The 55,135-nt window shown below is 51.0% G+C and carries 68 protein-coding genes, 2 rRNA genes and 1 other annotated feature (1 of these 71 cut by a window edge); of the genes, 67 read left to right on the top strand and 3 right to left on the bottom strand.

Translation table 11 applies throughout. The features are described 5' to 3' along the window. The 10 genes from F1379_RS26585 to pssA all read left to right on the top strand — a co-directional run. Positions 1-141, top strand: a 23S ribosomal RNA gene (locus F1379_RS26585); the annotation flags it as partial. Positions 142-267: 126 nt separating this feature from the next. After that, positions 268-384: ribosomal RNA gene (rrf, locus tag F1379_RS26590) — 5S ribosomal RNA — on the top strand. A gap of 409 nt (positions 385-793) precedes the next feature. Beyond that, positions 794-1,969 carry a GNAT family N-acetyltransferase gene (locus F1379_RS26595; RefSeq protein ID WP_150275502.1) on the top strand — a complete coding sequence of 392 codons (1,176 nt, stop codon included), beginning with the start codon at positions 794-796 and terminating at the stop codon, positions 1,967-1,969. Between the two features lie 279 nt (positions 1,970-2,248). Next, entirely contained in the window at positions 2,249-2,710 is a 462-nt protein-coding gene (locus F1379_RS26600; protein WP_150275503.1) for a CtsR family transcriptional regulator, read from the top strand. A 30-nt stretch (positions 2,711-2,740) separates the two neighbouring features. Further along, positions 2,741-3,262, top strand: coding sequence for a protein-arginine kinase activator protein McsA (locus F1379_RS26605; protein WP_150275504.1), 522 nt, complete (start codon positions 2,741-2,743; stop codon positions 3,260-3,262). A gap of 31 nt (positions 3,263-3,293) precedes the next feature. After that, entirely contained in the window at positions 3,294-4,358 is a 1,065-nt protein-coding gene (locus tag F1379_RS26610) for a protein-arginine kinase McsB (RefSeq protein ID WP_150275505.1), read from the top strand. A gap of 36 nt (positions 4,359-4,394) precedes the next feature. Next, a complete protein-coding gene (gene clpC / locus F1379_RS26615; protein ID WP_150275506.1) occupies positions 4,395-6,863 on the top strand; it encodes an ATP-dependent protease ATP-binding subunit ClpC in 2,469 nt (822 codons plus the stop codon). 187 nt (positions 6,864-7,050) lie between these two features. Further along, positions 7,051-8,418, top strand: coding sequence for a DNA repair protein RadA (gene radA, locus F1379_RS26620; protein ID WP_150275507.1), 1,368 nt, complete (start codon positions 7,051-7,053; stop codon positions 8,416-8,418). 14 nt (positions 8,419-8,432) lie between these two features. Then, entirely contained in the window at positions 8,433-9,509 is a 1,077-nt protein-coding gene (gene disA, locus F1379_RS26625) for a DNA integrity scanning diadenylate cyclase DisA (RefSeq protein WP_150275508.1), read from the top strand. 58 nt (positions 9,510-9,567) lie between these two features. After that, a complete protein-coding gene (gene pssA / locus F1379_RS26630; protein ID WP_150275509.1) occupies positions 9,568-10,305 on the top strand; it encodes a CDP-diacylglycerol--serine O-phosphatidyltransferase in 738 nt (245 codons plus the stop codon). 199 nt (positions 10,306-10,504) lie between these two features. Here the strand turns inward: pssA and F1379_RS26635 are convergent, their stop codons facing one another. After that, entirely contained in the window at positions 10,505-10,900 is a 396-nt protein-coding gene (locus tag F1379_RS26635; RefSeq protein WP_150275510.1) for a nucleoside triphosphate pyrophosphohydrolase family protein, read from the bottom strand. Positions 10,901-11,123: 223 nt separating this feature from the next. Here F1379_RS26635 and F1379_RS26640 point away from each other — a divergent pair, with 223 nt between their 5' ends. From F1379_RS26640 to tuf, 25 genes are all read left to right on the top strand, one after another. Next, the gene (locus F1379_RS26640) at positions 11,124-12,212 is read left to right on the top strand and encodes a PIN/TRAM domain-containing protein (RefSeq protein ID WP_150275511.1); all 1,089 of its coding nucleotides are present in this window, start codon (positions 11,124-11,126) and stop codon (positions 12,210-12,212) included. 98 nt (positions 12,213-12,310) lie between these two features. Beyond that, positions 12,311-13,003, top strand: a complete 693-nt coding sequence (ispD, locus tag F1379_RS26645) for a 2-C-methyl-D-erythritol 4-phosphate cytidylyltransferase (protein ID WP_150275512.1) — start codon at positions 12,311-12,313, stop codon at positions 13,001-13,003. A 3-nt stretch (positions 13,004-13,006) separates the two neighbouring features. Then, positions 13,007-13,495: a 2-C-methyl-D-erythritol 2,4-cyclodiphosphate synthase gene (gene ispF, locus F1379_RS26650; RefSeq protein WP_150275513.1), complete on the top strand. Its 489-nt coding sequence runs from the start codon at positions 13,007-13,009 to the stop codon at positions 13,493-13,495. Positions 13,496-13,546: 51 nt separating this feature from the next. Then, on the top strand, positions 13,547-15,010 hold the full coding sequence (gene gltX / locus F1379_RS26655) for a glutamate--tRNA ligase (protein WP_150275514.1): 1,464 nt from the start codon (positions 13,547-13,549) through the stop codon (positions 15,008-15,010). A gap of 566 nt (positions 15,011-15,576) precedes the next feature. Beyond that, on the top strand, positions 15,577-16,269 hold the full coding sequence (gene cysE / locus F1379_RS26660; protein WP_150275515.1) for a serine O-acetyltransferase: 693 nt from the start codon (positions 15,577-15,579) through the stop codon (positions 16,267-16,269). Positions 16,270-16,328: 59 nt separating this feature from the next. Beyond that, complete coding sequence (gene cysS / locus F1379_RS26665) at positions 16,329-17,735, top strand: cysteine--tRNA ligase (protein WP_150275516.1); 1,407 nt, start codon at positions 16,329-16,331, stop codon at positions 17,733-17,735. Next, the gene (locus tag F1379_RS26670; protein ID WP_150275517.1) at positions 17,732-18,169 is read left to right on the top strand and encodes a Mini-ribonuclease 3; all 438 of its coding nucleotides are present in this window, start codon (positions 17,732-17,734) and stop codon (positions 18,167-18,169) included. The genes cysS and F1379_RS26670 overlap by 4 nt, the downstream gene beginning before the upstream one ends. A 30-nt stretch (positions 18,170-18,199) precedes the next feature. Beyond that, positions 18,200-18,961, top strand: coding sequence for a 23S rRNA (guanosine(2251)-2'-O)-methyltransferase RlmB (gene rlmB / locus F1379_RS26675; protein WP_150275518.1), 762 nt, complete (start codon positions 18,200-18,202; stop codon positions 18,959-18,961). Between the two features lie 2 nt (positions 18,962-18,963). After that, a complete protein-coding gene (locus F1379_RS26680; protein ID WP_150275519.1) occupies positions 18,964-19,485 on the top strand; it encodes an NYN domain-containing protein in 522 nt (173 codons plus the stop codon). 133 nt (positions 19,486-19,618) lie between these two features. Further along, the gene (gene sigH / locus F1379_RS26685; RefSeq protein WP_150275520.1) at positions 19,619-20,263 is read left to right on the top strand and encodes an RNA polymerase sporulation sigma factor SigH; all 645 of its coding nucleotides are present in this window, start codon (positions 19,619-19,621) and stop codon (positions 20,261-20,263) included. 386 nt (positions 20,264-20,649) lie between these two features. Next, positions 20,650-20,799, top strand: coding sequence for a 50S ribosomal protein L33 (gene rpmG, locus F1379_RS26690; protein WP_074086515.1), 150 nt, complete (start codon positions 20,650-20,652; stop codon positions 20,797-20,799). Between the two features lie 21 nt (positions 20,800-20,820). Then, a complete protein-coding gene (gene secE / locus F1379_RS26695; RefSeq protein ID WP_150275521.1) occupies positions 20,821-21,012 on the top strand; it encodes a preprotein translocase subunit SecE in 192 nt (63 codons plus the stop codon). A gap of 21 nt (positions 21,013-21,033) precedes the next feature. Further along, a complete protein-coding gene (gene nusG / locus F1379_RS26700) occupies positions 21,034-21,567 on the top strand; it encodes a transcription termination/antitermination protein NusG (protein ID WP_150275522.1) in 534 nt (177 codons plus the stop codon). A gap of 76 nt (positions 21,568-21,643) precedes the next feature. Beyond that, complete coding sequence (gene rplK / locus F1379_RS26705; protein ID WP_025691673.1) at positions 21,644-22,069, top strand: 50S ribosomal protein L11; 426 nt, start codon at positions 21,644-21,646, stop codon at positions 22,067-22,069. A gap of 79 nt (positions 22,070-22,148) precedes the next feature. After that, positions 22,149-22,841: a 50S ribosomal protein L1 gene (gene rplA, locus F1379_RS26710; protein ID WP_150275523.1), complete on the top strand. Its 693-nt coding sequence runs from the start codon at positions 22,149-22,151 to the stop codon at positions 22,839-22,841. Positions 22,842-22,906: 65 nt separating this feature from the next. Next, positions 22,907-23,053: a sequence feature (ribosomal protein L10 leader region), on the top strand. Positions 23,054-23,112: 59 nt separating this feature from the next. Beyond that, positions 23,113-23,616, top strand: a complete 504-nt coding sequence (gene rplJ, locus F1379_RS26715) for a 50S ribosomal protein L10 (protein WP_150275524.1) — start codon at positions 23,113-23,115, stop codon at positions 23,614-23,616. 66 nt (positions 23,617-23,682) lie between these two features. Next, the gene (rplL, locus tag F1379_RS26720) at positions 23,683-24,045 is read left to right on the top strand and encodes a 50S ribosomal protein L7/L12 (protein WP_150275525.1); all 363 of its coding nucleotides are present in this window, start codon (positions 23,683-23,685) and stop codon (positions 24,043-24,045) included. Between the two features lie 114 nt (positions 24,046-24,159). Continuing rightward, the gene (locus F1379_RS26725; RefSeq protein ID WP_150275526.1) at positions 24,160-24,756 is read left to right on the top strand and encodes a class I SAM-dependent methyltransferase; all 597 of its coding nucleotides are present in this window, start codon (positions 24,160-24,162) and stop codon (positions 24,754-24,756) included. A gap of 427 nt (positions 24,757-25,183) precedes the next feature. After that, entirely contained in the window at positions 25,184-28,729 is a 3,546-nt protein-coding gene (rpoB, locus tag F1379_RS26730) for a DNA-directed RNA polymerase subunit beta (RefSeq protein WP_150275527.1), read from the top strand. 112 nt (positions 28,730-28,841) lie between these two features. After that, positions 28,842-32,453: a DNA-directed RNA polymerase subunit beta' gene (gene rpoC, locus F1379_RS26735; RefSeq protein WP_150275528.1), complete on the top strand. Its 3,612-nt coding sequence runs from the start codon at positions 28,842-28,844 to the stop codon at positions 32,451-32,453. 178 nt (positions 32,454-32,631) lie between these two features. Then, positions 32,632-32,883 carry a ribosomal L7Ae/L30e/S12e/Gadd45 family protein gene (locus F1379_RS26740; protein WP_150275529.1) on the top strand — a complete coding sequence of 84 codons (252 nt, stop codon included), beginning with the start codon at positions 32,632-32,634 and terminating at the stop codon, positions 32,881-32,883. Positions 32,884-33,017: 134 nt separating this feature from the next. Then, positions 33,018-33,437 carry a 30S ribosomal protein S12 gene (gene rpsL, locus F1379_RS26745; RefSeq protein WP_150275530.1) on the top strand — a complete coding sequence of 140 codons (420 nt, stop codon included), beginning with the start codon at positions 33,018-33,020 and terminating at the stop codon, positions 33,435-33,437. A gap of 46 nt (positions 33,438-33,483) precedes the next feature. Beyond that, positions 33,484-33,954: a 30S ribosomal protein S7 gene (gene rpsG / locus F1379_RS26750; protein ID WP_091072715.1), complete on the top strand. Its 471-nt coding sequence runs from the start codon at positions 33,484-33,486 to the stop codon at positions 33,952-33,954. Positions 33,955-34,000: 46 nt separating this feature from the next. Further along, positions 34,001-36,079: an elongation factor G gene (gene fusA / locus F1379_RS26755; protein WP_150275531.1), complete on the top strand. Its 2,079-nt coding sequence runs from the start codon at positions 34,001-34,003 to the stop codon at positions 36,077-36,079. Between the two features lie 107 nt (positions 36,080-36,186). Further along, positions 36,187-37,377, top strand: a complete 1,191-nt coding sequence (tuf, locus tag F1379_RS26760) for an elongation factor Tu (RefSeq protein WP_150275532.1) — start codon at positions 36,187-36,189, stop codon at positions 37,375-37,377. A 100-nt stretch (positions 37,378-37,477) separates the two neighbouring features. On the opposite strand, the gene F1379_RS26765 is transcribed toward tuf, so the two are convergent. After that, the gene (locus tag F1379_RS26765) at positions 37,478-37,819 is read right to left on the bottom strand and encodes a cupin domain-containing protein (RefSeq protein WP_150275533.1); all 342 of its coding nucleotides are present in this window, start codon (positions 37,817-37,819) and stop codon (positions 37,478-37,480) included. Positions 37,820-37,852: 33 nt separating this feature from the next. Then, the gene (locus F1379_RS26770; RefSeq protein ID WP_150275534.1) at positions 37,853-38,302 is read right to left on the bottom strand and encodes a V4R domain-containing protein; all 450 of its coding nucleotides are present in this window, start codon (positions 38,300-38,302) and stop codon (positions 37,853-37,855) included. 227 nt (positions 38,303-38,529) lie between these two features. Here F1379_RS26770 and F1379_RS26775 point away from each other — a divergent pair, with 227 nt between their 5' ends. From F1379_RS26775 to F1379_RS26930, 32 genes are all read left to right on the top strand, one after another. Then, positions 38,530-39,174 carry a Crp/Fnr family transcriptional regulator gene (locus F1379_RS26775; protein ID WP_162551294.1) on the top strand — a complete coding sequence of 215 codons (645 nt, stop codon included), beginning with the start codon at positions 38,530-38,532 and terminating at the stop codon, positions 39,172-39,174. Positions 39,175-39,441: 267 nt separating this feature from the next. Further along, positions 39,442-40,767, top strand: a complete 1,326-nt coding sequence (locus F1379_RS26780) for a globin-coupled sensor protein (protein WP_275262662.1) — start codon at positions 39,442-39,444, stop codon at positions 40,765-40,767. Positions 40,768-41,103: 336 nt separating this feature from the next. Then, on the top strand, positions 41,104-41,412 hold the full coding sequence (rpsJ, locus tag F1379_RS26785) for a 30S ribosomal protein S10 (protein WP_006676490.1): 309 nt from the start codon (positions 41,104-41,106) through the stop codon (positions 41,410-41,412). 42 nt (positions 41,413-41,454) lie between these two features. Further along, positions 41,455-42,078 (top strand): 50S ribosomal protein L3, encoded by a 624-nt coding sequence (gene rplC, locus F1379_RS26790; protein WP_150275537.1) that lies wholly within the window; start codon positions 41,455-41,457, stop codon positions 42,076-42,078. Between the two features lie 25 nt (positions 42,079-42,103). Beyond that, the gene (rplD, locus tag F1379_RS26795; protein WP_150275538.1) at positions 42,104-42,727 is read left to right on the top strand and encodes a 50S ribosomal protein L4; all 624 of its coding nucleotides are present in this window, start codon (positions 42,104-42,106) and stop codon (positions 42,725-42,727) included. Then, the gene (gene rplW / locus F1379_RS26800; protein WP_150275539.1) at positions 42,727-43,020 is read left to right on the top strand and encodes a 50S ribosomal protein L23; all 294 of its coding nucleotides are present in this window, start codon (positions 42,727-42,729) and stop codon (positions 43,018-43,020) included. Before rplD ends, rplW begins: the two co-directional genes overlap by 1 nt. Before the next feature lie 27 nt (positions 43,021-43,047). Next, complete coding sequence (rplB, locus tag F1379_RS26805; protein ID WP_150275540.1) at positions 43,048-43,878, top strand: 50S ribosomal protein L2; 831 nt, start codon at positions 43,048-43,050, stop codon at positions 43,876-43,878. 78 nt (positions 43,879-43,956) lie between these two features. Beyond that, complete coding sequence (gene rpsS / locus F1379_RS26810) at positions 43,957-44,235, top strand: 30S ribosomal protein S19 (protein ID WP_150275541.1); 279 nt, start codon at positions 43,957-43,959, stop codon at positions 44,233-44,235. A gap of 34 nt (positions 44,236-44,269) precedes the next feature. After that, complete coding sequence (gene rplV / locus F1379_RS26815; protein WP_150275542.1) at positions 44,270-44,602, top strand: 50S ribosomal protein L22; 333 nt, start codon at positions 44,270-44,272, stop codon at positions 44,600-44,602. A gap of 13 nt (positions 44,603-44,615) precedes the next feature. After that, complete coding sequence (rpsC, locus tag F1379_RS26820; RefSeq protein ID WP_150275543.1) at positions 44,616-45,281, top strand: 30S ribosomal protein S3; 666 nt, start codon at positions 44,616-44,618, stop codon at positions 45,279-45,281. 2 nt (positions 45,282-45,283) lie between these two features. Then, positions 45,284-45,718, top strand: a complete 435-nt coding sequence (gene rplP, locus F1379_RS26825) for a 50S ribosomal protein L16 (protein WP_150275544.1) — start codon at positions 45,284-45,286, stop codon at positions 45,716-45,718. After that, on the top strand, positions 45,708-45,905 hold the full coding sequence (rpmC, locus tag F1379_RS26830; protein WP_091072758.1) for a 50S ribosomal protein L29: 198 nt from the start codon (positions 45,708-45,710) through the stop codon (positions 45,903-45,905). Before rplP ends, rpmC begins: the two co-directional genes overlap by 11 nt. A gap of 42 nt (positions 45,906-45,947) precedes the next feature. Next, positions 45,948-46,214, top strand: coding sequence for a 30S ribosomal protein S17 (gene rpsQ / locus F1379_RS26835; RefSeq protein WP_091072760.1), 267 nt, complete (start codon positions 45,948-45,950; stop codon positions 46,212-46,214). A gap of 38 nt (positions 46,215-46,252) precedes the next feature. Then, a complete protein-coding gene (rplN, locus tag F1379_RS26840) occupies positions 46,253-46,621 on the top strand; it encodes a 50S ribosomal protein L14 (protein ID WP_150275545.1) in 369 nt (122 codons plus the stop codon). Between the two features lie 52 nt (positions 46,622-46,673). Next, positions 46,674-47,027 (top strand): 50S ribosomal protein L24, encoded by a 354-nt coding sequence (gene rplX, locus F1379_RS26845; protein ID WP_239004838.1) that lies wholly within the window; start codon positions 46,674-46,676, stop codon positions 47,025-47,027. A 30-nt stretch (positions 47,028-47,057) separates the two neighbouring features. Continuing rightward, positions 47,058-47,600 (top strand): 50S ribosomal protein L5, encoded by a 543-nt coding sequence (rplE, locus tag F1379_RS26850; RefSeq protein WP_150275546.1) that lies wholly within the window; start codon positions 47,058-47,060, stop codon positions 47,598-47,600. Between the two features lie 45 nt (positions 47,601-47,645). After that, complete coding sequence (locus tag F1379_RS26855) at positions 47,646-47,831, top strand: type Z 30S ribosomal protein S14 (RefSeq protein WP_036589425.1); 186 nt, start codon at positions 47,646-47,648, stop codon at positions 47,829-47,831. 32 nt (positions 47,832-47,863) lie between these two features. After that, positions 47,864-48,262, top strand: coding sequence for a 30S ribosomal protein S8 (gene rpsH, locus F1379_RS26860; RefSeq protein WP_150275547.1), 399 nt, complete (start codon positions 47,864-47,866; stop codon positions 48,260-48,262). Between the two features lie 30 nt (positions 48,263-48,292). Further along, a complete protein-coding gene (gene rplF / locus F1379_RS26865) occupies positions 48,293-48,835 on the top strand; it encodes a 50S ribosomal protein L6 (RefSeq protein ID WP_150275548.1) in 543 nt (180 codons plus the stop codon). Between the two features lie 87 nt (positions 48,836-48,922). After that, entirely contained in the window at positions 48,923-49,291 is a 369-nt protein-coding gene (gene rplR / locus F1379_RS26870; RefSeq protein ID WP_150275571.1) for a 50S ribosomal protein L18, read from the top strand. Positions 49,292-49,318: 27 nt separating this feature from the next. Then, entirely contained in the window at positions 49,319-49,816 is a 498-nt protein-coding gene (gene rpsE, locus F1379_RS26875; RefSeq protein ID WP_150275549.1) for a 30S ribosomal protein S5, read from the top strand. A 14-nt stretch (positions 49,817-49,830) separates the two neighbouring features. Next, a complete protein-coding gene (gene rpmD / locus F1379_RS26880) occupies positions 49,831-50,016 on the top strand; it encodes a 50S ribosomal protein L30 (RefSeq protein WP_150275550.1) in 186 nt (61 codons plus the stop codon). Between the two features lie 41 nt (positions 50,017-50,057). Next, positions 50,058-50,498, top strand: coding sequence for a 50S ribosomal protein L15 (rplO, locus tag F1379_RS26885; RefSeq protein WP_150275551.1), 441 nt, complete (start codon positions 50,058-50,060; stop codon positions 50,496-50,498). Then, the gene (secY, locus tag F1379_RS26890) at positions 50,498-51,796 is read left to right on the top strand and encodes a preprotein translocase subunit SecY (protein WP_150275552.1); all 1,299 of its coding nucleotides are present in this window, start codon (positions 50,498-50,500) and stop codon (positions 51,794-51,796) included. Before rplO ends, secY begins: the two co-directional genes overlap by 1 nt. A gap of 98 nt (positions 51,797-51,894) precedes the next feature. Then, on the top strand, positions 51,895-52,539 hold the full coding sequence (locus tag F1379_RS26895) for an adenylate kinase (RefSeq protein ID WP_150275553.1): 645 nt from the start codon (positions 51,895-51,897) through the stop codon (positions 52,537-52,539). 4 nt (positions 52,540-52,543) lie between these two features. Next, positions 52,544-53,296, top strand: coding sequence for a type I methionyl aminopeptidase (gene map / locus F1379_RS26900; RefSeq protein WP_150275554.1), 753 nt, complete (start codon positions 52,544-52,546; stop codon positions 53,294-53,296). Between the two features lie 11 nt (positions 53,297-53,307). Then, complete coding sequence (locus F1379_RS26905; protein WP_150275555.1) at positions 53,308-53,616, top strand: KOW domain-containing RNA-binding protein; 309 nt, start codon at positions 53,308-53,310, stop codon at positions 53,614-53,616. Between the two features lie 2 nt (positions 53,617-53,618). Then, a complete protein-coding gene (infA, locus tag F1379_RS26910) occupies positions 53,619-53,834 on the top strand; it encodes a translation initiation factor IF-1 (RefSeq protein WP_006676514.1) in 216 nt (71 codons plus the stop codon). Between the two features lie 66 nt (positions 53,835-53,900). Next, complete coding sequence (gene rpmJ / locus F1379_RS26915; protein WP_003322638.1) at positions 53,901-54,014, top strand: 50S ribosomal protein L36; 114 nt, start codon at positions 53,901-53,903, stop codon at positions 54,012-54,014. Between the two features lie 19 nt (positions 54,015-54,033). Further along, positions 54,034-54,402 carry a 30S ribosomal protein S13 gene (gene rpsM, locus F1379_RS26920; protein WP_150275556.1) on the top strand — a complete coding sequence of 123 codons (369 nt, stop codon included), beginning with the start codon at positions 54,034-54,036 and terminating at the stop codon, positions 54,400-54,402. Between the two features lie 19 nt (positions 54,403-54,421). Then, on the top strand, positions 54,422-54,817 hold the full coding sequence (gene rpsK / locus F1379_RS26925; RefSeq protein WP_150275557.1) for a 30S ribosomal protein S11: 396 nt from the start codon (positions 54,422-54,424) through the stop codon (positions 54,815-54,817). A gap of 129 nt (positions 54,818-54,946) precedes the next feature. Beyond that, positions 54,947-55,135: the start of a DNA-directed RNA polymerase subunit alpha gene (locus F1379_RS26930; protein WP_150275558.1), read on the top strand. The gene runs 756 nt beyond the window's last position; only the first 189 of its 945 coding nucleotides appear in the window; it begins with the start codon at positions 54,947-54,949; its stop codon lies off the right edge, out of view.

Consider the following 55,135-nt stretch of genomic DNA (forward strand, 5'->3'; position numbering starts at 1 on the left):
GCATCTAAGCGTGAAGCCCCCCTCAAGATGAGATTTCCCAGTATGTAAGACCCCTTGAAGACGACGAGGTAGATAGGTTGGAGGTGGAAGTGCAGCAATGCATGGAGCTGACCAATACTAATCGGTCGAGGGCTTATCCAAAAACTACCCCAAAAAGTGAAGAAGAGGCTGACGAAGCGGATTCCGAATACTTTCCGGGGGCCCCGAAGAGATGAAGGGCAAACACAAATTCGTTTCGATCCAGTTTTCAGGCGATCAAGCCTGCCGTTTGGTGGCGATGGCGGAGGGGTTCCACGCGTACCCATCCCGAACACGACCGTTAAGCCCTCCAGCGCCGATGGTACTTGGACCGAAGGGTCCTGGGAGAGTAGGACGCCGCCAAGCAAAATTAAACCACTGTTGATAACCTCGACGGTGGTTTTTTGCGTTGTGCAGAACTGTGCAAAACTTGTGGATAATTTTCAGTAAATATCGAAAAAAGTTACATTTGCGTACAAGGAACATATCAAGATGATGGCTATCCTCTGTGGACAAAGAATCTGTTTTTCGAAAAGTCAAGAAAAAAATGAGGTAATCCACTGTTTTTGTGGATAAAAAGTTGAATATGTGTATAAGTACTGCGAAAACGTGGATAAGTCTTATTTTTAGTATGATTTCAGTCTGAACTGTGAATTACTGTTGATAATCTGTGAATAACTTTAATGCTCAATTTGATCTTCGGAAATTAGCTATCTCTCTCAGAGCTTGATATACTCATTTTAAGTATGGAAGAAGCTGTGAGAGGGGGAGTCTAATGGTGATCAGACAACTGACGATGGAGGAGTTCGAGACGGGATTAGCTCTTGATGAGTACGCATTTCATTTCAAACTCTCAGAAGAAGACAAGGTACGGGAGAAACAGCGGTACAAGCCGGAGCGGAACTGGGGATTTTATGAGGACGGGGAGCTGGGAGCGCAGCTCACATTACTTCCGTTGTCGCTGTACATACAGGGTAAAGTAATTCCAATGGGCGGGATTGCCGGAGTATCCACCTGGCCGGAGAACCGGCGCCAAGGGATGGTTGCGAAGCTGTTGACCCATGTGCTTGGCACGATGAAGGATGCGGGCCAGACGATCTCGATGCTCCATCCGTTTCTGATACCTTTTTATCGCCGGTTTGGCTGGGAAGTATACTGTGAGCATAAGGAATATGTGCTTTCGGCTAAGCAATATCCGGCCAGGAAGGAAATCCAGGGCACCGTAAAGCGGGACCGGGCAACAGTCGGGGAATTAGAGCCGCTTTATCATGCCTTTGCGGCCCGATATAATGGTACATTAATGCGTGATCGGGACTGGTGGGAGAACCTCCTGCAACAAGAGGACAGGCATTCGGCTGTTTTTTATACCATTTCAGGGGAACCTCAAGGCTATATTCTATATAAAATAGGAAACCGGGAGCTGACGGTCGAAGAGTTCGTCTACCTGAATGAAACTGCGCGGCAAGGACTCTGGACCTTTATCCGTAATCATGAAGCCACTGTAGATCAGGTGAAGCTGACACGAGTGCCTGCCGATGATCTTCTGCCCTTCTTGCTTCCTGATCCGCGGATCAAGCAGCACAGCCATCCTTATTTTATGGCGCGTCTTGTGAATGCGCAGGCTTTTGTGAATGATTACAGCTTTGTGAAATCCGCTGAACCCGGCGAAGCCGTGATTTATATAGAAGACGAACATGCTCCATGGAACAATGGCCTGTGGAAGCTGGCTGTTGATGAACAGGGTCAAGGATCACTTACTGCCGCACTAGACCAAGACAATCTGGAAGCGGACCTGCGTTGCGGAATCGGTGTATTGACGGCCATGCTGCTGGGGTATAAGCGCCCTGCTGAATTGGCACGGTCCGGTATTTTAACAGGGAAAGAACAGTCCTTGCAATGGCTGGAAGCGAGAGTGCCGGCGGCGCAGACAGCGCTGTTTGACTTTTTCTAGAAGAAATAGGGGGTCCTTCGTCTGCTGGCGGGTCGGGGGATCCGTGTTCTGCATCCAGCCATGGAATACAAACGGCATAAAGCGTAAAAAATAAACTCAACCCCTTGGCATTCCGAAAAAATATGTTATAATATGAGAAAAGTCAAAGAAAGTCAAAGTCAACGGCATCCTGAACGCAGACCGATTCGCCCTGTGGCTCACGGGTTAAGTTCTATAAAGATCACCGCCGGACGGATGCACAACATGAAGCACTATAATGCTAATACTGGAGGATGAGTGATGCGCAATATCTCCGATATTATCGAACAATATCTGAAGAATATTTTGCATGAAAGTCCCGAAGGTACGGTGGAAATTCAGCGCAATGAGCTCGCGGACCAATTCTCCTGTGTGCCGTCGCAGATCAATTACGTTATCAGCACGCGGTTTACACTGGAAAAGGGTTATGTGGTGGAGAGCAAGCGGGGAGGCGGAGGCTATATCCGTATTCAACGCTTCGAGCTGCCGCAGAATGTAGCGCTCTACGCGCACTTGAAGGCCGCAATCGGCAACGAAATGGATCAGACCTCTGCCGAAGGGCTGATTTATCAGCTGGAGGAAGCCCGCTTCCTCTCCAAACGAGAAGCGTGTCTTATGCGCGCTGCTGTTTCCCGGGATTGCATTACGGTCAATTTACCGTACCGGGATGAGATTCGCGCCAAGATTATGAAGGCGATGCTGATTTCTTTGCTCGGCAAATAATTGTCATTCGTAAAGGGAGGGACTCCGCTTATGCAATGTCAGGAATGCGGCGTCAGACCGGCTACACTCCACTTCACCAAGATTGTGAACGGGGAGAAGACCGAATTTCATATATGTGAGAGCTGCGCCCGTGAGAAAGGGGAGCTGATCCCCGGAACTGCCGGGGGCTTCTCGATACACAGCCTGTTGTCCGGCCTGCTTGATCTGGAAGGCGCAGGCAAGGGGAAAGCAGCAGCGGCCACGAATGCACAGGGCCTGCACTGTGAGAAATGCGGTATGACTTACTCGCAGTTCAGCAAGCTGGGGCGTTTTGGCTGCAGCTCTTGTTATAAATATTTTGACAATGCGCTTGATCCGCTGTTCCGCAGAGTACACGGCAGCACTTCCCACGTGGGTAAGCTTCCGAAACGTGCCGGAGCGCAGATTGTATTCAAGCGGCAGATCGATGAACTGAAGCAGGAACTGCAGCAGAGCATCGTGGAGGAAGAATTCGAAACGGCCGCTCAGCTGCGGGATCAGATCCGTAAACTTGAAAAAGAAATGGCACAATAGTAAAGTCTTTCATATATAGGGGGGATACGACATGTCAAGTCTCCGGTTTACCGAACAAGCCCTCAGTACCTGGATGCGCTGCGGCGGCAGCCATTCCGAGATTGTGATCAGCAGCCGTATGCGTATTGCCCGCAACCTGGAGCATTTGCCCTTTCCGCTTCTGGCCTCCGCCGAGCAGGCGGAAGAGGCGCTCAGCCAACTGGCACCGGTATTTGAGTCCAGTCCTGCTCCCGGCTTAGGCACCTTCGAGCTGGTCAAGCTGGATGAGCTGGATGAACTCGATAAGAAGGTACTTGTCGAGAAGCATCTGATCAGCCCCAATCTGGCCAACGATTCACGAGGCGGAGCCGTCATCCTGAATGAGGACGAATCGGTCAGTATCATGATCAACGAGGAAGACCATCTGCGGATTCAGTGCCTGTTCCCGGGACTGCAGGTGAAGGAAGCGTGGGAGCGGGCCAGTGCAATTGATGATATCTTTGAGGATGCAGTCAATTATGCTTTTGATGACAGAAGAGGGTATCTGACGAGCTGTCCCACCAATGTGGGGACCGGCCTCCGTGCTTCGGTGATGGTTCACCTGCCGGCGCTGGTGATGACCCAGCAGATTAACCGGATTCTAACCGCTGTTAATCAGGTCGGCCTCACCGTTAGAGGAATTTACGGGGAAGGCAGCGAAGCTGTAGGGAATATCTTTCAGATTTCCAACCAGATTACGCTGGGCCAGACCGAAAGCGAAATTATCGAGAACCTGCATGGCGTTGTTACCCAGATTATTGAACATGAACGCAATGCGAGGGAGCGCCTGCTGGCCGAATCTCCGCTGCGGATTACCGACCGGATCAAACGGTCCTACGGTATTTTATCCTTCGCGGCAGTGATGGAGCTTAAGGAGTCTGCGCAGCGCTTGTCCGACTTGCGGCTGGGTGTCGACCTGGGGATTCTGGAGAATCCTTCGATCTCTGTGCTGAATGAACTGAATGTAAAGACGCAGCCGGGATTCTTGCAAAAAATGTTCGGCGATGAAATGACCTCCACCGAACGCGATATGTACCGGGCGAAGCTGCTCCGGGAAACACTGGGGTCACAACATTAATTATAGATATTTATTTTTCGTGGAGGTGCAGGAGATATGATGTTTGGAAGATTTACGGAGCGTGCGCAAAAAGTGCTGGCGCTGGCGCAGGAAGAAGCCGTTCGTTTGGGACACAACAACATTGGCACAGAACATATTTTGCTCGGACTGATTCGTGAAGGAGACGGCATTGCCGCCAAGGCACTGATCGGATTGGGACTCGGACTTGAGAAGATTCAGGACGAAGTGGAAACGCTGATTGGCAGAGGGCAGGAGCAGCCGACCAACATCGCCTATACTCCCCGCGCTAAAAAAGTCATTGAGCTGTCGATGGATGAAGCCCGCAAGCTGGGCCATACCTACGTCGGCACCGAGCATATTCTGCTGGGACTGATCCGTGAAGGCGAAGGTGTAGCCGCCCGCGTGCTTAACAATCTCGGCATCAGCCTGAACAAAGCCCGCCAGCAGGTGCTGCAGCTGCTCGGCAGCAGCGAATCCAGCTCCAGCCACAGCGGAGCACCGGTTAATGTCAGCACGCCTACACTGGATGGGCTGGCCCGCGATTTGACCGCTTTTGCCAAAGACGGCAACCTTGATCCGGTCATTGGCCGCAGCAAGGAAATTGAACGCGTTATTCAGGTTCTGAGCCGCCGCACCAAGAACAATCCGGTGCTGATCGGGGAGCCTGGGGTCGGTAAAACGGCGATTGCCGAAGGTCTGGCCCAAAAGATTATCAACAATGAGATCCCGGAAACGCTGCGCGACAAGCGTGTAATGACCCTGGATATGGGTTCCGTAGTAGCCGGTACCAAATACCGCGGTGAATTCGAAGACCGCCTCAAGAAAATCATGGACGAAATTCGCCAGGCCGGAAACATCATCCTCTTCATTGATGAGCTGCATACCTTGATTGGTGCAGGCGGCGCAGAAGGAGCTATCGACGCCTCCAACATTCTGAAGCCGGCTCTGGCCCGCGGTGAGCTGCAGTGCATCGGGGCAACGACCCTGGATGAATACCGCAAATACATCGAGAAAGACGCCGCGCTGGAGCGCCGCTTCCAGCCGATTACGGTGGATCAGCCTTCACCGGAGGAAGCCGTACAAATTCTGTACGGACTGCGTGACCGTTATGAAGCACATCACCGGGTAAAGATTACAGACGAAGCGATTGTGGAAGCTGTGAAGCTGTCGGACCGTTATATTTCGGACCGGTTCCTGCCGGATAAAGCGATTGACCTGATCGATGAAGCGGGCTCCAAGGTAAGGCTGAACTCCTACACCATCCCGCCGAATCTGAAGGAACTGGAAATGCGGCTGGACGATATCCGCAAGGAGAAGGATTCCGCTGTACAAAGCCAGGAATTCGAGAAAGCGGCCGCACTGCGTGATACCGAGCAGAAGATCCGCGAGGAACTGGATACCACCAAGAATCAGTGGAAGGAAAAGCAGGGCCGCACCGATTCCCAGGTTACACCTGAGGATATCGCCCAAGTGGTGGCCAGCTGGACCGGTATTCCGGTCAGCAAGCTGAAGGAAGAAGAGACCGACCGCCTGCTGAACATGGAAGCCTTGCTCCATGAACGTGTTATCGGTCAGGATGAGGCCGTCAAGGCAGTCAGCCGGGCGCTGCGCCGGGCACGTGCCGGCCTCAAAGACCCGAAACGTCCAATGGGCTCGTTCATCTTCCTGGGCCCTACAGGGGTTGGTAAGACCGAGCTGGCACGGGCTTTGGCTGAAGCGATGTTCGGCGATGAGAATGCGGTTATCCGCATCGACATGTCGGAATATATGGAGAAGCACTCCACGTCGCGTCTGGTCGGAGCGCCTCCGGGATATGTTGGTTATGAAGAAGGCGGCCAGCTGACCGAGAAAGTTCGCCGCAAGCCCTATTCGGTAGTGCTGCTCGACGAAATCGAGAAGGCCCATCCGGAAGTGTTCAATATTCTGCTGCAGGTGCTTGAAGACGGACGTCTGACTGACTCCAAGGGCCGCGTTGTCGACTTCCGCAACACCCTGATCATTCTGACCTCCAATGTCGGAGCGCAGGCGATCAAGAAGAACTCGACGCTTGGCTTTACTGCCGTACAGGATGCCGGAGCAGAATACAGCAGCATGAAGGGCAAAGTGATGGAAGAGCTGAAGAAGAGCTTCCGTCCGGAGTTCCTGAACCGTATCGACGAAATTATCGTCTTCCACTCGCTGGAAGAGAAGCATATCGCCGAAATCGTCACGCTGATGGCCGACGAGCTGCGCAAGCGGCTGCGTGAGTTCGATGTGGATTTCGCCCTTACAGATACCGCGAAGGCCTTCCTCGCCAAAGAGGGCTATGATCCTGCCTTTGGTGCTCGTCCGCTGCGCCGGGCGATTCAGAAGCATATTGAGGACCGTCTTTCCGAAGAACTGCTGAAGGGCAATATCAAGAAGGGTGATTCTGTCAAGATTGACGAAGTCGGCGGTGAATTACAGGTAAGCACCGTGAGTCCTGCCATTGTGGCTTCGCTCACCCAGGAAACGGAAACAGAATAAGCTGCAGCATGCATCAGTCAGGATCCCGCCTTTCGCTCAGCGAAAGGCGGGATCTTTTTATAGTCCAGATGTATGCTTTTCAAAAGTAAAATTCAAGTGACCTTTCGTTCAAGGGGCAGAAATGGTAAACTTTGAGTAGGAGTTTTTTATCCGCAATTTTAGCAAGTTAATATGGTAAGGAGAACCCATGGCCAAAGCGAAAACCAAGTTTTTTTGTACCGAATGCGGCTACGAATCGCCCAAATGGTTCGGGAAATGTCCGGGCTGCCAAGCGTGGAATTCCATGGTGGAAGAGACGGAAAGCGTAGTCAAAACCCAGGGAATGAACGCGCCGATTTTTCAGAGTAAAGAAACGCCGCAATCGATCATAAATATAGAAAGTGACAAAGAGCCGCGTATATTGACAGGCATTGCCGAACTTAACCGTGTGCTGGGCGGCGGTATCGTGCCCGGATCACTGGTGCTCGTCGGAGGCGACCCCGGCATCGGCAAGTCAACATTGCTGCTCCAGACCTCACATGCTCTCACCACCCAAAACCTGCGGGTGCTCTACATCTCAGGGGAGGAATCGGTGCGGCAGACTAAGCTGCGGGCTGACCGCCTCGGTGCCTTGTCACCTGAGCTCTATGTACTATGCGAGACAAATATGGAAAGCATAGAGGAAGCGATTGAGCAGATCAAACCGCAGTTCCTGGTTATTGACTCGATTCAAACGGTCTTCCTGCCTGAGGTGACAAGTGCACCCGGCAGTGTGGCACAGGTCCGCGAGTGTACGACCCGGTTTATGCGCATCGCCAAAATCCGCGGCATCGCTACCGTACTTGTCGGCCATGTTACCAAGGAGGGGGCTATCGCCGGCCCGCGCATGCTGGAGCACATGGTGGATTGTGTGCTTTATTTTGAAGGCGAACGGCATCACACCTACAGACTGCTGCGTGCCGTGAAGAACCGCTTCGGTTCCACGAACGAGATCGGCATATTTGAAATGGGCGAGGATGGCCTGAGAGAGGTAGGCAACCCTTCCGAGCTGTTCTTGTCGGAAAGGCCGCTTGGGGTGGCCGGGTCGGCTGTAGTGGCCAGTATGGAAGGCACGCGCCCCGTACTGGTGGAGCTTCAGGCGCTGGTCACCGCCACCCATTTCCCATCGCCCCGGCGGATGTGCACCGGCATGGACCATCAGCGGATGGCGCTCATTATCGCCGTGCTGGAGAAGCGGATGGGCATGTTCCTGCAGAATCAGGACGCCTATCTGAATGTCGCCGGAGGCGTCAAGCTGGATGAACCTGCGGTCGATCTGGCGGTAGCGGTCAGCATCGCGTCCAGTCTCCGTGACATTCCGACCAAAGCCTATGATGTATTCTTCGGAGAAGTAGGTCTTACCGGCGAAGTCAGAGGTGTCTCACGGGCGGAAACCCGGGTCAAGGAAGCCGCCAAGCTGGGGTTCCGCCGGGTCATTATGCCCGAGAAGAGCCTCAAAGGGTGGAAGCATCCGCAGGATATCCAGATCATCGGCGTCAGCTCTGTAGCAGATGCACTATCGGTCGCGTTAGATTAGGGGGCATAAAGGACATGAAAGAATATAACCAAACAGATAATATGAACGATCTGCTCAGGATGGCGGCTCCGGGCACGCCCTTCCGGGAAGGTCTGGAGAATGTGCTGCGGGCCAAGACCGGCGCGTTGATCGTGGTCGGTTACAGCCCGGAGGTCATGGAAGTCGTCGACGGTGGCTTTTCGATTAATTGTGATTTTTCCCCGAACTATTTATATGAACTGGCCAAGATGGACGGGGCGATTATTCTGAGTGAGGATCTGAAACGGATACTGTATGCCAACACACAGCTGATTCCCGATTCCTCTATCTCCTCCATCGAGACCGGGATCCGCCACCGTACGGCTGAACGCGTCGCGAAGCAGACGGGCAAGCTCGTGGTGTCCATCTCCCAGCGCCGGAATATCATCACCCTTTATCAAGGGAATATCCGGTATATGCTGAAGGATATCGGCGCCATTCTGGCCAAAGCGAACCAGGCAATCCAGACGCTGGAGAAATATAAAGCGGTCCTGAATCAGGGACTGACCAATCTGTCGGCCTCCGAGTATGAGGGGATTGTTACCGTTGCCGAAGTGGTTGGGGTCATCCAGCGGGTGGAAATGGTGCTGCGGATCAAGATGGAAATCAAACGCTATATCAACGAGCTCGGCAATGAGGGCCGCCTGATCAGCATGCAGATGGAAGAACTGGTGGGAAATACAGAGGAAGAAGCCTGGCTCTTGTACAGAGACTATGCCAAAGAGGAGCAGGAGGACAAAATCCGTGAAATTATCGCCGGGCTGAAGCGGTCGAGCGATGATGAATTGATGGATGACAACCATATTGCCCGGTTGCTCGGGTATGCTTCGACGGCCATTGCTTCCGAAGAACAGGTTACGCCGCGCGGCTACCGGCTGCTCAACAAAATTCCCCGTCTGCCCAATGTCATTATCCATAACCTGGTCGAACGCTTTGAAATGCTGCCCAATCTGATGACGGCAAGTATCTCGGAGCTGGATGAGGTTGACGGCATTGGAGAGGTGCGTGCCCGCCATATTCAGGACGGATTGAAGCGGCTGCAGAAGCAAGTTCTTATTGACAGACAAATGTAAATAACATACAATCACGTAATATTGCCGTTAGGCAAAGTAATAACACAGAGGTGAAGAAATGATCCAAAAATCAATTCCGAGTCTTTTTACCATTGGTAACCTGATGCTTGGAATGTTTGGAATCATGATGGCGTTTGACGGAAAGCTGAGCATGGCCGCTATCATGGTGATTATCGCTATGCTGCTTGACGGATTGGATGGCCGTGTCGCCCGTGCCCTGAAATGTGAGAGCGAATTTGGCAAAGAACTGGATTCCCTGTCCGATGTGGTATCGTTCGGAGTGGCTCCGGCGCTCATTATGTACATTACAAGCCTGCAGGATGTGAACACCGCGCTCGGCTGGACCGTGACGGCGATCTTTCCGGTGTTCGGGGCGCTGCGGTTGGCCCGTTTCAATGTCCGCCCCGGTATTCCCGGCTACTTCGTCGGACTGCCGATCCCGGCTGCCGGAGGCGTTCTGGCCACACTGGCCCTTTTTCATAAAGATGTTTCAGCCCCATTTATGATTGTCGCCACATTGCTGCTGTCTTACTTGATGGTCAGCACCGTGAAATATCCGAATTTCAAGAAGGTAGGATTTCCGAAGAAAGCGGTAATTGGCGCGCCGGTAGTTATCGTTGTTGCCGTAGCGGTAGCGGTAATGTTTCCGGAGCAGATTGCCAAGCTGATCTTTGTGCTGCTCGCGCTGTACGCTTTGTATGGCTTTAAGCAGAATATCGACCGCCTGACTGCACGCCGCCGCAAACGGCGCAGAAGACGCGGGGATGACAAGATGTATCATTCCAAGAACGGCTAAACATGAAGTTCCACCGGACTGAATTATTTCATCATACCAAAAAAGGCTTTGCTGATTCCGTAATGCGGAATTAGGCAAGGCCTTTTTATTTATTAAAAGTGTTCGGGGTCCCCGCAAAGTACCTGAAACAGCTTCGATGCAAGACTTCACTTTGTGGGGTTGTTTTATATACATTAGGTTAGAAAGGATGCATGCCCGGTCAGGATAAATTAAATAAGCCGAGCGTCGCGCACTTCTGTGACTCTTTCTTGACGACCTCGTCCATATTGATGTCAAGCAGATTGCAAAGAGCGGACATGTAGAACAACTCGCGGCCCAGTTCGGAGGCGACCACCTCACGGCAGTTCTCGCATAAATGGCCTTCCAGATGCGTCCCGGCAAGCTCCTTGGCCTGTTCAAGTCCAAGCTCCGGCTCGAACACCTGTTTCTTGGCATGCAGCTGAATGCATCCGCATTCTGTGATGGCTTTAACGACGGCGCGATTGACGGAAGCACTGCTCTGTCCATTCTTGGACATCACATCGAGCAGGCTGCGGTGACGGAGCAGCAGTTCGGAGACTTGATCCTGAAAGGCCTGTAAACTTGGTGCGCTCATTTTCCATTCACCCCTGGGTTTCGTAATTGAGTTCATTATATGCCAGGCCTTCACCCGATTTCAACAAGGAATAGAAGTTTATGGCAAGCCTAACAGGCCGGGTGAGGAATAACGATTTTTTAAAAATTACCTTGCGCTCCCGATTATCATCCTAAAAATTGGAACATACTGGTGAGGAATAGATCATTTCATTCAGGAAGATTTCAAGGAGGTGCGCAAGAAGATGTGGAAAAAAGTGTTGCTGACGCTGTCCGGGTGCCTGGGAGCCTGGTCCGGATACTCGCTCTATCATGCAGCAGAAATAGGGTTCCCGGAAGGCATGGGGAAACTTGGGGATAGCTTGCCTGTGAACGGAAGCATTTTATTTACGGTGCTGGGTGCCATTATTTTTTTGATTGCAGGAACGTTATGCGCCGATTGGGGGGGCAGCAAGCTGCGCGAGGCTGTCGCGTACGTTGCACGCATTCCCATGGGCGAGCTGGCGGCGGGAGCGGCCGGATTAACAGGCGGGCTCCTGCTGTCGCTCCTGCTCTACCCGGCGCTGTCCTGGCTTGGACAGGCTGGCGAACTTCTGCAAGTATTCGGGACGCTGCTGCTAGGTTATCTGGGCCTGAGAATCGCGCTGGAGAAACAGACGGAGCTTGCCTCCTTCTGGAACACCGGGCGCTGGGGACAGGCCGGCGAGCCGCAGGACCGGGGACTCGAAGAACATAAGATTCTGGATACAAGCGTGATTATTGACGGTCGTATCGCCGATATCTGTAAAACCGGCTTTATCGAAGGGACGATTGTTATTCCCGAATTTGTGCTGGAGGAGCTGCAGCATATCGCCGATTCCTCAGATCTGCTCAAGCGCAACCGTGGCCGCCGGGGGCTCGATATCCTGAACAAAATCCAAAAGGAACTCGACGTGAAAGTGCTGATCTATGAGGGAGATTTCGAGGAAATCTCCGAGGTGGACAGCAAGCTGGTTAAGCTGGCCAAGGTACTGCACGGCAAGGTCGTGACCAATGACTTCAATTTGAACAAGGTATGCGAGCTGCAGGGGGTTTCCGTGCTCAATATCAACGATCTTGCCAATGCGGTTAAGCCTGTGGTGCTCCCCGGAGAAGAGATAATTGTCCAGGTCATCAAGGACGGCAAGGAACACGGCCAGGGTGTAGCTTATCTTGACGACGGAACGATGATCGTTGTAGAAGGCGGCAGGGATTACATCGGAACGACGATGGAGGTTCTGGTGACCAGCGTGCTGCAGACCTCGGCGGGCCGGATGATCTTCGCCAAGCCCAAGCTGCTCGAAAAGGCACAGTAAAGCTTCTGCTGTAGCCCGCCCGCCGTGAAGAGGGCCTTGGAAATGCCCGGCAAACACGGTATGATGGGGATATACGGAAAGACAGGAGCCTATAACGAATGTCAAACAGTGTAGGAGCCGTCATTGTGGCGGCGGGCAGAGGAACGCGCATGGGGACGGCGGAGAGCAAGCAGTATCTGAGGCTTGCGGACAAGCCGATCATCGCTCATACGCTTGAAGTATTTCAGCGGCATCCGCTCATCACTGAGATTGTGCTGGTAACGGGGGCCGAGGATGTGGAGCGCTGCCGGGAGTGGGTGCAGACCTACGGCCTGGATAAGGTAAAGGCGATCGTGACCGGAGGCTCCGAACGGCAATATTCCGTGCATCTGGGATTGCGTGAACTGGACGCGGAGTGGGTAATGGTGCATGACGGTGTGAGGCCGTTTGTGGCCGCCGGGGAAATTGATGCATGCTATGCAAAAGCCAAGGAAACCGGGGCCTCCGTACTGGCCGTTCCGGTCAAAGATACGATCAAGCAGGTGGACAAGGACGGAATGGTCGTCTCCACCCCCGATCGGCGAAGTCTGTGGGCGATCCAAACCCCGCAGACTTTTCGTCTGTCCGATCTGCTTGCAGCCTATGAGGCCGCCGAGCGGGAAGGATACCTGGGGACCGACGACTCCAGTCTGGCGGAACGCAGCGGGATTCCCGTGGCCGTAGTGGAAGGCAGCTACCGCAATATCAAAATCACGACGCCGGAAGATCTGGAATATGCCGAATATACACAAGTGAAACAGGGGAGAGGTTAAAGCATGATTGCAGTAGGACAAGGGTTTGACGTACACCAGCTGGTGGAAGGGAGACCGTGCATTATTGGCGGAGTCACCATTCCCTATGAGAAGGGGCTGCTTGGACATTCCGATGCGGATGTGCTGCTGCACGCAGTCAGCGACGCCATACTGGGCGCACTGGGACTCGGCGATATCGGACGTCATTTTCCCGATACCGATCCGGCCTTTAAGGATGCCGACAGCCTGAAGCTGCTGGAGCATGTATGGGGCTTGGCCCGCGAGCGCGGTTACAAGCTCGGCAACATCGATTCGACCATTATCGCCCAGAAGCCGAAGATGGCCCCTTACATTCCGCAGATGGCGGAGATTATCGCCCGCGCGCTGGAGGCGGACGTCGCCAAGGTTAACGTAAAGGCGACGACAACCGAGCAGCTTGGCTTCGCCGGCCGCGGCGAGGGAATTGCCGCGCAATCTATTGTCTGCCTGGTTCAAGATGTGATATCATCTTGAGATGGCGTGAGAGCATCCTGAATTAACCATTATGGAAGCGGAGGGAATGACATGGCGGATCAAGTCCGGGTGCGTTACGCACCGAGCCCTACGGGACATTTACATATCGGCAATGCCAGAACGGCAATATTCAATTATCTGTTCGCCCGTAATCTGGGCGGCAAATTTATTATCCGGATTGAGGATACGGACATCAAGCGCAACATCGCCGGCGGCGAAGAAAGCCAGCTGAAGTACTTGAAATGGCTGGGTGTCGACTGGGACGAGAGCGTGGATGTCGGCGGCGAATACGGCCCTTACCGCCAGACAGAGCGTCTGGACCTGTATAAGGTATACTGGCAGGATTTGCTGGACCGCGGCCTTGCTTACCGCTGCTACTGCACAGAGGAAGAGCTGGAAGCAGAACGCGAGGAACAGACGGCGCGCGGCGAAACTCCGCGTTATTCCGGCAAACACCGCAACCTGACAGAAGAACAGCGGCTGGCCTTTGAAGCGGAAGGGCGCATCGCCAGTATCCGGTTCCGGGTACCTGAAGACCGCACTTATACGTTCGATGATATGGTCAAGGGTCCTATTTCCTTTACGACCCAGGATATGGGCGACTTTGTCATTGTGAAGAAGGACGGTATTCCGACTTATAACTTCGCAGTAGCCGTTGATGACCATCTGATGGCAATCAGCCATGTGCTGCGCGGTGAAGACCATATTTCCAATACCCCGCGCCAGCTGATGATTTATGAAGCGCTGGGCTGGGAGGCGCCGCTCTTCGGGCATATGACGCTGATTGTCGGCGAGGACCACAAGAAGCTGAGTAAGCGCAATGAATCAATTATTCAATTCATCGAGCAATATGAGCAGCTCGGCTACCTGCCGGAAGCCTTGTTCAATTTCATTTCCCTGCTGGGCTGGTCGCCGGAAGGCGAGGAAGAGATCTTCACCCGGGAACAGCTGATCTCAATCTTTACAGCCGACCGGCTCTCCAAGAGCCCGGCGTTCTTCGATGCGAACAAGCTGGCGCATCTGAACAACCATTACATCAAGCACGCCGATCCGCAGCGGATAGCCGCGCTGGCTATTCCGCACCTGCAGAAGGCGGGCCGTCTGCCTGCCGAGCTGGACAATGAGCAGCAGGCATGGGCCGAAACGCTGGTGGCCCTGTATCAGGAACAGCTGACAGCCGCTTCCGATATTGTGAACCTGTCCGAGCTGTTCTTCCGCAGCCATGTGGAGCTGGATACCGAAGCGGCTCAGGTGCTGGCGGAAAGCCAGGTGAGTGAGGTGCTCTCGGCATTCCTCGCCAAGGTGGAAGCCACCGAAGACTTCACCGCCGCGAACATGGCGGTGCTGATCAAAGAGGTGCAGAAGGAAACCGGGCATAAAGGCAAAGCGCTGTTTATGCCGATCCGTGTCGCGCTGACCGGGCAGATGCATGGCCGGGATTTGAACGCGACGATTGCCCTTCTGGGACGCAGCCGTGTTATTGAACGGCTGAAATCGCAGATTAAAGGGGCTTAATGGGCTCCTTGTGGCCTGACAAGTACTTGTCAGGCCATGGTCTTTTCGCTAAGATAGAAGATATTCAACAGCTGTGATCAGGAGAAGTACGCGACTGTATCGGGCAATTTCCAGAGAGAATAACCGCCAGAGGATTTCCGTGGCAGGCTGAGAGTTATTCATTTGTCCGCGCCGAACATGCGCCTGTGAGCTGCGGGGCTGAGCCATCCTTAACCGGAGGTTAGGCGTCGCCGGAACGTTGCCGTTATAGACGAACAAGTGGGATGAGGCTGGCTGATGCCGGTATATCGGCCGGGCTACAGTGTCATCCAAGCAGAGTGGAACCGCGGTTACACGCCTCTGCAGCATAAGCTGCAGGGGCGTTTTTTGTTTGTGTTGCTCCACCAGCAAGGAGTAGGGGTCCCCGCAAAGCAACTGATTCGGCATCTTTACACAGGCAGCTTTGCGGGGGCCTGGAACCGCCCAAGGCCCGCGGCATACATATAGAGAGAGCGGGCCCGTGACAATACCTTCCCTGGCGCACCTGTTCACAGGAGGAGGGAAGCTGAAAGAAGAGGGGAACCGTGATGTTTAAGCATATCAAGTCGGACATTCGGGCAGTATTCGACAACGATCCTGCCGCACGCAGCACGTTTGAGGTTGTTTTTACCTATGCCGGCCTTCATGCGATCTGGGCCCACCGGATGGCCCACCGCTTCTTTAAGCGCCGGTGGTTCACGGTTGCCCGCATGATCTCACAGTTCAGCCGCTTCATGACCGGTGTGGAGATTCATCCCGGAGCGGTCATCGGCAAACGTCTCTTTATCGACCACGGTATGGGGATTGTCATCGGTGAAACCTGCGAAATCGGCGACGATGTAATCATCTATCAGGGAGTGACCCTTGGCGGGACTGGTAAGGAAAAGGGCAAGCGCCATCCTACCATCGGGAACAATGTGGTTATTGGTTCAGGCGCTAAGGTACTGGGATCGTTCCGGATCGGCGATAATTGTAATATCGGTTCTAATAGTGTTGTTCTGCGCGAGGTACCGAGCAATTCCACGGTGGTCGGCAACCCCGGCCGCATCGTGAAGCGTAACGGCGAGCGGGTATCCGACCGGCTGGATCATACGAAGATGCCGGACCCGCTCATTGATACGCTGCGTTTCCTGCAGAAAGAGATTGAGGAGCTCCGGGAGCAGATTGGGCACGAAGACAAGCAGAAGGCTGATGAGCGCCGGCTGGAAAGCCTGCAATACCTGGGGGATTATGAAATATAGGATTATAGAATACAGATCTGAAACCGGATAGCCGGACAACAGAAAGGATTGGGAAGAGCATGGCATTGCAAATTTACAACACAATGACGCGGGGCAAGGAAGCATTTGTTCCGCTGGAACCGGGCAAAGTCAAGATGTACGTATGCGGACCAACCGTATACGGGTATATGCATATCGGGAATGCCAGACCGGTCATTGTGTTTGATACCGTACGCAATTACTTGGAGTCAATCGGCTACGAGGTGCGGTATGTCACGAATTTTACGGATGTAGATGATAAAATGATCCGCAAAGCGGAAGAGATGAACATCACAGTGGCCGATGTCGCGGAAATGTTCATCAAAGCTTACGAAGAAGACATCGCCGGGCTGGGCGTAAAGCCGGCAAGCCTGAACCCGCGGGTTACCGAGAGTATGGGGACGATTGTCGATTTTATCAAAGAGCTTGAAGACAAGGGCTATGCCTATGAAAATGGAGGCGATGTCTTTTACCGGACCGCCAAGTTCGCGGATTACGGCAAGCTTTCCCGTCAAAATCTGGAGGAACTGCAATTCGGTATCCGGGTGGAGGTCGACGCACGCAAAGAGAATCCGGAGGACTTTGTACTCTGGAAAGCAGCGAAGCCGGGCGAGGTGCATTGGGACAGCCCATGGGGACAGGGACGTCCCGGCTGGCATATTGAATGCTCGGCGATGGCCCGCGAATATCTTGGCGATACGATGGATATTCACGGCGGCGGTGTCGATCTGCAATTCCCGCATCATGAGTGCGAATGCGCCCAGACGGAAGCGCTGACGGGCAAGCCGCTCTCCAACTATTGGATGCATAATGCATTCCTCAATATCGGGGACGAGAAAATGTCGAAGTCGCTGGGCAATGGCCTGCTTGTAAAGGATATCCGCCAGCGCTTCAAGGCGGGTGTGCTACGCTATTTCATGCTGTCTACCCACTACCGCAATCCGCTGAATTTCACGGAAGAAGCGCTGCAATCCGCCGAGAAGAGCGCGGAGCGCATCGCGCTTGCCGTAAGCAATGTGCAGCACCGGCTGGAGCTTGCCGGAACGGAGCAAGCGGATACGGCGCGCACGGAGCTGACAGATAAGATCGCCTCCATTCTTGAGGCCTATCACAGCAAGATGCAGGATGACTTCAATACGCCAGACGCTATTACCGCTGTGTTTGATTGGGTGAAGCTTGCCAATCAGACGCTGACGGAAGAGGGTGCAGGACGTGCTGATTTTGCCGCACTGCTTGAAGCGTTTGCCGTCATGAACAGCGTGCTGGGACTAGTGCCAGCTCAGGAGGAAGAGGCTGCCGGGGAAGAAATCGAGCGTCTGATCGCCGAACGGACGGAAGCGCGCAAGAATAAGAATTGGGCACGCTCCGATGAAATCCGCGATCAGCTGAACGCAATGGGCATTCTGCTGGAGGATACGCCGCAGGGCATCCGGTGGCGGCGCAAATGAGCGGGGCATTCAAGCCGGAGGAGGCCTGGTTTCCGTACAGCCCCTCCAAGCCGGCCCATCTGCTGCCCCCGATTGTGCTGGCTTACGCCGGGGATGCCATTTATGAGGTTGCTGTGCGCCAATATCTGATTTCGCTGCCCAATCTCCGGCCGAATCACTTGCACCGCTCAGCGACCGGTTTGGTGTCGGCCAAAGCCCAGAGCACGATTCTGGCCTTGCTGGAACCACAGCTCACCGAAGATGAGCGGGACATTGTCCGTAAAGGCCGCAACGCCAAATCCGGGACAATTCCCAAGAACGCCGATGTGCTGGAATACCGGCATGCTACTGCTTTTGAGTGCCTGATCGGGTATTTATATTATACGGGTCAGCTGGTACGAATTCAGGAGCTTGTTCAGGGCAGCATAGAGCATATGATGAACCGGCCTAAATAAGGCCTTGGAAGATAGAACAGGAGGCATGACATGGAAGAACCAAGAACAGAAGAAGAGGTGCTGGCCGGCAAGCATTCGGTGCTTGAGGCACTGCGCGCCGGCCGGACGCTGAATAAGATATGGGTGGCCGAAACCGCCCAGAAGCACCTAACCGCACCGATTGTCGCCGAAGCGCGCAAGGCGGGTATTGTTATTCAATATGTGGACAAGCGCAAGCTGGATCAGCTGGCTCCGGGAGTACAGCACCAGGGAGTCGTTGCCCAGGTGGCGCCGTTCGCCTACGCCGAGGTGGAGGATATCCTGGCTGCTGCTGAAGCCAAGGGCGAACCGCCGTTTCTGATTCTGCTGGATGAAATTGAAGACCCGCATAACCTGGGCTCTATATTGCGTACCGCCGATTGCACCGGTGTACACGGAGTTATCGTTCCGAAACGCCGCTCCGCGCAGATTACAGCCACCGTCTCCAAGACCTCCGCAGGAGCGGTTGAATATGTGCCTGTGGCCCGCGTGACTAATCTGGGCCAGACCATCGACCGTTTGAAGGAGCGGGGGATCTGGGTTGTAGGCACGGATGTCGATACTGACCAGAACCTGTACGACTCCGACATTTTCAGCGGACCAGTAGCGGTTGTCATCGGCAATGAGAACAAAGGGATGGGCCGTTTGATCCGCGAGAAATGCGATGTGCTGCTGAAGCTTCCGATGGCTGGCCGAATTAATTCCCTCAATGCTTCTGTCGCAGCAGGTGTAGTAATGTATGAAGTTCTCCGCCGCCGTCACCGGCAGGAATAGCGATGGCTGACTGGCGGGACGTGCTGCTTGTCGATGGGTACAATATGATCGGCGGCTGGTCCGAGCTTGCAGAGCTGGCGCTGATCGGCATGCAGGAGGCGCGTGACCGGCTGCTGGATCTCCTGGCCGATTATCAGGCGTTCTCCGGACGGCGCGTCATTGCCGTGTTCGATGCCTACCGTGTCCCGGGGCTTGGCCGGTCGTTCGTCCAAGGCAAGGTTCAGGTCTACTTCACCAAGGAGAAGGAAACCGCGGATGAATGTATCGAACGGCTGGTGGGTGAGTACAGTCACCGGCGCCGGCAGATTTATGTGGCCACCAGCGATTTTGTGGAGCAGCATGTGATTTTCGCCCAAGGTGCGCTGCGGATATCGGCCAGAGAACTCAGGCTGGAAATCGCAGAGTGCCAGAAGCAGGTGTCCAAAGCGCTTGAACCCAAGAGTATCGGCGAGAAGCGTCATTCGCTGGGGGATAAGCTGCCGCCGGAGATGCGTAAACGGCTGGAGGATTGGCGAAGACAATGAAATACCATAAAATGTTATTGAAGATTGTTTTTGGACAAAATTCGGTTGACGGTGTAAGGTGACATAATATATACTAACTTTATATTTCGCGAAGTAACGGGGATGTCTTGCGTTGCAGCCGGGGGGATTCTTGGTGAGTGTCGACCTCAAGGAAATAATGCTTTCCGAGTATGATTTCATAAGCGATGAAGAAATTGTCGAGATCTTCCGTGGTGGCGACAGTGGCGCATTGGAGCATTTGATCAATAAATACCGCAATTTTGTCCGCGCTAAGGCGCGTTCATACTTTCTGATCGGAGCAGACCGCGAGGATATTGTTCAGGAAGGCATGATCGGACTCTACAAGGCGATCCGTGATTACAAGGGGGACAAGCTTTCCTCTTTTAAAGCGTTTGCCGAACTTTGCATTACCCGTCAGATCATTACCGCCATTAAGACGGCTACGCGCCAGAAGCATATTCCGCTCAACTCCTATGTCTCCTTGGACAAGCCTATTTACGATGAGGATTCCGACCGGACATTGATGGATGTCATATGCGGAACCCAGGTGCTCGATCCGGAAGAGCTGATTATCAACCAGGAGGAATTCATCGGCCTGGAGGATAAGATGGCGGAGATTCTAAGCGACCTGGAGCGCAAGGTCCTGATGTTATACCTCGATGGACGCTCTTATCAGGAGATTGCCGTGGATCTGAAGCGGCATGTGAAGTCGATTGACAACGCTCTGCAGCGGGTCAAACGGAAGTTGGAAAGATATCTGGAAGTGCGTGACAATTAATGATATAATGGATGAGAAAGGCTCGGATTTCGAGTCTTTTTTTAATTGTCCGGAAATTGCTGATGAGGTCTGTTTCGTCCAGACGGCAGGAATTGAATAGCAGGAATTCCATAGAGTCAGGTTTATTCAAGACAGGAATGCTCCATAATGGAGAGTAGGACAGGATTGACGGCCAGTTTCAGAAAAAGGCAAAAGCAAAGACGACAGATTGGCGGCAGGTTATGCACCCGAAAACACCCCGTGCGACAGGAATTCTTTTCGTTGACATTGACATTGACATTATGCTAAAGTGTTTTAGGTAGGCCTAAATTCGCAGGTTTTTTTAGGATCAATATTTGCGTCTTCTAATTTCATGATTAGAGGGACGTCTTCGGGAGGTGCAAATCATGCGGGTAATTATTACTTTGGCTTGTACAAGTTGTAAGCAGAGAAACTACGCAACTACCAAGAACAAGCGCAATCACCCAGACCGCTTGGAGATGAAGAAATTTTGCAAGTTCTGTAACGAGCAAACTCCTCATCGCGAAACCAGATAGTTTTTTGGGAGGTGTAGTCGGGTGAAACGTAGCTTCAAGTCTTTGATTTCCTTTTTCACTGAAAGCTGGAGCGAGCTTAAGAAAGTTCGCTGGCCTAGCCGTAAAGAGCTCAAGAACTACTCGTTGATCGTATTCGGTACAATTGTAGTTATCGCTGTTTACTTCTGGGTTCTGGACATCGGTATTTCCGCTGTTATTGAAGCGATTATTTAGAGAGGTCCCAGGTGGCTTGATATGGAAAAAAGATGGTACGTTGTTCATACCTATTCCGGGTATGAGAATAAGGTCAAGGCCAATTTGGAAAAACGCGTTGAGTCCATGGGCATGGAAGACAAAATATTCCGGGTTCTTGTTCCTATGGAAGAAGAGCTGGTGAACAAGGATGGCAAGAAGAAGACTGTCATGCGTAAGGTTTACCCCGGCTATGTTTTGGTCGAAATGATTCAAACCGATGATTCTTGGTATGTGGTCCGCAATACGCCGGGCGTTACCGGATTCGTAGGTTCGACAGGTTCCGGGTCCAAACCGACCCCTCTGCTTCCGGAAGAGGTTGAGCAAATCTTGAAGCACATGGGCATGGTTGAGCCTAAAGCGAAGATTGATTTCGAAATCAAGGAATCTGTACGCATTATGGTTGGTCCCTTTGCGAATTTTGTGGGCTCCGTGGAAGAAATTTTGGCTGACAAGAGCAAGATCAAGGTTCATGTCAACATGTTTGGACGAGAAACCCCGCTGGAGTTGGATTTCACTCAAGTGGAGAAAATATAACAGTACCTGAGGGTTTCTTGTGGGAGGACGCGACCCCGCGTTCGAATACCACTATCTTTGCAAGGAGGTGTCACTCATGGCTAAAAAAGTTATTAAAATGGTGAAACTGCAGATTCCTGCAGGGAAAGCGAACCCAGCCCCTCCAGTAGGTCCGGCGCTCGGTCAAGCAGGTGTCAACATCATGGCATTCTGTAAGGAATTCAACGCTCGTACTGCCGACCAGGCTGGTCTGATCATCCCGGTTGAAATTACAGTATTTGAAGACCGTTCCTTTACTTTCATCACTAAAACTCCTCCGGCTGCCGTTCTGCTGCGCATCGCTGCAAAAGTAGAAAAAGGATCCGGTGAACCAAACAAGAAAAAAGTTGCTAAGCTGAACCGTGCCGCTGTGCGCGAAATCGCTGAGCAAAAAATGCCCGACCTGAACGCTGCCAGCGTTGAAGCTGCAATGCGTATGGTTGAAGGAACTGCCCGCAGTATGGGCATCACTATCGAAGACTAATCGTCTCGATGCACGGTCCGGTATGGACCGCAATATGTGGGAGGAACTTCCGCTATCACCACAAAGGAGGAACAATTTCATGGCTAAACATGGTAAGAAATACCTGGAATCTGCCAAGCTGATTGACAGCACGGCGGTTTACGAGCCTGCCGAAGCTGTAGAGCTGGTTAAGAAGGCGGCAACTGCCAAGTTCGACGAAACCGTTGAAGTTGCAGTTCGTCTGGGCGTAGACCCTCGTAAACAAGACCAAGCCGTTCGTGGCGTTGTTGTCTTGCCGCATGGCACAGGCAAAACCAAGCGCGTGCTTGTATTTGCAAAAGGTGACAAAGCGAAGGAAGCGGAAGCTGCCGGCGCCGATTTTGTTGGCGATCAAGACATGATCAACAAAATTCAACAGGGCTGGTTCGATTTCGATGTCTGCGTAGCTACACCTGATATGATGAGCGAAGTCGGTAAACTCGGCCGTCTGCTCGGTGGTAAAGGCCTCATGCCTAACCCTAAAGCCGGCACAGTTACATTCGACGTTACCAAGGCTGTTCAAGAAATCAAAGCCGGTAAAATCGAATACCGTCTCGACAAAGCAGGTCAAATTCACGCGCCTATCGGCAAAGTGTCCTTTGACGCTGCGCAACTGAACGATAATCTTAAAGCTCTGATTGACGCTTTGAACCGGGCGAAGCCGGCTGCTGCTAAGGGTGTATACCTGAAGGGCATCGCGATTTCCTCGACAATGGGACCAAGCGCCCACGTCAATGCTGCTGCTTATAGATAATTAAGTGTTGACTTATACAGTCGACTTTGATATTCTGTAACAGTTGTGATTTAAGATATCCTTCTTAAATTCGAATATGCTTACCGTAGACAGTAGGTGCCTAGTGCTTAATTTCCTACCGAGGTGTTGTGATAATATAAGAAGTACCGGTTTCCGTGTGCTTTCCATTTATCAAGCCTTCGTGATTCTGCGGAGGCTTTTCTAATGCCTGCGTAGGAACGGCGGGTAACCCGTGTTATCTGTCGCAACAATTTTCAGGAGGTGTATACAATTGGCAAATGCAAAAGTAATCCAAGCTAAACAGGAAGCGGTTGATGTCGTTGCCGGCAAACTGCAAAACAGTGTCTCCACTGTTGTTGCTGACTACCGCGGTTTGAACGTTGCCCAGGTGACTGAACTGCGCAAGCAGCTTCGTGAAGCTGGTGTTGACTTTCAAGTTCTGAAGAACACATTGCTTCGCCGGGCAACTGCTGCAACCGAATTGACTGAGCTGGATGCCGTTCTTACGGGTCCTACAGCTATCGCGTTCAGTGAAACTGATGCGGTGATCGCAGCTAAGATTCTGAACGACTTCGCTAAGAAGAATGACGCTCTGAAACTGAAGGGCGGCGTTGTTGAAGGTCGCGTAGTTGACGCTGACCAGGTGAAGGCACTGGCAGAACTTCCTTCCCGCGAAGGTTTGCTCTCCATGCTGCTTAGCGTGCTCCAGGCTCCAATGCGCAACTTCGCGCTTGCAGTTAAGGCAGTCGCTGAGAAAGAAGAACAAAGCGCGTAAGCCTTTGATTCTGATTTCGTAACAAAGAATACCAACTAAAATTAATTATAAAATGGAGGTTCAACCATGAGTAAAGAAGCAATCTTGGAAGCAATTAAAGGCATGAGCGTACTGGAACTGAACGACCTGGTTAAAGCAATCGAAGAAGAATTCGGCGTAACAGCTGCTGCTCCTGTAGCAGTTGGCGGCGGCGCTGCAGCAGCCGTTGAAGAAGAGCAAACTGAATTCGACGTAATCCTGACTAGCGCTGGTGCTTCCAAAATCAACGTTATCAAGATCGTTCGCGAAATCACAGGCCTCGGCTTGAAAGAAGCTAAGGACCTCGTAGACAACGCTCCTAAGCCAATCAAAGAAAAAGTAAGCAAAGAAGACGCCGAAGCTACCAAAGCAAAATTGGAAGAAGCAGGCGCAGCTGTAGAAGTAAAATAGTTCATATTAATAGGAACTTGATCCGGGTTGCAAATATACAACCTGGTAACGGCAACCCCCTTGAACTTGTTCAAGGGGGTTGCTCTATAAAGATATGATGAAAGGGCGGATAGTATGTCGCAGCATTATTACTCCCAGCAGCCGGAAGCGCGTCATGACAGACGGGACCTGACCACTGTTCTGCGGGGCAGAAGCCTTCGTTTTACCAGTGATGCGGGCGTATTTTCCAAAGGGGACATTGATTACGGCAGCCGCGTACTGATTGAAAAGATGGAAATCCCGCAGGATGCCAAGGTGCTGGATGTAGGCTGCGGCTACGGACCGATCGGAATCAGCGCTGCCTTGCTGGCCCCGGAGGGACATGTGACGATGGTTGATATCAACAGTCGCGCCGTAGAGCTGTCCCGGGAGAACGCCGGACGCAATGGGGCCGGCAATGTTACAGTAATGGAAAGTGATGTCTTGTCTGCTGTCCAGGGCCAGAGCTTTGATGTTATCTTGACCAATCCGCCGATCCGGGCAGGCAAGGCGGTCGTCCACCGAATCTTCGAGCAATCCTATGAGCATTTGCGGGAAGGCGGTACGCTGTGGGTGGTTATCCAGAAGAAACAAGGGGCGCCGTCGGCGGTGGCGAAGCTGGAGAGTTTGTTTCCGGTGGTAGAGGAACTGGAGAAAGACAAGGGATATTGGATTCTCAGAGCGCAAAAATAATGGTAGAGAAATTGTTGACATGCAATACTGATAGTGGTATTATTATAAAATGTCAGTATTAAGCTAGGCTCCATGTCTTTAGTTGGCTGAAATGTCAAGTTATTTATTGTCGCGCGGCATGCGCATGGCCGATTGGCGGGTGTATGTGATTATCCTACCCGGGCGCCTGATTTATGGCGGTATTTGCCGGGAGACGGAGGATGTTGCATAAAATGCTGCCTGACGACGTATAATATGTACATTTTGGGCAAATCTACAGGATAAGGAGTATTTTGGCCGTGGGTAGATGCGCTCTTTTTTCGAAGATCTCGAGGTAAGAGCTTTTCTTTATTTATGGCTGAACTCGGTTGTTATGGTTCCATTATACGGGTCCAAACAAGGGTTCGCAATCAATTTTTAAGTGAGTAGACATGAGGGGTGAGTAAAGTTGGCAGGACATCTTGTTCAGTATGGTCGACGCACTCGGCGGAGCTATGCAAGAATTAAAGAGGTACTCGAGGTTCCGAACCTGATTGAAATCCAACAAAAATCATACGATTGGTTTTTGGAAGAAGGACTGCGGGAGATGTTCCAGGATATCTCGCCGATCCAGGATTTCACGGGTAATTTGGTACTGGAGTTCATTGATTACAGCCTGGGTGAACCGAAATATACGGTTGACGACGCCAAAGAGCGGGACGTGACTTATGCGGCTCCTCTGCGGGTAAAAGTCCGGCTCATCAACAAGGAGACCGGCGAAGTCAAAGAGCAGGAAGTGTTCATGGGAGATTTCCCGCTGATGACGGAGACCGGCACTTTCATTATCAATGGTGCGGAACGGGTTATTGTCAGCCAGTTGGTTCGCTCTCCAAGCGTCTATTTCAGCACAAAAGTCGATAAGAACGGCAAAAAAACCTACACCGCCACAGTAATTCCAAACCGCGGTGCATGGCTGGAGCTCGAGACCGATGCCAAGGATATCATGTATGTCCGCATTGACCGTACCCGGAAAATTCCGGTGACCGTGCTGCTGCGTGCGCTGGGCTTCGGCAGTGATGCCGAAATTCTGGATTTGCTTGGTAATGATGAATATATTCGCAATACGCTGGATAAAGACAATACGGATTCCACGGAAAAGGCGCTGATTGAGATTTATGAGCGTCTGCGTCCGGGCGAACCTCCGACGCTTGACAATGCCAAGAGCCTTTTGGTTGCACGTTTCTTTGACCCTAAGCGCTATGATTTGGCCAATGTCGGCCGCTATAAAATCAACAAAAAGCTGCATATCAAGAACCGTCTGTTCAATCAACGTCTGGCCCAGCCGCTGGTAGATGAGACTACGGGCGAAATTCTGGCGGAAGCAGGCCAAATGGTTGACCGCAGACTGCTTGATCAGCTGATTCCTCACTTTGAGAAAAGTGTGGCTGCCAAGACTTACCGGGTTACCGGCGGAGTTCTAGACAGTGAAGACATTCCTTTGCAGACGATTGATGTGTACTCGCCGATTGAAGAGGGTCGCGTAGTAAAGCTGATCGCCAACGGCAACATCGACAAGTCGGTCAAGCATATTACCCAGGCTGATATTATCTCCTCAATCAGCTACTTTATTAATCTGCTGCACGGCATCGGCAACACCGATGACATCGACCACTTGGGTAACCGCCGCTTGCGTTCCGTAGGTGAGCTTCTGCAGAACCAGTTCCGGATCGGTTTGTCCCGTATGGAACGCGTCGTTCGCGAGAGAATGTCGATTCAGGACGCCAATGCCATCACACCGCAGGCTTTGATCAATATTCGTCCGGTCATCGCTTCGATTAAAGAGTTCTTCGGCAGTTCGCAGCTGTCCCAGTTCATGGATCAGACGAACCCGCTCGCCGAACTTACGCATAAGCGTCGTCTGTCTGCACTCGGACCCGGCGGTCTGACGCGTGAACGCGCGGGCTTTGAAGTACGCGACGTCCATCACAGTCACTATGGCCGGATGTGTCCAATCGAGACACCGGAAGGTCCGAATATCGGGCTGATCAACTCCTTGTCCACGTTTGCCCGCATCAATGAGTATGGCTTCATTGAAGCTCCGTACCGTTGGGTAGACCCGAATACCGGCAAGGTAACAGAGCATATCGATTATCTGACTGCCGACGAAGAGGATAATTATGTAGTTGCCCAGGCAAATGCCTTGATTGGCGAAGATGGAACCTTCCTGGAAGAACAGGTAATTGTCCGCTATAACAAGGACTCGGATAACATCACGACAATGCCGAGCAATCGTGTGGATTACATGGACGTATCGCCAAAACAGGTCGTTTCTGTCGCTACAGCGCTGATCCCGTTCCTGGAAAACGATGACTCCAACCGTGCGCTGATGGGATCGAACATGCAGCGTCAGGCTGTGCCGTTGCTCGTGCCTAAGGCTCCGCTGGTCGGAACGGGCATGGAACACAAATCCGCCAAGGATTCCGGTGTATGTATTGTTTCTAAATATGACGGTATTATCGAACGCTCCTCGGCCAATGAAATCTGGCTGCGCCGGGTTGAGGCGGTTGACGGCAAGGAAGTCAAAGGCGATATCGTTAAATATAAATTACACAAATTTATGCGCTCGAACCAGGGTACCTGTATTAACCAGCGTCCGCTGGCCAAACGCGGGGATATTGTGAAGAAGGGTGACATCCTGGCTGATGGTCCTTCCACAGAGATGGGCGAACTTGCTCTGGGCCGCAACGTAGTCGTTGCGTTCATGACTTGGGAAGGCTATAACTACGAGGATGCGATCCTGCTGAGTGAAAAGCTGGTAAAGGAAGACGTATATACCTCGATTCATATTGAGGAATACGAATCCGAAGCCCGTGACACGAAGCTGGGGCCTGAAGAAATTACACGGGATATCCCGAACGTCGGCGAAGAAGCGCTGCGCAACCTCGATGAACGCGGTATTATCCGTATTGGTGCGGAAATCAATGCCGGTGATATCCTGGTCGGCAAAGTAACGCCTAAGGGTGTAACTGAACTGACGGCGGAAGAACGCCTGCTGCATGCGATCTTCGGTGAGAAGGCTCGGGAAGTTCGCGATACCTCGCTGCGCGTGCCTCACGGTTCCGACGGGATTATCGTTGACGTTAAGGTGTTCACCCGTGAGAACGGTGATGAGCTGCCTCCGGGCGTGAATCAGCTGGTGCGTGTCTACATTGCCCAGAAACGTAAGATTTCCGAAGGTGACAAGATGGCCGGACGTCACGGAAACAAGGGTGTCGTTGCCCGTATCCTTCCGGAAGAAGATATGCCGTTCCTGCCGGACGGAACGCCAGTACAGGTCGTTCTGAATCCGCTGGGTGTACCTTCCCGTATGAACATCGGGCAGGTGCTGGAAGTCCACATCGGTATGGCTGCCTTGCAGCTCGGCATTCATGTCGCTACTCCGGTATTTGACGGAGCGCGCGAGTATGACGTGTTCGATACGATGGAGGAAGCAGGCATGCAGCGCAATGGTAAGACCATTCTCTATGACGGACGTACAGGCGAACGCTTCGAACGCGAAGTAACCGTAGGCGTCATGCATATGATCAAACTGGCGCACATGGTTGACGATAAAATCCATGCCCGTTCCACCGGTCCTTACTCCCTTGTTACACAGCAGCCGCTCGGCGGTAAAGCCCAGTTCGGCGGCCAGCGCTTCGGGGAAATGGAAGTGTGGGCGCTCGAAGCATACGGCGCCGCTTATACGCTACAGGAAATTCTGACCGTGAAGTCCGATGACGTTGTTGGCCGTGTGAAGACCTATGAATCGATTGTTAAAGGCGAGAATGTGCCTGAACCGGGCGTGCCTGAATCGTTCAAGGTACTCATCAAGGAACTGCAGTCACTCGGTATGGACGTCAAGATCCTGAGCGGCGACGAGCAGGAGATTGAGATGAAGGAACTGGACGACGAAGACGAGACTGCCGGCGACAAGCTGAGCCTCAACCTTGAAGGCGCGGAAGTCGGCATCGATTAATCTGCAGGCAGACACAATTGCATCAGTATAAAGAACCGTGCCCTCTGTTGACTAACCGTCTACTAGAGGGCTATGGTACTAAATCAGGATATAGGTTAAGGAGGGTTGCTCCTTGTTGGACGTTAACAATTTTGAGTTTATGAAAATCGGGCTTGCTTCTCCAGAGAAGATTCGTTCCTGGTCCCGCGGAGAGGTTAAGAAACCGGAAACCATCAACTACCGTACTTTGAAGCCCGAAAAGGAAGGCCTCTTCTGCGAACGCATCTTTGGACCGCAAAAAGACTGGGAATGTCATTGCGGCAAATATAAGCGCGTCCGTTACAAAGGCGTAGTCTGCGACCGCTGCGGCGTTGAAGTTACGCGCGCCAAAGTGCGCCGTGAACGGATGGGTCACATTGAGCTTGCGGCTCCGGTATCGCATATCTGGTATTTCAAAGGTATTCCAAGCCGGATGGGTCTGGCTCTGGATATGTCCCCAAGATCGCTGGAGGAGATTATTTACTTCGCATCTTATGTTGTTACTGATCCAGGCGAAACACCGCTGGAGAAAAAGCAACTGCTGTCCGAGAAGGAATACCGCAGCTACCGTGAGAAATACGGCTACGGCTTCCAGGCCGGAATGGGTGCTGAAGCAGTAAAGAAGCTGCTCCAGGACATCGATATCGACAAAGAACTGGAATTCCTCAAAGAAGAACTGCGTACCGCCCAAGGCCAGCGCCGTAACCGGGCGATCAAACGCCTGGAAGTCATTGAAGCATTCCGCAACTCCGGCAACAGACCAGACTGGATGATTATGGACGTACTGCCGGTTATTCCGCCGGAACTGCGCCCGATGGTTCAGCTGGACGGTGGCCGTTTCGCTACGTCTGACTTAAATGACCTGTACCGCCGTGTAATTAACCGTAACAATCGCCTCAAGAGACTGTTGGATCTTGGAGCTCCTGATATTATTGTTCAGAACGAGAAGCGCATGCTGCAGGAAGCTGTCGATGCCCTGATCGATAACGGCCGCCGCGGCCGTCCGGTAACGGGCCCAGGCAACCGTCCGCTGAAATCCCTCAGCCATATGCTGAAAGGTAAACAAGGCCGTTTCCGTCAGAACTTGCTTGGTAAACGTGTCGACTACTCCGGTCGTTCTGTTATCGTCGTAGGCCCGTACCTCAAAATGTACCAATGCGGCCTGCCGAAGAAAATGGCGCTGGAGCTCTTCAAGCCGTTTGTCATGAAGGAACTGGTGAACAAGGGCCTTGCCCATAACATTAAGAGCGCTAAGCGCAAAGTTGAACGCGTAAGCCCTGAAGTATGGGATGTGCTCGAAGAGGTTATCAAGGAGCATCCGGTTCTCCTGAACCGTGCCCCTACGCTTCACCGTCTCGGGATCCAGGCGTTCGAGCCGATTCTCGTAGAAGGCCATGCAATCCGTCTGCATCCGCTCGTATGTACGGCGTATAACGCTGACTTCGACGGTGACCAGATGGCCGTTCACGTACCGCTGTCTGCAGAAGCTCAAGCGGAAGCACGGCTTCTGATGCTGGCATCCGGCAACATCCTGAACCCTAAGGACGGCAAGCCGGTTGTTACTCCTTCCCAGGATATGGTCCTTGGTACGTACTATCTGACCATGGATAACAAGGAAGAAAAAGGAACAGGCATGATTATCCGCAACGTCAACGAAGCGGTGTCTGCCTACCAGCGCGGAACAGCAGGTCTGCATGCGCGTGTAGCTATCCCGGTTAAAGCTCTGGGCAAAACCAGCTTTACCGAAGAACAGCAGAATGCCATGCTGATCACAACCATCGGTAAGATCATCTTCAACGAGATCTATCCGAGCAGTTTCCCGTATATCAACGAAGCGACCAAAGCCAATCTGCTGCAAGGCACACCGGAGAAGTATTTCATCTATGAGAAGGGCGCGGATATCCGCGAACGGATCATGGGTGCGGCTGATGCCAGCGCTGTAGGTAAGGAATATCTGGGCCTGATCATTGCCCGTTGCTTCGAAATCTATCATACAACGCAAACCTCGATGATTCTGGACAGAATCAAACAGCTGGGCTTTACGTACTCCACGCGTTCCGGGGTTACGGTTGCCGTGGCCGACGTTGTCGTTCCAGAAGAAAAATTCGAATTGCTGAAGGAATCCGAAGCCAAGGTCAACGTGGTTGCCAACCAGTACCGTCGCGGTCTGATTACCAATGATGAACGGTATGACCGTGTTATCGAGATCTGGTCGAAGACCAAGGATGACCTGACCAACGTCCTCCTCAAGTCGATGGACCGCTTCAACTCCATCATGCTGATGGTTGATTCCAAGGCGCGCGGTAACAAATCGCAGATTACCCAGCTCGGCGGCATGCGCGGACTGATGGCGACTCCGTCCGGCCGAATCTTCGAATTGCCGATCAAAGCAAGCTTCCGTGAAGGTCTGACCGTCCTCGAGTACTTCATCTCGACGCACGGTGCGCGTAAAGGTCTGGCCGATACCGCGCTTCGTACCGCTGACTCCGGTTACCTGACCCGCCGCCTCGTTGACGTGGCCCAGGACGTAATTGTCCGCGAAGAAGACTGCGGTACCGACAAAGGCTTCACTGTCAGCCGTATCCAAGACGGCAAGGAAGTTATCGAGGATCTCTACGACCGTATTGAAGGCCGTTACTCCTTCGAGACCGTCCGGCATCCGGAGACGAAAGAAATTATCGTTCACCGCAACGATCTGATTGACTCCGACAAAGCGGAAGAAATCGTCAATGCCGGTGTTACCAAGCTGCAGATCCGCTCTGTACTGAGCTGCCGTGCCCGTCACGGGGTCTGCAAGAAGTGCTACGGCCGTAACCTGGCTACCGGCAAGTTCGTTGAGATCGGCGAAGCTGTCGGCATCATCGCCGCGCAGTCTATCGGTGAACCAGGAACCCAGCTTACCATGCGTACGTTCCATACCGGCGGTGTTGCCGGTGATGACATCACGCAAGGTCTGCCGCGTATCCAGGAGCTGTTTGAAGCCCGTAACCCTAAAGGTCAGGCGACAATCAGTGAAATCGACGGTGTTATCAAGGAAATCCGTGAAACCAAGGACCGCCGCGAAATCGAGGTTCAAGGGGAAGCTGAATCCAAAGTATACGGTATTTCTTACGGTTCGCGTCTGCGCGTGACCGAAGGACAGGAAATCGAAGCCGGCGATGAATTGACCGACGGTTCGATCGACCCTAAAGAAATGCTGCGCATCAAGGGTATCCGCGGGGTACAGAACTACATTCTGCAGGAAGTACAGCGCGTATACCGTAACCAGGGTGTAGAAATCAACGATAAGCACGTTGAAGTTATGATCAAGCAAATGCTGCGCAAAATCCGTATTATCGACGCTGGTGATACGAATCTGCTGCCAGGCTCATTTGCTGATATCCATGAATATGAAGCAGCGAATAAAGAAGCGATCCTCTCGGGCAAAGAGCCTGCAGTGGCCAAACCGGTCCTGCTGGGTATCACCAAGGCTTCCCTGGAGACCGACTCCTTCCTGTCCGCTGCATCCTTCCAGGAGACTACCCGCGTCCTGACAGACGCTGCCATCAAAGGCAAGGTGGATAAACTGATGGGTCTGAAAGAAAATGTCATTATCGGTAAGCTGATTCCTGCCGGCACCGGCATGAACCGTTACCGCAGTGTCAAGCTGAGCGATCCGAATGCGGAAAGCGAGCAGGAAACACTGGAAACTGTTCCGGCAGAATAATGACTGCATAGCAGCCGTCCCCGCTCCAGAGACTGAAAGGTCCTGTGGCGGGGCGCCGCTATGATTTTTTTTGAGAGAAAGTTATTCGTATTTCTTGACATCGTCAGCTGATAATGCTAATATGTCTAAGGTGCGTGAGTAGCCTTGTTATTCTTGTTCATTGGAGGCAATGAATATCATGACTGATGATAGAGGACTGCAAGATGCTCAGGTCAAGATCGGCACTAAGCAAACCGTCAAAGCGGTTGAATTAGGCCAAGCCGCAGAAGTCTATGTGGCAAAGGACGGAGATCCACGGCTTACTTCGAAGATTGTGTTGCTGTGCGGCAAGCAAGGCGTTAAGGTCACTTATGTGGACACTATGCTGAACTTGGGCAGAGCCTGCGGAATAGAAGTTGGCGCTGCGATGGCAGCCGTCTTAAAACAATAGCGACAGGAACGTTTTTGTACCGGGGGTATGCTCCGGCAGCAAAAACTTTTCATTTGTCTTTTTATGAACCACCTGGGTCTGTGGACTTAAAGTTCGTAAATGGATGATTATTTCAGGAAGGGGGTGGCACTACAATGCCAACTATTAATCAACTGGTTCGTAAAGGCCGTCAAGCCAAAATCGACAAGTCCAAGTCTCCTGCTCTTCAAAAGGGATTCAACGCCCTGAAGCGTGAGGCTACTGACATCAGCTCCCCGCAAAAACGCGGTGTGTGCACTCGTGTCGGCACAATGACTCCGAAGAAACCAAACTCTGCACTTCGTAAATACGCCCGTGTGCGTTTGACGAATAAGGTCGAGGTTACTGCTTACATTCCAGGGATCGGACACAACCTGCAAGAGCACAGCGTGGTACTGATCCGCGGCGGACGCGTTAAGGACCTTCCAGGGGTTCGTTACCATATCGTTCGCGGCGCTCTGGATACTGCAGGCGTGAACAACCGGATGCAAGCTCGCTCCAAATACGGCGCGAAACGTCCTAAAGTGAAGAAATAAGCAACAAACATTATGAGAACCATTCATTTAAGAAAGGGGGATATCCATGCCACGCAAAGGTCCAGTGACTAAGAGAGACGTACTGCCGGATCCGGTTTATAATAGCAAGTTGGTTACTCGTTTGATCAACCGCATTATGCTGGATGGCAAGAGAGGTGTCGCTCAAAGCATTCTGTACAATTCGTTCAAACTGATTCAAGATCGTACGGGCAAAGATCCGATGGAAGTTTTCGAAGCGGCCATCAAGAATATCATGCCGGTATTGGAAGTTAAAGCTCGTCGTGTCGGCGGTGCCAACTACCAAGTGCCAATCGAGGTTAAGCCAGAGAGACGTACTGCTCTCGGATTACGTTGGCTCGTGAACTACTCCCGCAACCGCGGCGAGAAGACCATGGAAGAGCGTTTGGCGGCCGAGATCATCGACGCTTCCAACAACACAGGCGCTTCCGTGAAGAAACGCGAAGACACGCACAAGATGGCTGAAGCCAACAAGGCGTTCGCACACTACCGCTGGTAGGATTAACTGTTTCAACAAACTTATATTTTGAAGGGAGACCCCATTCATGGCAAGAGAGTTCTCCTTAAAAAATACACGTAATATCGGGATCATGGCGCATATTGATGCTGGTAAGACTACTACCACTGAACGTATTCTGTTCTACACAGGCCGTACGCACAAAATCGGTGAAGTTCACGAGGGTGCTGCTACAATGGACTGGATGGAGCAGGAGCAGGAGCGCGGGATCACGATTACGTCCGCTGCGACTACGGCTTCGTGGAAGGGCCACCGCATCAATATCATTGATACCCCAGGACACGTTGACTTCACCGTTGAAGTTGAACGTTCCCTGCGTGTATTGGACGGGGCAGTAGGCGTATTCAGTGCGAAGGAAGGCGTAGAGCCACAGTCTGAAACCGTATGGAGACAGGCTGACCGCTATGGCGTTCCACGGATCGCTTACGTTAACAAGATGGATATCATCGGTGCCGACTTCCTTAACGTAGTTAAGGATATGCGTGATCGTCTCCAAGCCAACTCGGTTGCTATTCAGCTGCCAATCGGTGCAGAGAATGATTTCTTGGGCATTATCGACCTGGTTGAGCAGCAAGCTCACATCTTCAAGGATGACCTGGGTCAAAACATTGAGGTTACAGAAATTCCTGCGGAATATCTGGAGCAAGTTGAGGAGCTGCGTCTTGAACTGATCGAGAAAGTAGCTGAACTCGACGAGGACCTCACTATGAAATACCTGGAAGGCGAAGAGATTACTGTTGACGAGATCAAGGCTGCACTGCGCAAGGGCGTATGTGAAGTTAAGATCTTCCCGGTAATCTGTGGCTCTTCCTACCGCAATAAAGGGGTTCAGCTGATGCTGGACGCTGTTATTGATTACTTGCCATCCCCACTGGACGTTCCGGCGATTCAAGGTCACCTTGAAGACGGTACTGAAGCGGTTCGTCATTCTTCGGATGAAGAGCCATTCTCAGCGCTGGCATTTAAGATCATGACAGACCCTTATGTTGGTAAACTCACATTCTTCCGTGTATACTCCGGTATCCTGGAATCCGGTTCTTACGTAGTGAATGCTACTAAGGGCAAACGTGAGCGTATCGGCCGTATCCTGCAGATGCATGCGAACAGCCGTCAAGAAATCTCCATCGTATACGCTGGTGATATCGCGGCAGCCGTTGGTCTGAAGGATACAAGCACTGGTGATACCCTTTGCGACGAGAAACATCCGGTTATCCTGGAATCGATGAACTTCCCTGATCCGGTTATCGAAATCGCGGTTGAACCAAAAACCAAAGCTGACCAAGATAAAATGGGCGTTGCTCTCGGCAAGCTGACCGAAGAAGATCCAACTCTTCGTGCACATACCGATGAAGAAACCGGCCAAACGATCCTGGCAGGTATGGGTGAGCTTCACCTCGATATTATCATCGACCGTATGCGCCGCGAATTCAAGGTAGAAACCAACGTGGGTAAACCACAGGTAGCTTACCGTGAAACATTCAGAGCACCAGCACGCGTCGAAGGTAAATTCGTTCGCCAGTCCGGCGGTCGCGGTCAGTACGGTCACGTGTGGGTTGAATTCGAACCACTCGAAGCTGGTACTGGCAGCAAGTTCGAAAGTAAGGTTGTCGGTGGTTCTGTACCAAGAGAATACATCGCTCCTGCACTGGCTGGTATCGAAGAGCAAATGAAGAACGGCGTACTTGCGGGCTTCCCGCTGGTAGACGTTAAGGCAACTATCGTTGATGGTTCCTACCATGACGTTGACTCCAACGAAATGGCGTTCAAAATTGCCGGCTCGATGGCACTCAAAGCAGCTAAAGACAAGTGTAAACCTGTCCTGCTTGAGCCAATCATGAAAGTGGAAGTAACTGTTCCTGAGGAATACATGGGCGATGTTATGGGTATGCTGAACTCCCGTCGCGGCAGAATCGAAGGTATGGATTCCCGTGGTGGTGCACAGATTATCCGTGCCAAGGTACCTCTTTCCGAAATGTTCGGATACTCCACAACTCTGCGCTCCGGTACGCAAGGACGCGGCGTATTCTCGATGGAACTTTCGCACTACGAAGAAGTGCCGAAGACTATCGCAGAAGAAATCGTAGCCAAGCACAAAGGCGCTGAATAATAACGTTTCACTCGCCGCCCGGCACCTCCACTCAGTCAGCTTAGACCCAATAGAGCCGGCGCGGCTTCTAAAATAAAGAAACCCCATTATAAGGAGGAACTGTTCAAATGGCAAAGGCAAAGTTTGAACGTAATAAACCGCACGTTAACATCGGTACTATCGGTCACGTCGACCATGGTAAAACGACTCTGACTGCTGCAATCACAACTGTATTGTCCAAAAAATACGGCGGTGCCGCTGTAGCATTCGACCAAATCGACAAAGCGCCAGAAGAACGCGAACGTGGTATCACAATCTCCACAGCTCACGTTGAATATGAAACTCCTAACCGTCACTACGCTCACGTAGACTGCCCTGGACACGCCGACTATGTTAAAAACATGATCACCGGCGCTGCTCAGATGGACGGCGCAATCCTGGTTGTATCCGCAGCTGACGGCCCAATGCCACAGACTCGCGAACACATCCTGCTGTCCCGTCAGGTAGGCGTTCCTTACATCGTCGTATTCCTGAACAAATGCGACATGGTTGAAGACGAAGAGCTTCTGGAACTGGTTGAAATGGAAGTTCGCGACCTGCTGAACGAATATGAGTTCCCAGGCGACGACACTCCAATCGTTCGTGGTTCCGCTCGTGAAGCGCTGCAGAACCCTGATGGCGAATGGGCAAGCAAGATTGTTGAAATGTTCGAAACAATCGACACTTACATCCCACTGCCAGAACGTGACACTGACAAGCCTTTCCTGATGCCAGTCGAAGACGTATTCTCCATCACTGGCCGCGGTACCGTGGCAACTGGCCGCGTAGAACGCGGAACAGTTAAAGTGGGCGAAGAAGTCGAAATCGTTGGTATTCATGAAGACAAGAAGAAATCCGTTGTTACGGGCGTTGAAATGTTCCGTAAATTGCTGGATTCCGCTCAAGCTGGCGACAACATCGGCGCACTGCTTCGCGGTGTAGACCGTGCCCAGATCGAACGCGGTCAAGTTCTGGCTAAGCCGAACTCCGTTAACCCACACACTGAGTTCACTGCACAGATCTACGTTCTGACTAAAGAAGAAGGTGGCCGTCATAAGCCATTCTTCACTGGATACCGTCCACAGTTCTACTTCCGTACAACTGACGTAACTGGTATCATCAACCTGCCAGAAGGTACTGAAATGGTTATGCCTGGTGACAACATCACCGTAACTGTTCAGCTGATCTCGCCAATCGCGATCGAAGAAGGAACTAAGTTCTCCATTCGTGAAGGTGGCCGTACAGTTGGCGCCGGTACTGTAGCATCCATCCAAAAATAATACGGCTCTATCCATCAGGATAGTTCCGGATTAATAGGACAAGGCCCCTTCACTTGAAGGGGCCTTGTTGTTGTTTTGATGCTCTTTAAACGCTCCTGAGTTATACTCCCTGGGCATAAACGGGACTCGGGATTTTTGACAACACGACATACAAGCTGGCTGGCTCATCCCCGCTATTAAGGTAGGCAAACGTTTCGTCGCCTGCCACATGGATAACGTCTCCTTCACCAAATGCCTCCTGGGCCTCATTCACCTGAATGCTCCCATTCCCCTTAAGTGCGACAATATACACATCTGCTCCCGGATGCTGATGGGGAGGCAGCTGTTGGCCGGGCAGCAGGTTAAGCACGAAGGCTACGCTGTCTCCTTTTTGGAACAGTATCTTCTTCGTAAGTCGTTCCTCCCGATATTCCATTGCTTCTTGCAGAGACTTCTTTTCCATAAAAAATCGCTCCTTATAATGTATTATATGGCGTTACAGTTTGACCTCATATTCACAATGCTCATGGCCGGTTACGTTACATTTGATCTCTCTGACGGTAACCCGGCGCCCTTTAATCTTGGTAAGCGCTCCTTCCAGAATCGCACCCTCTAAGTCACAGATCATTTTCTCCTCTTCCAAGGAGGGCAATCCTTTACAGAAACAATCCTCCACAGCAATATTCAGTTTGTGTTCATCGGCAGAAACAATCCGTGGTATACCGATCTTCAGTTCTTCAAACAGCTGCAGCAGTTCTTCGACGGATGAGACAGGCAGACTCTCGCCGATTTTACGCCCAATAGTCAAAGTGGTCCCTTTTCCACCAAGGGGTAAAGCCTGTTGAAGGCCAATCAGGCGAATCATCCGGAACCACTCCAGGGGAACGGTATCTCCAAGCACGGGACGGTTCATTTTTTTCATATCGGAAAAATTGTATTGCATCATTGCAGCCCAACTCCTTAGTTCTCTGTATATCCTTATTCTGAAGGAGCGGGCGCACGAAATCCTTGATTTACGTCAAGTTTTTTGAAATGAAGTGAGAGGAATCACTAGGGGGGCTGCGAAATCCTGTTATGTTGAAATAAAGTCAACGTTAAGAAAAAGGAGTGGAGCAGATGGGCTGCACGGCATGCGATTCACATTCATGCGTACGGGAAGTGCCGTTATTCCGGTTGATTAATGATAAGGATCTGGCGGTGGTGGAAGGCATGGTGGACTCTGTTCATTATGATAAAGGCGGCTTTGTGATCAGGGAAGGCGAAGCTTCACACTCACTATTCATTGTGAAGAGCGGATTGATCAAGCTTACACAGAGCAATATAGAGGGAAAGCAGCATGTAGTGCGCTTTTTGTTCCCCGGTGATTATTTTGGCCAATATGCCCTGCTCCACCTTCAAGAAAGCGATGTGTCGGCGGAAGTGATAACGGGTGGAGTGATCTGTCAGCTGCATAGGGAGAAGTTCTTACCGCTGCTGCGGGAGAATGCTGAGCTGTCCTTTCATTTCGTGCTGGCGTTAAGCAAGCAATTACATGAGGCAGAAGAACAGGCGGGAGCGCTGCAAATGCTGGATGTGGAGAAGCGTCTGGCCAAGCTGCTGCTTGATTTACATGGAAAAGGCACAGAATTGTCGGGGACACCGGAAATCCGCCTCCCCTCTGCCAAGAAGGAAGTGGCTGCTATGATCGGTACTACTGCAGAAACATTCAGCAGGAAACTTAGCAAATTCTCAGATATGAAGCTAATAACGGTTCATCGGCGGCGCATCGAGCTTACGAATTTGAACGCACTGCAGCAATTGGCGGAATCGAGTAACTAAGCTGTTGGTATAATCAGAGGTATCTTAGTACACTACTAGCCCTTGAAATGAGTATATAGTCCTAAGTAAAATCGTATAAAACACACATTTCGACAATATAAGACATAATAATCGCAATAAATCCTTTTAAATTACAATATTCAACAAAATAATATTTAAAATTCTTTACTTTTATTTAGTTCTTAAGGTAGAATGTGTGTAGATTGCGATGTTATTTTTTAGGAGTTCAGGGAGAGTGGAAGTATGGGGAAATGTCCTTTTTCTTTTATGCATGGTTTAGTATCACGGAGCAACAATGATGAATCTCCCGCGGCTCACTCAACGGACAGCAAGAAGCTTGCACCCACTGCCACGCAGTCTTTTCATACCCTACAAGGGCATGAAGAGCTAAATGAACAGATGCGTATGATTGAACTGACCGAAGAAGACTTGGCTTTGCTGCGGCTTCTGAAGCCGGGTGTTGAACAGGAAATCGACTTCATCACTGACCAGTTCTATAATACCGTTCTGGGAGTAGGCAAGCTCGAGGCGATTATCCTGGAGCACAGCAGCATTGAGCGGTTAAAGAAGACGCTGAAGCAGCATATTATCGAAATCTTCGACGGTGATATTAATGAGAGCTATATCGCCAAACGACTTAATATCGCCAAGATTCACAAGCGGGTGGGCCTTGAGCCTAAATGGTACCTGTCTGCTTTTCAAAACCTGCAAAATGTGTTTATCACTGCTATCTATGAGCAACCGCTTCAAGAGCATGAACGCCTCCGTGTAGTCCACACCATTACTAAACTGCTTAATCTGGAGCAGCAGCTTGTACTGGAGGCCTATGAGAAAGAGAATATCAGGGAGAAGGAAAAGCAGTACCTGATTGTCAAAAATGAGCTGAAACAAAAGATCGCCGAATTCAGCGGTGAACTGATCGATCTCAGCATGGATACCAATGCGGCAGTGGAGCAACTGGTAGCCAGCAGCAATGAGGTGAATAGCACCTTCCAGCGCACGGCCCAGTCAGCCAAAGATTCGCAGGGGATGGCCCGTAACGGTCATCTTTACTTGGATGGGCTTGCCGATCAAATAGGACGAATCTATGAAAGCACCAATGAGATGGAACGTTCGGTTACAGAGCTCAGTCAATTTTCACGGCAAATCCAGAAGATCGTAACAGCTGTTCAGGAGATTGCCGATCAGACCAAGATCCTCTCGCTGAATGCCACCATTGAAGCGGCAAGAGCGGGTGAGCACGGCAGAGGTTTCAGCGTAGTGGCCCAGGAAGTCAACCGCTTGGCGGAAGATACCAAGAATACCGTACTCCGCATCGGTGAACTGACCCATAAGTCAGGTGCGCTGACAGATCAAGTCGTTGGGGAGATCCGAAAGGTCCAGGAGCTGACCCACAGCGGCAAGCTGCAGTCGGTCGAGACAAGCATGCTGTTCACTGAGATTGTGAATGCGCTGCAGTCCAGTACCCAGGAGATTGTAGTTGTTGAGGAAGAAATCAAAGTTCTGATCCAGACGATTGAGGGGATCGGCGGAACCACTGCCCAGACCGCTGAATCCGCAGCGTATTTCCGTTCAGCAACGGAGAACCTGTAAGAATCAGACTACTATTATAGAAGAAACATGTTGCTACATATAAAATGATAATCGCGGTGATTATTTAAATAGGAAAATCGCCGTTTTTGCTGAAAAGCGGGCAATACTTGAAGCTGAAACACCGAGTGTGAATAAATTTGAAAATATTCAGATTGTTTTTGTGTTTTCTCTTGCAAAGTATTCGCCTATTCTATATAATAATAAATGTTGTTCTGAGACGTTGCGATGAAGCGAGAGGTTACTGACACACCCGGCCCCTTTGCCATGAGGTCGACGTTAGAAAATTTTCGTGGAGTATGTCCGATAATAAATTGGGCGATAGAAGGAGGGACTAAAATGGCAAAGCAAAAAATTCGTATCCGCTTGAAAGCATACGACCACAGAATTCTTGATCAATCCGCAGAGAAAATCGTTGAAACAGCAAAACGTTCCGGTGCAGGCGTATCCGGGCCGATCCCGCTGCCAACCGAAAAGCAAGTGATTACTATTCTCCGTGCGGTACACAAGTACAAGGATTCCCGTGAGCAGTTTGAAATGCGGACTCACAAACGTTTGATCGACATCGTGAATCCGACACCACAAACTGTGGATGCCTTGATGCGCTTGGACCTGCCGTCCGGTGTAGATATCGAAATCAAACTGTAATTCCAAATCTTAAGCAACTAGGAAAAGAAAAGAGGTGTCAACATGAAAGGTATCTTGGGAAAAAAACTCGGTATGACTCAAGTGTTCACTCCGGAAGGTAACGTGGTAGCTGTTACTGTTATCGAAGCTGGTCCTTGTGTGGTACTGCAAAAGAAAGACCTGAACACAGACGGATATGAAGCGGTACAGCTCGGTTTCTCCGACAAGAAAGAAAGCCGCTCCAACAAGCCTGAACAAGGTCACGCCAAAAAGGCAAATGCAACACCTAAGCGCTACGTTCGCGAAATTCGCGGTGTTGACCTCGGGTCCCTCGAGGTTGGACAAGAGCTGAAGGCTGACATTTTCGCAGAAGGCGAATTTGTTGACGTAACCGGCACAACCAAGGGCAAAGGCTTCCAAGGCGTTATCAAGCGTTGGGGACAAAGCCGCGGACCAATGGCTCACGGCTCCCGTTATCACAGAAGACCGGGTTCCATGGGTTCCATCCAAGCTAACCGTGTTCCTAAGGGCAAACGCCTGCCAGGACATATGGGTCATACGACTGTAACGGTTCAAAAGCTGGAAATCATCCGTGTGGACGTAGAACGCAATGTGCTGCTCGTTAAAGGTGCTATTCCAGGCCCTAAGAACAGCTTCGTGAAAGTAAGAGAAACCGTTAAGAAATAACTATTGCAGAAAGGAGGAACATGAAATGCCAAAAGTAACACTTTTTAATATCAGCGGCAACGAAGTGGGCGAAGTTGAACTGAGCGACACAGTATTCGGTATTGAACCGAATGTGCATGTAATGCATGAAGCTGTGCTGCTGCAGAGAGCATCCCTGCGCCGCGGTACTCATAAAGTTAAAGGACGTTCTGAAGTTCGTGGCGGCGGACGTAAGCCTTGGAAACAAAAAGGTACAGGTCGCGCTCGTCAAGGCTCCATTCGTTCTCCACAATGGAAAGGCGGCGGCGTTGTCTTCGGACCAACTCCACGCAGCTATTCCTGGAAACTGCCTAAGAAGGTTCGCCGTCTGGCCATCAAATCCGCACTCTCCTCGAAAGTGCTTGAACAAGATATCATTGTTCTTGACAGCCTGACACTGAATGCTCCGAAGACGAAAGATTTCGTAGCTATTCTGAACAATCTGAAGGTTGGCAGCAAAGCGCTCGTTGTGGCTCCTGCTTACGACGATAACGTTGCTCTTTCCGCCCGTAACATCCCTGGCGTGAAATTTGTAGCGGCTGACGGCATCAATGTTCTTGATGTGCTGACGCACGACAAACTGATCATCACCAAGGAAGCAGTACAGAAGGTAGAGGAGGTGTTCGCGTAATGAAAGATCCTCGTGATATTATCAAACGTCCGGTGATTACGGAACGCACATCCGACTATATGAGCGAATTGAAATACGCTTTTGAAGTGGACATTCGTGCCAACAAAACCGAAATCAAGCAAGCCGTTGAGGCTATCTTTAAAGTAAAAGTAGTTAGTGTGAACACTATGCGCGTACCTGGCAAGCTGAAACGCTACGGCAGATACTCCGGATACACTCCAGAGTGGAAGAAAGCCATCGTGAAGCTCAGCCCGGACAGCAAGCCGCTCGAATTTTTTGAAGCGGTAGAATAATACTCTTGAAGTAAGGAGGGAACTTAAGTGCCAATCAAAAAGTACAAACCGACCTCTCCGGCAAGACGCGCTATGTCCGTGTCTACGTTTGAAGAAATCACAACAAACCAGCCTGAGAAATCGTTGCTTGCGCCGCTGAGCAAGAAAGCCGGCCGCAACAACCAAGGTAAAATTACGGTTCGTCACCATGGCGGCGGACACAAGCGTAAATACCGTATCATCGACTTCAAGCGGACGAAAGACGGCATACCAGGTACCGTTGCTACGATCGAGTATGACCCGAACCGTACGTCCAACATCGCTTTGATCAACTATGCCGACGGAGAGAAACGTTACATCCTCGCTCCTAAAGGACTCAAAGTTGGGGATAAAGTGGAATCCGGACCTAGCGCCGACATCAAAATCGGCAACAGCCTTCCTCTGGAAAACATTCCGGTAGGTACAGTTATCCACAACATCGAGCTGAAACCAGGCAAAGGCGGACAATTGGTGCGCGCTGCCGGTACAGAAGCTCAGCTTCTTGGTAAAGAAGAAAAATACGTTTCCGTTCGTCTGACTTCCGGCGAAGTACGCAGAATCCTGAGCGTATGCCGTGCGACAATCGGTTCCGTAGGCAACGAAGACCATGAATTGATAAAGATCGGTAAAGCCGGTCGCAGCCGCTGGCTGGGTCAACGTCCTGAAGTTCGCGGGGTAGTAATGAACCCTAACGATCACCCACACGGTGGTGGTGAAGGCCGCGCTCCTATCGGACGCAAATCGCCTATGTCTCCTTGGGGCAAACCAACCCTTGGTTACAAAACCCGTAAGAAAAACAAGGCATCTGATAAATATATCGTTCGCCGCCGCACGAAATAAGACGCTTCTAGCAAGTTAGGATAGCGCGAAGCGTCGTTTCGCGGTTTGAAAGAACCGGAATGAAGGGAGGATTTACACATGGGTCGCAGTTTAAAGAAGGGGCCGTTCATTGATGGCTACCTGCTGAAAAAAGTTGAGGAACTGAACGCGACAGACAAGAAAGTCGTGGTGAAAACCTGGTCCCGTCGCTCAACGATTTTCCCTCAGTTTATCGGACATACGTTTGGTGTATATGACGGCCGTAAGCACGTGCCTGTATACGTAACGGAAGACATGGTAGGTCACAAGTTGGGCGAGTTCGCGCCAACACGTACTTACAAAGGCCATGCGAATGACGATAAGAAAACAAGAAGATAATTAACAGGTCTTCGTTTGAGAGGAGGGTAAACACATGGAAGCAAAAGCGCACGCTAGATCGGTGCGGATTTCTGCCCGTAAAGCGAAACTGGTTGTTGACCTGATTCGCGGCAAGCAGGTTGGGGAAGCAATCGCTATTCTTCGCCACACTCCGAAATCCGCTTCTCCGGTAGTTGAAAAGCTGCTCAACTCGGCTATTGCCAATGCTGAGCACAACTACTCCATGGACGTGAACAATTTGTTCATTAGCGAAATTTTCGTTAACCAAGGTCCAACAATGAAACGTTTCCGCCCGCGCGCGATGGGTCGCGCCAGCCGGATCAATAAACGCACCAGCCACATTACTTTGGTGGTATCCGAGAAATAAGGAGGGATAACTAGTGGGTCAAAAGGTTAATCCAGTCGGACTCCGGATCGGTATCATTCGCGATTGGGAATCCAAATGGTATGCAGGCAAAGATTTCGGGACACTCTTGATGGAAGACGTCAAAATCCGTGAATACCTTAAAGGCAAATTGAAGGATTCCGCAGTTTCCCGCATCGAGATCGAAAGAGCGGCAAGCCGCGTGAATGTTACCATTCACACTGCCAAGCCAGGTATGGTAATCGGTAAAGGCGGCGCTGAAGTTGAAGTGCTGCGCAGCGCGGTTACAGCAATTGCCGGCGGCAAGAAAGTACACATCAACATCAATGAAATCAAGCACCCTGAACTGGACGCTATCCTGGTTGCTGAGAGCATTGCACAACAGCTGGAGCGCCGTGTATCGTTCCGTCGTGCACTGAAGCAAGCGATCCAAAGAACTATGCGCTCCGGTGCAAAGGGAATCAAAACTCAAGTTGGCGGACGTCTTGGCGGTGCCGAAATCGCCCGTTCAGAAGGATATAGCGAAGGAACAGTTCCACTTCATACGCTTCGTGCCGATATCGACTACGGAACGGCTGAAGCCCATACAACTTACGGCCGTATCGGTGTAAAAGTATGGATCTACCGTGGAGAAGTTCTTCCCCCAGCTAAGAAACAAGCTGCTCAGGAAGGAGGCAACTAATCATGTTGGTACCAAAGCGCGTTAAACACCGCAAGCAACAGCGCGGTCACATGAAGGGTATGGCAAAAGGCGGTACTGAGCTGAACTTCGGCGAATTCGGCCTGCAGGCTCTGGAACCATCCTGGATCACCAACCGTCAGATCGAAGCTGCCCGTATTGCGATGACCCGTTACATCAAACGTGGCGGTAAAGTATGGATCAAGATTTTCCCTGACAAGCCAATCACTCAGAAGCCTCTTGAGGTTCGTATGGGTAGTGGTAAAGGTAACGTAGAGAAGTGGGTAGCGGTTGTTAAACCGGGCAAGATTATGTTCGAACTCGGAGGCGTATCGGAAGAAATCGCTCGTGAAGCGATGCGTCTTGCTGCTCACAAGCTTCCTGTTAAGACTAAGTTTGTGAAACGTGAAGAATTGGGTGGTGAAGCAAATGAAAGCTAATGAACTTCGCAACTTAACCACTGCCGAGATTGAACAAAAGATCGCGGGCTTCAAAGAAGAACTCTTCAATCTCCGTTTCCAACTGGCTACGGGCCAGCTGGATAACCCGACTCGGATTCGTGATGTGCGCAAGGAAATAGCTCGTGCTAAAACCGTTATCCATGAAAGAGTACTTGGCATTAGTTAAGCGAGGCCGGATGTAGATCCGTAATCAGGAAGGAGGCTAACTATGAGCGAAGAACGCAACGCACGTAAAGTGCAAATCGGCAAAGTGGTCAGCGACAAAATGGATAAAACCATCGTAATTGCTGTGGAAACATATAAGAAGCATGACCTGTACCACAAACGCATCAAGTCCACGAAGAAATTCAAGGCACATGATGAAGAGAACATTGCGAAAATTGGTGACACCGTGAAAATCATGGAAACTCGTCCGCTCTCCAAGGACAAACGCTGGAGATTGGTCGAAGTGGTTGAAAAAGCGGTTATCATCTAAGATAATCTGATAGTTTTTCCGGAAGGAGGAAAATAATAATGATTCAACCATTTACACGTTTACATGTGGCTGACAACTCTGGTGCGAAGGAACTGATGTGTATCCGCGTACTGGGTGGTACTGGACGCCGTACAGCGGCTATCGGTGACTTGATCGTTTGCTCTGTCAAACAAGCAACACCAGGCGGCGTTGTCAAAAAAGGTGATGTAGTTAAAGCGGTGGTTGTTCGCACTAAGCGTTCGGTACGCCGTAAGGACGGTTCTTACATTGCTTTCGACGAAAACGCAGCTGTTATCGTTAAAGAAGACAGAAGCCCGCGCGGAACACGTATTTTCGGACCAGTTGCTCGCGAACTCCGCGATAAAGACTACATGAAGATCGTTTCCTTGGCACCGGAAGTAATCTAAACCGCCCCAAAAAGTGATCGTGCCCCAAACAGTGTCATAGGAGGTGTAATGAATGCCTAGAGTGAAAAAAGTTCTGGAATCCCATAGCAATCAACTGCACGTGAAAAAAGACGATGTGGTGATCGTGATCAGCGGGAAGGACAAAGGTAAAAAAGGCCGTGTCATCGCTGCATACCCTCGTGAAAACCGCGTGCTGGTGGAAGGCGTAAATATGGTGAAGAAACACCAGAAGCCGAACCAGATGAATCCGCAAGGCGGAATCATCGAGCAGGAAGCTCCAATCCATGTGTCCAACGTAATGCACGTAGATCCGAAGAGCGGTAAGGTTACACGTATCGGATACAAAGTGCTCGACAACGGAAACAAGGTTCGCGTAGCGAAAAGATCCGGAGAGATTATCGACTAATATAGTCCTTAAGAAAGGAGGCTAATCTTCATGGCAGCAAGAATGAAAGAACGGTATTTGAACGAAATTACTCCTGCGCTGATGCAGAAGTTTAACTATACCACTGTTATGCAAGTACCTAAGATCGAGAAAGTGGTCATCAACATGGGTGTGGGTGACGCTGTTCAGAACTCCAAAGTGCTTGACTCTGCAGTGAACGACATGCAATTGATCTCTGGCCAAAAGCCGGTTATCACCAGAGCTAAGAAATCCATCGCCGGTTTCAAACTGCGCGAGAACATGCCGATCGGGGTTAAAGTAACACTGCGCGGTGAACGCATGTATTACTTCCTGGACAAATTGTTCAACGTAACGCTTCCACGCGTTCGTGACTTCCGCGGTGTATCGACCAAAGCCTTTGACGGCCGCGGCAACTACACACTGGGTCTGAAAGAACAACTGATCTTCCCGGAAATCGAGTATGACAAAGTAGATAAAGTCCGCGGTATGGACATTGTTATCGTAACGACCGCCAAGTCGGATGAGGAATCCCGCGAGCTGCTGAATCAGCTGGGAATGCCTTTCGCCAAGTAAGATTGATCCATTTCTCCGAAACTGTTTAGGAGGTGTCAGGCTAAAGTGGCAAAAACTTCGATGAAAGTTAAACAACAGCGCGAGCCTAAGTTCAAAGTGCGTGCATACACACGTTGCGAGCGTTGCGGTCGTCCACATTCGGTACTGCAAAAGTTCAAAATTTGCAGAATTTGTTTCCGTGAGTTAGCTTATAAAGGCCAGATTCCTGGCGTGAAAAAAGCAAGTTGGTAAGAAGTTTATAAACGGGAAGGAGGTTTACACACATGACTATGTCTGATCCTATTGCAGATATGCTTACTCGTATTCGTAACGCCAACATCGTGCGTCACGAAACAGTAGAAATGCCTGCTTCTACTATGAAGAAACAAATCGCGGACATTCTGAAGCGTGAAGGCTTCATCCGTGATGCGGAATTCGTTGAAGATAACAAACAAGGGATTATCCGTATTTTCCTGAAATACGGCCCGAACCAAGAGCGCGTTATCTCCGGTCTGAAGAGAATCAGTAAGCCTGGTCTTCGCGTTTACACGAAGAGCAATGAAGTTCCTCGTGTACTCGGCGGTCTGGGCATCGCGATTATCTCCACGTCCAAGGGAGTTATGACCGACAAGGAAGCTCGTCAATCGAAATCCGGCGGAGAAGTTGTCTGCTACGTTTGGTAATTAACGTCACAAGATAAGGAGGTGCAACACATGTCTCGTATTGGTCGCAAACCAATCGCAGTACCTAGCGGTGTGGACGTTACTGTCGACAACACCGTTATTACCGTAAAGGGCCCTAAAGGCACATTGAGTCGTGAGCTTCATAAAGACATGAAGATCACGATTGAAAATAACGAAATCAACGTTGTTCGTCCTTCGGACAACAAACTGCATCGCTCTCTTCACGGCACAACCCGCTCCGTTGTCAATAACATGGTGAGCGGTGTGACCGATGGTTTCTCGAAATCTCTGGAACTGGTTGGGGTCGGATATCGTGCAAGCAAGTCCGGAGATAAGATCGTCCTGAACGTTGGCTACTCCCACCCGGTTGAAATTACACCGGAAGCGGGCATCGAGTTCGAAGTTCCTTCGAACACGAAGATCATCGTTAAAGGTATCGACAAGGAACGCGTTGGCGCATATGCTGCTCAAATCCGTTCCGTTCGTGAACCTGAACCGTACAAAGGCAAAGGTATCAAATATGAAGGCGAGCGTATCATCCGTAAGGAAGGTAAAGCCGGTAAGAAGAAATAATAACGGCTCGTTTACCCGGGATAAGATACTTCTTGCATCTTAATGTGATATTGCCCACGGCAAACTGAAGGGAGTGAAATGGAAGTCATGATTACAAAAGGCGATAAGAACAAGGCTCGTCTCAAAAGACATCTGCGTGTGCGCACGAAAATCCAGGGTACTGCTGAGCGTCCACGTCTGAACGTGTTCCGTTCTTCGAAACACATCTACGCTCAACTGATCGATGACGTGAAGGGTGTTACTCTGGTATCCGCCTCCACGCAAGATAAAGAACTGAGCGCAAACATCGGCAATGGCGGCAGCGTTGAAGCTGCAGGCAAAGTGGGTCAGCTGATCGCTGAGCGCGCTAAGGCTAACGGCCATAAGGTTGTAGTATTCGACCGCGGTGGATACTTGTACCATGGACGGATTCAAGCACTGGCTGATGCAGCTCGTGAAGCTGGTCTTGAATTCTAGAACAATTCTTAAAAGGAGGTTAACGACTTGCGTATAGATCCGAACAGTTTAGAGCTGACAGAAAGAGTTGTACACATCAACCGTGTTGCTAAAGTTGTAAAAGGCGGACGCCGCTTCAGCTTCAGCGCACTTGTTGTTGTGGGCGACGGCAACGGACATGTCGGTGCAGGTATCGGTAAAGCCGGCGAAGTGCCGGATGCGATCCGCAAAGGCATTGAAGACGCCAAGAAAAACCTGATCCACATTCCAATCGTTGGGACATCGATTCCTCACTTGGTTACCGGGCATTTCGGCGCAGGACGCGTGCTGCTGAAACCGGCATCCGAAGGTACTGGCGTTATTGCCGGCGGTCCTGTTCGTGCGGTGCTCGAGTTGGCAGGTATTGGCGACATTTTGACAAAATCTCTGGGTTCTTCGAATTCCATGAACATGGTCAATGCTACTCTGGAGGGACTTTCCCGCCTGAAACGCATTGAAGAGGTCGCGAAGCTTCGCGGCAAATCTGTCGAAGAATTGCGCGGTTAAGGAGGGGAACGTCAATGGCAAAACTGCAGATTACCCTCGTTCGCAGCGTAATCGGACGTCCGGAAACACAACGTGTTACCGTTAAGACGCTCGGCCTGCGTAAGACTAACTCCACAGTGGTTCACAATGATACTCCTGCAATTCGCGGGATGATCAACAAAGTGAGCCATCTGTTGTCTGTTACTGAAATTGAAGGCTAAACAGCCTACTATACATTACGAAGAATAAGGAGGTGCAAACGATGAAGTTACATGAACTTGCTCCAGCTCCAGGCTCCCGCAAAGAACGCAACCGTGTAGGTCGTGGTCCAAGTAGCGGTAACGGTAAAACTTCGGGTCGCGGTCACAAAGGTCAAAACTCCCGCTCCGGCGGTGGTGTGCGTCCTGGCTTCGAAGGTGGACAAAACCCACTCTATCGTCGTCTGCCTAAACGTGGTTTCCTCAATCCTACCCGTAAAGAGTATGCGATTGTAAACCTTGAAGATCTGAACAGCTTTGCTGAAGGAACTGAAGTGACTCCACAGTTGCTCGTTGAAACTGGTGTAGTCAAGAATTCCAAGAGCGGCATCAAGATCCTCGGCAACGGTGAGCTGACCGTAAAATTGAACGTTCAAGCAAATAAGTTCTCTCAATCTGCGGTAGAGAAAATCGAGGCTGCCGGCGGTAAAACCGAGGTGATCTAATGTTCAAGACCCTTAAGAATATCTGGCATGTTGAAGATTTGCGCAAAAAGATCCTGTTCACCCTGTTCGTCCTGATCATCTACCGCATCGGTTCGTTTGTACCGGTGCCCGGTGTGAATAAAGAAGTACTGGAAGCAACGAATCAGAGCGGCGACGCTTTGATGGGTCTTTTGAACACCTTTTCGGGCGGAGCGCTCAAAAACTTCTCCATTTTTGCAATCAGTATTTACCCGTATATCACTGCGTCCATCATCGTGCAGCTTTTGTCGATGGATGTTATCCCTAAGTTTGCCGAGTGGGCGAAGCAAGGGGAGCACGGGAAAAAGCAGCTTGCACAAGTTACACGTTACGGTACCGTGGTGCTCGGTTTGATTCAAGCCTTTGCAACCTCCATCGGGTTCAACCGGATTTATAGCGCGGAGATGATTCCAAATGCTACCTTTGCGGATTATCTGCTTATCGCGATAATCTTGACGGCAGGTACATCCTTCTTGATGTGGCTGGGCGAGCAGATTACCGAAAAGGGAATTGGAAACGGGATTTCGATCCTGATTTTTGCGGGAATCGTCGCTGCCATTCCGGGATATATCACGACGACGGCGGAATCGAGCTTTATCCAACCGGACCAGATATTCCTGAATATTCTTAAAGTGGTTATCGTACTGCTCGTGATCGTGGCGATTATTGTCGGAGTTATCTTCGTACAGCAGGGTATCCGCAAGATCCCTGTACAATATGCCAAGCGTGTGGTCGGTAACAAAATGTACGGTGGACAGAATACACATATTCCGCTTAAGATCAATGCGGCGGGTGTTATTCCGGTGATCTTCGCAATTTCACTGCTTCAATTTCCAATCGTACTCTCCAGCTTCTGGTCGACTCATGCATGGGCTCAATGGGTTACCAACAATCTGGATCATACGAAACCGCTCGGCATGGTCCTGTACGTGGTAATGATCATCGGATTTACGTTCTTCTATACGTTTGTTCAGATGAATCCTCAGCAAATGGCCGACAACATGAAGAAGAACGGCGGGTACATTCCGGGAATCCGGCCAGGGAAACCTACTGAGAAATATCTCACCAGAGTCATGTCGCGCCTGACCATGTCCGGTGCCCTGTTCCTGGCGTTTATCTCTGTATTGCCGGTATTCTTTGGAACACTGTCCGGACTGCCGAAGCAAGTGCAGATTGGTGGTACCTCACTCTTGATCGTAGTCGGGGTTGCCTTGGATACGATGAAGCAGATCGAGAGCCAGCTGATCAAACGCCATTACAAAGGCTTCATCAATAAATAGGCGATAGGTTCCGGCGAAGCTTAAGGTTGATGGACTTCCCGGCACCTATTGTGCTGTTTCTTGCATGGTGGCGAACTTTGGAGGGAGAAGAGAGAATCGTGAACATACTATTCATGGGCCCTCCCGGGGCAGGCAAGGGGACACAGGCTGGCGTAATCGTTAAAGAATTGGGTATTCCGCATATTTCGACAGGGGACGCTTTCCGTTTGGCAATCAAACAGGAAACTCCAGTCGGGCTGAAAGCCAAATCCTATATCGACCAAGGCTTGCTTGTACCTGATGATGTGACCATCGGAATCGTTGAGGAACGGCTGCAGCAGTCCGATTGCGAAAAAGGTTTCTTATTGGATGGTTTTCCAAGAACCCTTTCGCAAGCGGAAGCGCTGGAGAATATCTTAAGCCGTCTCAATACTTCGCTGGATCATGTAGTCAACTTGAATGTGGACCGCGGCCTGCTGATGGCGCGTCTGACCGGACGCCGGATCTGCAGCACCTGCGGAACATCCTACCATCTGATTTTCAATCCGCCGAAGCAAGAAGGCATTTGCGACATTGATGGTGGCGAATTGTATCAACGTCCGGATGACAACGAGGAAAGCGTAGGCAAGCGTCTGGATGAGTACGACAACAAGACAGCGCCTCTGCTGGCGTTTTACGAAGATAAGGGTCTTTTGCGTCAGGTGAACGGAGAGAACGAAATTGATGTCGTGACTTCCGAAATCGTATCGTTGCTGCGGGGTTAATGTAATGATCATTTGTAAATCCGAACAGGAACTTGCCTTTATGAGGGAAGCTGGTCGAATTGTTGCCGAGTCTCACCGGTTGATCAAACAGGCCATTGAGCCTGGGATTACGACAGGGGAGCTCGACAGAATCGCCGATCAATACATTCGCAGTCAAGGTGCTGTGCCGTCTTTCAAAGGTTACAACGGTTTTCCTGCCAGCATTTGCGCTTCAGTCAACGAACAATTGGTGCATGGATTTCCAGGGAAACGCAAACTGATCGAAGGCGACATTGTGACGCTGGACATCGGAGCCGAGTACCGCGGTTATCACGGTGACTCCGCCTGGACCTACGGGGTAGGGCAAATTTCCGCAGAAGCCCAGCGCTTGCTGGATGTGACGGAAGGCTCCCTCTACGCTGGCCTGGCACTGGTCAAACCGGATGTGCGCTTGTTTACAATCTCCCATGCGATCCAGCAATACATCGAGGAGGCGGGATTCTCTGTCGTCCGCGAGTATGTGGGTCACGGCATCGGGGCAAAACTGCATGAAGAACCGCAAATTCCGAATTATGGCATAGCGGACCGCGGACCTCGTCTGAAGCCGGGTATGGTACTCGCGATTGAGCCGATGGTGAACGCCGGGGAAAGAAATGTCAGAACGCTGGAAGACAACTGGACAGTCGTTACGGTTGACGGTTCACTGTGCGCTCATTTCGAGCATACAGTGGCGGTTACACCGGACGGCATGGAAATTTTCACGAAACTGAATGCGTAGGTGAACTTCACATGAAACTTGGAAGCAGCCCGCAGGTTGGTCAAATAGTGAGAATTCTCAAAGGCAAGGATGCCGGAGAGGCTGCCGTTGTTATCAAGGTTATAGATAGCAGATTTGTATACATTGCCGATGGAGACAAACGCAGGTTTGATGCCCCGAAGAAGAAGAATATTCAGCATTTGGAGCTCATACCCTTCATCAGCAGTGAGGTTGTAGACAGTTTGGAAGAAACCGGCCGGGTCACAAATGGAAAGCTGCGTTTTGTGGTAATGAAGTATGGGGATTCCGCCGGATCCAGTGCAAATGAGAGAGGAGACTAACTGTGGCTAAGGAAGATGTCATTGAAGTGGAAGGCACGGTCATTGAACCGCTGCCGAATGCAACGTTTAGAGTCGAACTTGAGAACGGTCATCAGATTCTGGCCCATGTGTCGGGCAAACTGCGGATGCACTTTATCCGTATTCTGACCGGGGACAAAGTCGTCGTGCAGTTATCGCCTTACGATCTGAGCAAAGGCCGTATAACTTACCGTAAATAGATGTGAACTAAGCGCAAGTTTCGAACCCAGTTTTACTCCGTGTAAAACGATTAGGAGGGAATTAACATGAAGGTAAGACCTTCTGTAAAGCCCATTTGCGAAAAATGCAAAGTCATCCGCCGCAAAGGGACTGTTATGGTAATCTGTGAAAATCCGAAGCACAAACAAAAACAAGGTTAAAGAAGGGGGTGTAGCGTAAATGGCTCGTATAGCTGGTGTGGATTTGCCACGTGACAAACGCGTTGAGATCGCCTTGACTTACATTTTCGGAATCGGTAAAACGACTTCCCAGAAAATTCTTAAAGAGACAGGCATTGATATTAACACTCGTGTCCGTGATTTGACGGAAGATGAAGTCAGCAAACTGCGTGAAACGATCGACAAATCGGTTAAGGTTGAAGGTGACCTGCGTCGTGAAATTTCCTTGAATATTAAGCGTCTTACTGAGATCGGCTGTTACCGCGGTGTTCGTCACCGTCGTGGATTGCCTGTTCGCGGTCAACGTACCAAGACCAATGCCCGTACTCGGAAAGGCCCGCGTCGTACGGTAGCAAACAAGAAGAAATAATAAGGGGTGATAAGAGACAATGGCTAAACCAAAGAAAGTCGTTCGTACCAAACGTCGTGACCGTAAGAATATCGAAGCTGGCGTGGCACACATCCGTTCCACGTTCAACAACACCATCGTTACCATTACGGATCCACACGGCAATGCAATTTCCTGGGCAAGCTCCGGCGGCCAAGGATTTAAAGGTTCCCGTAAATCGACTCCATTTGCAGCGCAAATGGCAGCCGAATCTGCTGCAAAGGCAGCTATGGAACACGGCATGAAGTCCGTTGAAGTTATGGTTAAGGGACCGGGCGCGGGCCGCGAAGCAGCCATCCGCTCCCTTCAGGCCGCAGGCCTGGAAGTTAACCTCATTAAAGACGTAACTCCAGTTCCTCACAATGGATGCCGTCCGCCGAAACGTCGCCGCGTATAGTGAAATCAGTATGGTGATTGTGGTATAATTCTGACGCATCTGCTAATAATAGGTGTTTAGGCATACTACATGATACACCTGATGGGTGAACGTTTCATATAGGAGCGACGTTTGAAGGAGGGGTAACTCGTGATAGAAATCGAAAAGCCGAAGATTGAGACCGTAGAAGTCAATGATGAAGGAACCTATGGGAAATTCGTAGTTGAACCGCTTGAACGTGGATATGGCACGACTCTGGGGAATTCGCTTCGTCGGATTCTGCTTTCGTCCCTTCCAGGGGCTGCAGTGACTTCGGTGCAAATCGATGGCGTTCTGCAT

It is taken from the genome of Paenibacillus tepidiphilus (assembly GCF_008635795.1).
Lineage (GTDB): Bacteria > Bacillota > Bacilli > Paenibacillales > Paenibacillaceae > Paenibacillus_AQ > Paenibacillus_AQ tepidiphilus.

What these genes read in the sequence shown, in the direction of transcription:
- rpmD (WP_150275550.1), top strand. Translation starts at nt 49,831, where the DNA reads ATGGCAAAACTGCAGATTACCCTCGTTCGCAGCGTAATCGGACGTCCG.
- rpmJ (WP_003322638.1), top strand. Translation starts at nt 53,901, where the DNA reads ATGAAGGTAAGACCTTCTGTAAAGCCCATTTGCGAAAAATGCAAAGTC.
- F1379_RS26610 (WP_150275505.1), top strand. Translation starts at nt 3,294, where the DNA reads ATGTCAAGTCTCCGGTTTACCGAACAAGCCCTCAGTACCTGGATGCGC.
- disA (WP_150275508.1), top strand. Translation starts at nt 8,433, where the DNA reads ATGAAAGAATATAACCAAACAGATAATATGAACGATCTGCTCAGGATG.
- rplC (WP_150275537.1), top strand. Translation starts at nt 41,455, where the DNA reads ATGAAAGGTATCTTGGGAAAAAAACTCGGTATGACTCAAGTGTTCACT.
- rplV (WP_150275542.1), top strand. Translation starts at nt 44,270, where the DNA reads ATGGAAGCAAAAGCGCACGCTAGATCGGTGCGGATTTCTGCCCGTAAA.
- rpsQ (WP_091072760.1), top strand. Translation starts at nt 45,948, where the DNA reads ATGAGCGAAGAACGCAACGCACGTAAAGTGCAAATCGGCAAAGTGGTC.
- pssA (WP_150275509.1), top strand. Translation starts at nt 9,568, where the DNA reads ATGATCCAAAAATCAATTCCGAGTCTTTTTACCATTGGTAACCTGATG.
- rplR (WP_150275571.1), top strand. Translation starts at nt 48,923, where the DNA reads ATGATTACAAAAGGCGATAAGAACAAGGCTCGTCTCAAAAGACATCTG.
- rplN (WP_150275545.1), top strand. Translation starts at nt 46,253, where the DNA reads ATGATTCAACCATTTACACGTTTACATGTGGCTGACAACTCTGGTGCG.
- ispD (WP_150275512.1), top strand. Translation starts at nt 12,311, where the DNA reads ATGTCAAACAGTGTAGGAGCCGTCATTGTGGCGGCGGGCAGAGGAACG.
- rplK (WP_025691673.1), top strand. Translation starts at nt 21,644, where the DNA reads ATGGCTAAAAAAGTTATTAAAATGGTGAAACTGCAGATTCCTGCAGGG.
- map (WP_150275554.1), top strand. Translation starts at nt 52,544, where the DNA reads ATGATCATTTGTAAATCCGAACAGGAACTTGCCTTTATGAGGGAAGCT.
- rlmB (WP_150275518.1), top strand. Translation starts at nt 18,200, where the DNA reads ATGGAAGAACCAAGAACAGAAGAAGAGGTGCTGGCCGGCAAGCATTCG.
- rpsS (WP_150275541.1), top strand. Translation starts at nt 43,957, where the DNA reads ATGGGTCGCAGTTTAAAGAAGGGGCCGTTCATTGATGGCTACCTGCTG.
- F1379_RS26905 (WP_150275555.1), top strand. Translation starts at nt 53,308, where the DNA reads ATGAAACTTGGAAGCAGCCCGCAGGTTGGTCAAATAGTGAGAATTCTC.
- rplP (WP_150275544.1), top strand. Translation starts at nt 45,284, where the DNA reads ATGTTGGTACCAAAGCGCGTTAAACACCGCAAGCAACAGCGCGGTCAC.
- rplF (WP_150275548.1), top strand. Translation starts at nt 48,293, where the DNA reads ATGTCTCGTATTGGTCGCAAACCAATCGCAGTACCTAGCGGTGTGGAC.
- fusA (WP_150275531.1), top strand. Translation starts at nt 34,001, where the DNA reads ATGGCAAGAGAGTTCTCCTTAAAAAATACACGTAATATCGGGATCATG.
- rpsG (WP_091072715.1), top strand. Translation starts at nt 33,484, where the DNA reads ATGCCACGCAAAGGTCCAGTGACTAAGAGAGACGTACTGCCGGATCCG.
- rplO (WP_150275551.1), top strand. Translation starts at nt 50,058, where the DNA reads ATGAAGTTACATGAACTTGCTCCAGCTCCAGGCTCCCGCAAAGAACGC.
- F1379_RS26595 (WP_150275502.1), top strand. Translation starts at nt 794, where the DNA reads ATGGTGATCAGACAACTGACGATGGAGGAGTTCGAGACGGGATTAGCT.
- rplX (WP_239004838.1), top strand. Translation starts at nt 46,674, where the DNA reads ATGCCTAGAGTGAAAAAAGTTCTGGAATCCCATAGCAATCAACTGCAC.
- rpsK (WP_150275557.1), top strand. Translation starts at nt 54,422, where the DNA reads ATGGCTAAACCAAAGAAAGTCGTTCGTACCAAACGTCGTGACCGTAAG.
- F1379_RS26725 (WP_150275526.1), top strand. Translation starts at nt 24,160, where the DNA reads ATGTCGCAGCATTATTACTCCCAGCAGCCGGAAGCGCGTCATGACAGA.
- F1379_RS26680 (WP_150275519.1), top strand. Translation starts at nt 18,964, where the DNA reads ATGGCTGACTGGCGGGACGTGCTGCTTGTCGATGGGTACAATATGATC.
- rpsH (WP_150275547.1), top strand. Translation starts at nt 47,864, where the DNA reads ATGACTATGTCTGATCCTATTGCAGATATGCTTACTCGTATTCGTAAC.
- rplW (WP_150275539.1), top strand. Translation starts at nt 42,727, where the DNA reads ATGAAAGATCCTCGTGATATTATCAAACGTCCGGTGATTACGGAACGC.
- rplD (WP_150275538.1), top strand. Translation starts at nt 42,104, where the DNA reads ATGCCAAAAGTAACACTTTTTAATATCAGCGGCAACGAAGTGGGCGAA.
- cysE (WP_150275515.1), top strand. Translation starts at nt 15,577, where the DNA reads ATGTTTAAGCATATCAAGTCGGACATTCGGGCAGTATTCGACAACGAT.
- F1379_RS26600 (WP_150275503.1), top strand. Translation starts at nt 2,249, where the DNA reads ATGCGCAATATCTCCGATATTATCGAACAATATCTGAAGAATATTTTG.
- rpsL (WP_150275530.1), top strand. Translation starts at nt 33,018, where the DNA reads ATGCCAACTATTAATCAACTGGTTCGTAAAGGCCGTCAAGCCAAAATC.
- rplE (WP_150275546.1), top strand. Translation starts at nt 47,058, where the DNA reads ATGGCAGCAAGAATGAAAGAACGGTATTTGAACGAAATTACTCCTGCG.
- F1379_RS26770 (WP_150275534.1), bottom strand. Translation starts at nt 38,302, where the DNA reads ATGATGCAATACAATTTTTCCGATATGAAAAAAATGAACCGTCCCGTG.
- secY (WP_150275552.1), top strand. Translation starts at nt 50,498, where the DNA reads ATGTTCAAGACCCTTAAGAATATCTGGCATGTTGAAGATTTGCGCAAA.
- F1379_RS26765 (WP_150275533.1), bottom strand. Translation starts at nt 37,819, where the DNA reads ATGGAAAAGAAGTCTCTGCAAGAAGCAATGGAATATCGGGAGGAACGA.
- gltX (WP_150275514.1), top strand. Translation starts at nt 13,547, where the DNA reads ATGGCGGATCAAGTCCGGGTGCGTTACGCACCGAGCCCTACGGGACAT.
- F1379_RS26640 (WP_150275511.1), top strand. Translation starts at nt 11,124, where the DNA reads ATGTGGAAAAAAGTGTTGCTGACGCTGTCCGGGTGCCTGGGAGCCTGG.
- nusG (WP_150275522.1), top strand. Translation starts at nt 21,034, where the DNA reads ATGGAAAAAAGATGGTACGTTGTTCATACCTATTCCGGGTATGAGAAT.
- F1379_RS26740 (WP_150275529.1), top strand. Translation starts at nt 32,632, where the DNA reads ATGACTGATGATAGAGGACTGCAAGATGCTCAGGTCAAGATCGGCACT.
- tuf (WP_150275532.1), top strand. Translation starts at nt 36,187, where the DNA reads ATGGCAAAGGCAAAGTTTGAACGTAATAAACCGCACGTTAACATCGGT.
- F1379_RS26635 (WP_150275510.1), bottom strand. Translation starts at nt 10,900, where the DNA reads ATGAGCGCACCAAGTTTACAGGCCTTTCAGGATCAAGTCTCCGAACTG.
- rplL (WP_150275525.1), top strand. Translation starts at nt 23,683, where the DNA reads ATGAGTAAAGAAGCAATCTTGGAAGCAATTAAAGGCATGAGCGTACTG.
- radA (WP_150275507.1), top strand. Translation starts at nt 7,051, where the DNA reads ATGGCCAAAGCGAAAACCAAGTTTTTTTGTACCGAATGCGGCTACGAA.
- ispF (WP_150275513.1), top strand. Translation starts at nt 13,007, where the DNA reads ATGATTGCAGTAGGACAAGGGTTTGACGTACACCAGCTGGTGGAAGGG.
- cysS (WP_150275516.1), top strand. Translation starts at nt 16,329, where the DNA reads ATGGCATTGCAAATTTACAACACAATGACGCGGGGCAAGGAAGCATTT.
- F1379_RS26780 (WP_275262662.1), top strand. Translation starts at nt 39,442, where the DNA reads ATGCATGGTTTAGTATCACGGAGCAACAATGATGAATCTCCCGCGGCT.
- rpmC (WP_091072758.1), top strand. Translation starts at nt 45,708, where the DNA reads ATGAAAGCTAATGAACTTCGCAACTTAACCACTGCCGAGATTGAACAA.
- rpsM (WP_150275556.1), top strand. Translation starts at nt 54,034, where the DNA reads ATGGCTCGTATAGCTGGTGTGGATTTGCCACGTGACAAACGCGTTGAG.
- F1379_RS26670 (WP_150275517.1), top strand. Translation starts at nt 17,732, where the DNA reads ATGAGCGGGGCATTCAAGCCGGAGGAGGCCTGGTTTCCGTACAGCCCC.
- rplA (WP_150275523.1), top strand. Translation starts at nt 22,149, where the DNA reads ATGGCTAAACATGGTAAGAAATACCTGGAATCTGCCAAGCTGATTGAC.
- rpsJ (WP_006676490.1), top strand. Translation starts at nt 41,104, where the DNA reads ATGGCAAAGCAAAAAATTCGTATCCGCTTGAAAGCATACGACCACAGA.
- rpmG (WP_074086515.1), top strand. Translation starts at nt 20,650, where the DNA reads ATGCGGGTAATTATTACTTTGGCTTGTACAAGTTGTAAGCAGAGAAAC.
- clpC (WP_150275506.1), top strand. Translation starts at nt 4,395, where the DNA reads ATGATGTTTGGAAGATTTACGGAGCGTGCGCAAAAAGTGCTGGCGCTG.
- F1379_RS26605 (WP_150275504.1), top strand. Translation starts at nt 2,741, where the DNA reads ATGCAATGTCAGGAATGCGGCGTCAGACCGGCTACACTCCACTTCACC.